Origin of the sequence: Micromonospora sp. NPDC047465 (genome assembly GCF_040643125.1) — a bacterium.
GTDB lineage: Bacteria > Actinomycetota > Actinomycetes > Mycobacteriales > Micromonosporaceae > Micromonospora.
In genome coordinates this window covers 105,223-161,970 of record NZ_JBEYTP010000011.1, presented here as the reverse complement: position 1 = coordinate 161,970, position 56,748 = coordinate 105,223, and the positions used below count along the sequence as shown (strand labels likewise).

Below are 56,748 nucleotides of genomic sequence, written 5' to 3'. Positions count from 1 at the left end.
GGCTTGTGCGCCACCGGCAGCGGGCGCAGCGCCTTCGCAGTGACCGCCCACTCGTCGGCCAACACGGAGAGCTCGCCCCGGCGGCTGGTGATCACCTCACCGGTCACCCCGACGTGGTCGCCGAGGTCGACGAGGCGCTTCCAGTCGTCCAGCCGCTCGGCGCCGACCCGGTCCAGCGAGAGCATCGCCTGCAACTCGGTGCCGTCGCCGTCCCTGAGGGTGGCGAAGCAGAGCTTGCCGGTGTTGCGTACGAAGATCACCCGGCCGGTGACCGAGGCGCGGTCGCCGGTGGCGGTGTCGGTGGGCAACTCGGCGTACTTCTCGCGGATCTCGGCCAGCGTGCTGGTCCGGGGGAATCCGACCGGGTACGGCTCGACGCCCTCGGCGAGCATCCGGTCCCGCTTCTCCCGGCGGACCTTCAGCTGCTCGGGAAGGTCGTCGGCGGGATCGACTGGCACGGGAGTCTGCTCGGTCACGGCACGCTTCCTCAGAAGGAGATTTCGGGCGGGGTCAGGCCCCGAGCGTACTCAAGGCTCCAGGGAGGCGTTACGGGATAACCTGCCCGCCATGACCGACCCCACTCAGGCCCTGTCGTTCGGTGCGGCGGCGAGCGAATACGACCGGTTCCGGCCCCGCTATCCGGAGGAGGCGGTGCGCTGGGCGCTCGACGGGCTGGACGCGCCCGCCCGCGTCGTCGACCTGGGCGCCGGGACCGGCATCCTCACCCGCGGGGTGCTCGCCCTCGGACACGGGGTGGTGCCCGTCGAGCCGGACCCCGGGATGCGGGCCCGCCTGGACGCCGTCACCCCGGGCACCACGGCCGTGGCGGGCAGCGCCGAGTCGGTGCCGCTGCCGGACGGCGCGGCCGACGCGGTGCTGGCGGGGCAGGCGTACCACTGGTTCGACCGGGAGCGGGCACACGCCGAGATCGCCCGGCTGCTCCGGCCCGGTGGCGTCCTCGCGCCGATCTGGAACCTGCGGGACGAGCGGACCGGCTGGGTGGCGGAGCTGACGAAGATCGCCCGGATGGGCGGCAGCGCCGACGACCTGGCCAGCAGGGTCGGCGACTTCGGACCGGCGTTCGCGCCGGCCGAGCAGGCCGTTTTCGCGCACCGCACCACGCTCACCCCGGACGAGCTGGTCGGGATGGTCCGGACCCGCTCGTACTACCTGACGGCCGACCCGGAACGGCGGCGGGACCTCGACCGGGAACTGCGCGACCTGCTGGACACCCACCCCGACCTGGCCGGGCGGGAACGCTTCGACCTGCCGTACCGCACGCTCGTCTGCCGCGCCCGGCGGCGCTGAGGCCGGCGGCGGCGCCCGGCCCCGGCGGCGGCCCGGGACCGGGGCCGGCGGGGTCAGACGTTGCGGTCGTAGACCATCCGCAGGCCGATCAGGGTGATCATCGGCTCGTGGTGGGTGATCGTGCGGCACTCGTTGATCACCAGGCCGGCGAGCCCGCCGGTGGCGATGACGGCCCGCACCTCGCCCAGCTCCTCGGTCATCCGCTCGACGATCCGGTCGACCTGGCCGGCGAAGCCGAAGTAGAGGCCGGACTGGAGGCACTCGACGGTGTTCTTGCCGATCACCGAGCGGGGCCGGGTGGCCTCCACCTTGCGCAGCTGGGCGGCTCGGGCGGCGAGCGCGTCGAAGGAGATCTCGATGCCCGGCGCGAAGGCGCCGCCGAGGAACTCGCCCCGGTCGCTGATCACGTCGAAGTTGGTGGTGGTGCCGAAGTCCACCACGATCGACGGCCCGCCGTAGAGGGTGTACGCGGCCAGGGTGTTCACCACCCGGTCGGCGCCCACCTCCTTCGGGTTGTCGATGGCGAGCTGCACACCGGTGCGCACCCCGGGCTCGACGATCACGCTCGGCAGGTCGGCGTAGTAGCGGGACAGCATGGTGCGCAGCGAGCGCAGCGCGGCCGGCACGGTGGAGCAGGCCGCCACCCCGGTGATCTCGACGGCGTCCCCGGCGAGCAGGCCCCGGAACTTCAGGCCCAGCTCGTCCGCCGTCGACCGCGCATCGGTCTTGATCCGCCAGGAGTGCACCAGCTTGTCGCCGTCGAAGGTCGCCAGCACGGTGTTGGTGTTTCCGATGTCGATGCAGAGCAGCACGCTCGCAGCCTAGACAACGGCCTGCCGCCGGTTCACTCGGTGCGCAGGTCCATGGCGATGTCGAGAATCGGCGAGGAGTGGGTCAGCGCCCCGACCGACAGGAAGTCGACGCCGGTCGCCGCGTACCGCGCCGCGACGTCGAGGGTCAGCCCGCCGGTCGCCTCCAGCTCCGCCCGGTCCCCCACGGCGGCAACCACCTCGGTGAGCATCTCCGGGGTCATGTTGTCCAGCAGCAGGAATTCCGCTCCGGCCTCGACGGCCTCCACCGCCTCGGCGAGCGTGTCCACCTCGACCTGCACCGGCACGTCCGGGAAGGTCTCCCGGACCCGGCGGAAGGCCGCCGTGATGCCGCCCGCCGCCAGCTTGTGGTTGTCCTTGATCATAGCGACGTCGTGCAGGCCCATCCGCTTGTTCGTGCCGCCGCCGGCGCGGACCGCGTACTTCTCCAGGGCGCGCAGGCCCGGGGTGGTCTTGCGGGTGTCGAGCACCATCGCCTTCGTGCCGGCCAGGGCGTCCGCCCAGGCCCGGGTGTGGGTGGCCACGCCGGACATCCGGCAGAGCAGGTTGAGCGCCGTCCGCTCGGCGGTGAGCAGCAGCCGGGTCGGGCCGGTCACCGTGGCCAGCACGTCGCCGCGCGCCACCCGCGCGCCGTCGTGGGCCACCACCGACACCTCGACCGTACGGCCCGCGCCGGTCGCCTCGCCGACCAGCTCGAAGACGGCCGCCGCCACGGCCAGCCCGGCGACCACCCCGTCGGCGCGGGCCACCAGGTCGGCGGTGTCGGTCTGCCCGGCCGGGATGGTGGCGACGCTTGTGACGTCCAGGAAGTCGGGGCCCAGGTCCTCCGCGAGCGCGTTCTCGATCACCCGCCGCACCTGCACCGGATCCAGGCCGGCGTCCCGCAACGCCCGTTCCGTCGACTCCGTCATCGGACTTCCTCCCACTGAGACGTCAACCGGCCCTGCGCCCCGACCGCGCCGACGAGGTGGCCGTGCCACCGCTCGTCGGCCGTCGGGAAATCCTCCCGCCAGTGGCAGCCCCGGGTCTCCCGGCGGGCGTACGCGGCGGCGACCAGCGCCGACGCCACGGTGATCAGGTTCGTCGCCTCCCAGTCGGCCGTCCGCGGCCGGCCCCGGCCCTCGCCGAGCCCGGTCAGCGCGTCGGCGGTCCCCGCGAGGGTCTGCGCCGAGCGGAGCACGCCCGCGCCCCGGGTCATCGCCCGTTGCAGGGTCGGCGTCGCCTCGGCCGGCACCACCCAGCCCTCGCCGCCGACCCAGGCGCCGGTCGACGCCGGCTGGGCCTGCTCCGGCAGCCCGACGGCGACGTCCTCGGCGATCCGCCGGGAGAACACCAGCCCCTCCAGCAGGGAGTTGCTGGCCAGCCGGTTCGCGCCGTGCACGCCCGTGCAGGCGACCTCGCCGCAGGCGTACAGGCCGGGGATGGAGGTACGGCCGCGCAGGTCGGTGCGGACGCCGCCGGAGGCGTAGTGGGCGGCCGGGGCCACCGGGATCAGGTCGACCGCGGGGTCGACCCCGATGGCCAGGCAGGACGCGACGATGGTCGGGAAGCGCCGGGCCAGGAAGTCGCCGCCCAGGTGTCGGGCGTCGAGGAAGACGTGGTCCGCGCCGGTGGCCAGCAGCACCCGGTGGATGCCCTTGGCCACCACGTCCCGGGGCGCCAGCTCGGCCAGCTCGTGCTGCCCGACCATGAACCGTTTGCCGTCGCCGTCGACCAGGTGGGCGCCCTCGCCGCGCAGCGCCTCGGAGACGAGCGGCTGCTGGGCGTGCCCGGCGCCCGGCACGCCCGCGCCGGCCGGGGTGATCAGCGCGGTCGGGTGGAACTGGACGAACTCCACGTCGGTGACCGCCGCGCCGGCGCGCATCGCCAGCGCCACCCCGTCCCCGGTCGAGACGGCCGGGTTGGTGGTGGCCGCGTAGATCTGGCCCATCCCGCCGGTGGCCAGGACGACCGCCCGGGCCAGGATGGCGCCCACCCCGTCCTCGCTGCCCTCGCCGAGCACGTGCAGGGTGATGCCGCAGGCCGCGCCGAGCCCGCCCGGGCCGTCGCCGGGCGCGCGCAGCAGGTCCAGCACCAGGGCGTGCTCGACCAGCCGGATCCACGGGTCGCGGCGGACGGCGGCGTGCAGGGCCCGCTGGACCTCGGCCCCGGTGGCGTCGCCGCCGGCGTGCACGATCCGGTCCGCCCGGTGCCCGCCCTCGCGGGTGAGCATCAGCGAGCCGTCCGGGTTGCGGTCGAACTCCGCCCCGATCCGCATCAGCTCGCGCAGCCGGGTCGGGCCCTCCTCGACCAGTACCCGCACCGCCGCCGGGTCGCAGAGCCCGACGCCGGCGATCTCCGTGTCGGAGGCGTGCGCGGCCGGGGTGTCGTGTGGGTCGAGCACCGCGGCGATGCCGCCCTGCGCCCAGCGGGTCGAACCCTCGTCGATGTTGACCTTCGTGACCACGGTGACGTGCAGGCCCGCCTCCCGCAGGTGCAGCGCGGCGGTGAGCCCCGCCACCCCGGAGCCGACCACGATCACGTCGGTGGTCTCCACCCAGCCGGGCGCGGGGGCGGCCAGCAGTCGGGGCAGCGCCGGCAGGTCCACGGTCGGAAGGTCCATGCCCACAGTCAACCCGAACGGCCCTCGCGGGGGGCGGCGGGGGCGGGACGAGTGGTTTGGACCATCGCGTCCGGTGGCCGGGTGGGTGCCTACCTCGTCCGGACCGGCAGGGCGGCCGGGCCCGCGCCCCTCAGGGAGCCGGTCACCGTACGGTCGTCGAGCCACAGGTAGCAGCGGACGCCGCGGTCGCCGACGCGCCAGCGCCCCGCCCCCGGCGGTCGCACCACCACCCCGCTGCGGAAGCGCAGGTCCGCGTCGTCGGGCACCCCCACGTAGCGGCCCAGCACGGAGCGGCAGCCGGCGTAGAGCGGGGCCCAGTCGGCGGGCCGGGTCGGGTACGGGCGGTCCGGCGCCCGCCACACCCCGACGAACTCGGCGTCGTGCCGGGTGGCGCAGTCGACGGGGAGCAGCGTCCGCACCGCCCCGCCGCCGGCCCGGGTCTGCTGGCAGCCGAGCCGCAGCGGCGACGGCCCGCGCAGCGCGTCCCGCAGGCTGCCGGAGCGGGTGACCACCGTGGCGGCGGCCTCGACGGTGCTCACCTCGGTCAGGTCGCACCGGTACCAGCGGGAGCCGGCCGCCCAGCCGGGCCCGGACGGCAGGGCCACGGCCAGCCGGAGCCGCCCGGCCCGCCAGTCGTCGCCGACGTGCCCGGTGGCGCGCGCGTCGCAGTCGGCGAACGCGCCCCGCAGCTCGGCCGAGCCGCCCGGCGGCGGGGTGGCCCGCTCGGCCGGGAAGGCGCCCACGTGCACGGTCTCGACCCGGTGCGGCGCGGTGCAGTCCAGCGGCGCGTACGCCGCCAGGGTCACCACGTCGGTGAAGTCGGCGGCCTGGCAGACGCCGGCGGCCGGGGTGAACGGGCCGGGCGCGGGCAGGGCCGCCCAGTCGTCGGCCAGGTCACCGTCCAGCCCGGCGGAGCCGGCGCAGCCGACCAGGAGGACTGCCGCGCTCACGGCGGCGAGCAGGGTGGTCATCGAACGGCGCATCGCGGCCTCCCCCAGCCACCGCGTCTCTTCGACGGGCACCCAGACTACCCACCGCCACCTCTCGGCGACAGACCGCGTTCGCGCCCCATCCACACAACCGCACGCCGCGATCTTGCGGTTACGCCACCGGACAGATGGGACTTATAACGACAAGCGCCGGGTCGAGGGTGCAAGATCGCTGGAGGCGGGGTCAGACGGCGGCGTAGGGGTTGGGGACGGGAGCGCCGGCGGTGCCGGGGGCGGCGGTGGTGGGGTCGGTGTTCAGCTCGACGATCCGGTTGTCGGCGTCGACGTGCACGACCCTCGGCCGGTACGCCCGGGACTCGGCGTCGTCCATCTGCCCGTACGAGATGAGGATGACCAGGTCACCCGGGTGCACCAGGTGGGCGGCAGCACCGTTGATGCCGATCACGCCGCTGCCCCGTTCGCCCGGGATCACGTACGTCTCCAACCGGGCCCCGTTGGTGATGTCCACGATCGCCACCTGCTCGCCGGGGATCAGGTCGGCGGCGTCGAGCAGGTCCTCGTCGACGGTCACCGAGCCGACGTAGTGCAGGTCGGCCTGGGTCACCGTGGCCCGGTGGATCTTCGACTTGAGCATGGTGCGCAGCATCTGGGTGCCTTTCGCGGAAACGTGGTGGGGGTCGGGTTCAGGAACGGGGGGCGAGCCGGATCGCCGCGTTGTCGATCAGCCGGGTGCCGCCGACCCAGGCGGCGACGAGCAGCCGTGCCGGACCGGACACCGGCCCCGGCTCCAGGTCCGGGTCGGTGAGCACCAGGTAGTCGAGCCGCGCGCCGGGCGTACCGGCGCCGAAGGCGGCGTGCGCGGCGGCGAGCACGGCCCCCGCGTCACCGCCCGCGTCGGCGGCCTCGGCACCGGCCCGCAGCGCCGCCGACAGGCTCAACGCGGTCTCCCGCTCGGCCGGGGAGAGGTAGCGGTTGCGACTGGACAGGGCGAGCCCGTCGGGCTCCCGCACGGTGGGCACGCCGACCACCTCGACCGGCACGTCGAGGTCCCGGGCCATCCGCCGCACCAGGGTGAGCTGCTGGTAGTCCTTCTCGCCGAAGAAGGCCAGGTCGGGGCGGGTGAGCTGGAGCAGCTTCAGCACCACCGTCAGCACCCCGTGGAAGAACCCGGGGCGGCTCTGCCCCTCCAGGTCCTCGCCGAGCGGACCCGGGTCGACCCGGACGCGGGGCTGGCCGTCCGGGTACATGTCCGCCACCGACGGGGCGAACACCACGTCGGCACCCGCCCGTCGGCAGATCTCCAGGTCGGCGTCGAGGGTGCGCGGGTAACGGTCGAAGTCCTCGTTCGGCCCGAACTGGAGCGGGTTGACGAAGATCGTGACGAGCACGTGGTCGGCCCGCTCCCGGGCCGCCCGCAGCAGCGTCTCGTGCCCGGAGTGCAGGGCGCCCATGGTCATCACGACGCCGACGGTGCCCTTGAGCCCGTCCCGCGCCGCGGCCAGCTCGGCGCGGGTGTGCACCAACTCCGTCACGCGGTCCCCTCCGTCCGTCGTCGGCCCGTTCACGCGGCCACCTCCCGCCGGGTCCCGGCCAGCACGCCGAGCAGCGACTCCGCGTCGACCGGGCGGAGCCGGCCGGCGGCGATGGCCCGGTCGGCCGTACGCCGGGCCAGGGCCAGGTAGGGCGCGACCGACTCGGGTGCGGTGGCGGCGAGCCGGGCCAGGTGCCGCTCGACCGTGCCGGCGTCGCCCCGGGACACCGGCCCGGTCAGCGCGTCGTCGCCGAGGCGCAGCGCGTTCTCCAGGGCGGCCCGCAGCAGCGGGGCGAGCACCTTCTCCGGCTGGGCCACCCCGGCGTCACGCAGCCGGTCGGCCGCCTCGTTGACCAGGGTCACCAGGTGGTTGGCGCCGTGCGCCAGCGCCGCGTGGTAGAGCGGCCGGTCGGCCTCGCCGACCCACTCCGGCACGCCACCGAGGTCGGCGACCAGCCGGGCGGCCAGGGAGCGCAGCTCCGCCGGGGCCGTCACGCCGTACGAGATGCCGGCCAGCCGGGCGAGGTCGTCCGGCGTACCGGTGAAGGTCATGGCGGGGTGCAGGGCGAGCGGCCGGGCGCCCGCCGCGGCGGCGGGGGCGAGCACGGCCAACCCGTGCGCGCCGGAGACGTGCGCCACGACCTGGCCGGGACGCAGCGCGCCGCTGTCGGCCAGGTCGGTGACGACCCCGGCGAGCGCGTCGTCCGGCACGGCGAGCAGCAGCAGATCGGTGGCCGCGCGGGCCACGGCGGCGGCGGAGCGGCGGGGCACCCGGGGCAGCAGCAGCGCCAGCCGGGCCCGGGATGCGCCGGAGCCGCCGGAGGCGGCGGCCACCCGGTGGCCGGCGGCGACGAGCGCGGCGCCCAGCGCCGCGCCGACCCGGCCGGCGCCGACGACGCCGACGGTGAGCGTGCGCGGGAAGGAGAGCGGGGCGCCGGATGTGGCGCCGCCCGGCGGTACGGCGGCCGTAGGCGGGGTGGCCGCCTGCGGGCGCAGCGGTGCGCTCATGGCAACGATCCAGTCCTCGGAGGGGGTACCGGTCGATCGCAAGTATGCGCCGCCGTGACGGAGCCGAAACAGGGTCTGTGAAAACCTTCACCGGGTGGTGCGCGGGGGCGTTCCCGGCGGCGTGGGCGGCCGGCTGCGGCTACAGTGCCGCCTGTGACGGAGCGGGTCGTGGTGGACGAGGTCGGCATCCGGACGGAGGACGACCGGCACAGCTTCGGCTGGCCCTGGTCCGAGATCCAACACGTCTCGGTCGCCGCGCTGCCCCCCGCGGAGCACCGGTTCCTGTACTTCGAGGTCACCCACGTGTCGGGCGAGTTCATGGAGGTCGGCGATACGGTCGACGGGTTCCGGGAGGCGGTGGCCGTCATCTCCGCCCGCGCCGGGCGGGCGGCCCCCGACCTCGACGCGCTCCGACCGTCCGACCCCGTGCTGGAGATCTGGTCGCCCCTGCGGGACGAGGGATGAACTGATGCCGGTCCGCTGGCGGGACGCCATGGACCGGGCGCTCTACGGGCCGGGCGGCTTCTTCGTCGCCGGCTCCGGCCCGGCCGACCACTTCCGCACCAGCGTGCACGCGTCCCCCGCCTTCGCCGCCGCGCTGCTGCGGCTCGTCGAGCAGGTCGACGCCGCCCTCGGGCACCCGGCCCGGCTGGACGTGGTGGACGTGGGAGCGGGTCGGGGTGAGTTGCTGCGCGCAGTCGCCGCCGCCCTGGGGGTTGCCGGGGAGCCCGCCCGCTCCGGGCGGTCAGGCTTGATCCCTCCACGGGCGGGCTCCCCGGCAACCCCGACTCCCCCGGCCGCCGCCCGGCCCTCGCTCTCGTCCGGCCCGTCGCCCGCCGGTCCCGCCCCGTCCGCGCCGGTTGCGCTCGCTCGTCGGGTACGCCTCACCGCCGTCGAGAAGGCGCCCCGACCGGCCGACCTGCCGGACGGGATCGACTGGCTGGACGAGATCCCCGACGGGATCACCGGGCTGCTGGTGGCTACCGAGTGGCTGGACAACGTGCCGCTCGACGTGGCGGTGCACACCGCCGACGGCTGGCGCTACCTGCTGGTCGACCCCACCACCGGTGCGGAGACCGTGGGTGACCCGGTCGATCCCGCCGACGCGGACTGGCTGGCCCGGTGGTGGCCGGCGCCGGGGGCCGGCGCGGACGGCATCGGTCCGACGGGGTCAGGGTTCCGGGCGGCCCGACCCGCGGAGGGATCATGCCTGACCGCCCGGAGCGGGTCGGGCCGCCCGGAACCCCCCACCGGGGTGCGAGCAGAGATCGGCAGGACCCGCGACGAGGCCTGGGCGGAAGCCGTGCGCCACGTCGACCGGGGGCTGGCGTTGGCCGTGGACTACGGGCACCTGAGGGACGACCGACCGGTCGACGGGAGCCTGACCGGGTACCGGGGCGGGCGGCAGGTGCCGCCGGTGCCCGACGGGACCTGCGACGTCACCGCACACGTCGCCGTCGACTCCGTCGCCTCCGCCGGGGAGCGGGTCGCCCGGTGCGCGTACGACCTGGTGTCGCAGCGGGAGGCGCTGCGGGCGCTCGGGGCCGACGGCGGGCGACCGGTGCTGAGCCTGGCCGCCAGCGACCCGGTCGGGTACGTGCGGGCGCTCGCCGCCGCCTCGGCCGTGGCGGAGCTGACCGACCCGGCCGGGCTGGGTGGGCACTGGTGGCTGCGGCAACCGGTCGGCGTCGACCCCGAGCGGTTCATGGCACGATGACGGACATGACCACGGACGCCGGCGACCTCCGCGAGCTGACCGTCGGCACCGGAGCGGGCCTGGTGGCGGGCACCGGCGGGGAGCAGCTCGGCACCGACATGGTGCTCAACATCGGGCCGCAGCACCCCTCCACGCACGGCGTGCTCCGGCTGAGGCTGGTGCTCGACGGCGAGCGCGTGGTGGCCTGCGAGCCGATCGTCGGCTACATGCACCGGGGCGCGGAGAAGCTCTTCGAGGTCCGCGACTACCGGCAGATCATCGTGCTGGCCAACCGGCACGACTGGCTCTCGGCCTTCTCCAACGAGCTGGGCGTGGTGCTCGCCGTGGAGCGGCTGATGGGCATGGAGGTGCCGGAACGGGCCACCTGGCTGCGGATGGCCCTCGCGGAGCTGAACCGGGTGCTCAACCACCTGATGTTCCTCGGCTCCTACCCGCTCGAGATCGGCGCAATCACGCCGATGTTCTACGCCTTCCGCGAGCGGGAGACGATCCAGGCCGTGATGGAGGAGGTCTCCGGCGGCCGGATCCACTACATGTTCAACCGGGTGGGCGGCCTCAAGGAGGAGGTGCCGTCCGGCTGGACCGGCCGGGCGCGGGCCGCCATCGCGGAGGTCCGCGGACGCATGCCGGACCTGGACAACCTGATCCGGCGCAACGAGATCTTCCTGGCCCGCACGGTCGGCGTCGGCGTGCTCACCGCGGCGGACGCCGCCGCGTTCGGCGCGTCCGGACCGGTCGCCCGGGCCTCCGGCCTCGACCTCGACCTGCGCCGCGACGAGCCCTACCTGGCCTACGACCAGCTGGACGTGCCGGTGGTGACGAAGACCGCCGGGGACTGCCACGCCCGCTTCGAGGTGCTGCTCGACCAGGTGTACGCCTCGCTCGACCTCGCCGAGCAGTGCCTGGACCGGGTGGACCGGCTCACCGGGCCGGTCAACACCCGGCTGCCGAAGGTGCTCAAGGCGCCGGAGGGACACACCTACGCGTGGACCGAGAACCCGCTCGGCATCAACGGCTACTACCTGGTCTCCCGGGGCGAGAAGACGCCGTGGCGGCTCAAGCTGCGCACCGCGTCGTACGCGAACGTGCAGGCGCTGGCCACCCTGCTCCCCGGCTGCCTGGTGCCGGATCTGATCGCCATCCTCGGCTCGATGTTCTTCGTGGTCGGCGACATCGACAAGTGATCCGCGCGGCCCGGCCGCCGGTCAGCGCCAGCGGTCGGCGGAACGCGAGCCGCCCGCGCGGGGGGCGTCGTCCTGCGGCGGGTAGCCGTAGCGCTCCTCCTGCCGTCGGCCGTACCGCTCGGGCTCGGGCTCCGGCTGGCGGGCGCGGTGCGCCTCGGGCTGGTGCCCGCGCTGGCGGGGCGGGCGCCACTCCTCGGGCACCGGCACCCCGCCGGCCGGCAGCGCCGGCGCGTCCCCCGGCTCCGCCCAGCCGCCCCGCCATCCGTCGTCCGCCCGTTCCCGATGCGGCTCGTCCCGACGGACCGTCGCCCAGCGGTCCGAGACCCGGTACTCGGTGCCGGTGGCGTCCGCGTGCACCTCGGCACGCCGCTCCCCGACCCGCAGTTCCCGGCCCCGCTCGTCGTCCCGCACGGCCGCCCACCGGTCACCGGCGCGCAGCTCCGACCAGTACGCACCGCTCTCCGGCCCCGCCTCGTCGGGCTGGTGCGACCGGCCCCGCCCCGGCTGCTCGGCCGGCACGGCCCAGGCCGCCGGCCCGCCCGTGCCGTCCCAGCCCCGGTCGTCCCACTGCTGCCCGCGCTCCTGCCGCTGCCCGCGTTCGTCCCGTCGGCCCGGCCGCTCGCGGTCGGTCCCCTGCCCGGACCACTCGCCCCGGTCGCGCGACCGCGACCGATCGTCGTCCCGGGGCGCACCGGCCGTCGCCCACGACCGGTCGTCGTTCCGCCGGGAACGGTCGTCGTCGCGCCGGGACCGGTCCTCCGGGTCGCCGTGGCCGGCCCGGGACCGGTCGTCCGACTCGTCGGACCACGGCCGCTCCTCCGGCGCCGGCGACCACCGTCCCGCGTACCCGCCGCCGTACCGGGTGCCGGGGTCGCCGGGCACGGACGCGCCACCGTCCACGATGGTGTGCCGGGTGGTGACGTGCACGGTCTCGGTGTGCCGCACCACCCCGAGCGGGCGCGCGGCGGGCTGGCTCTCGGGCTCCGCCGGCCGGGCCGCCCCGTACACCCCGGCCGCTCCGCCGGCGGGTCGGTCCCCGCCGTACACCCCGGTGGTGGCGGGCCGGTCCCCGCCGTACCCGCTGGCCGAGCCGCCGGTGGGCCGGTCCGCGCCGTACGCCCCGGCCTGGGCCGCCGGCCGCTCGGCGCGCGGGCCCGGCTGGGGCCGGCGGGCGGGCTCCTCGTCGTCCCGGTCGGCGCGTCCCCAGCGGGGCGCCGGATCGTCCTGGCCCGGCGCCCGCCCCCGGCCGGAGAACCCGTCGTCGGCGGATCCCGGGCCCCGGCCGGCATCGGCCTGGTCGTCGACTCCGGCCAGCGCGGCGCTGCTGGCGTCCAGCCGCCGGCGCAGCGCGGCGACCGCCTCCTGGGCCCGCTGGGCCTGGTCGAGCGCCTGGTTGCCGCGCTGGGCGGCCGCCACGATCTCCCCGCGCAGCTCGTGGCGGAGCTGCTCCATCTCGTCCAGCAGCTCCTCGGTGCGGGCCGGGCCGGCGCCGTCGGCGCGCAACGCGATCGACAGGCCGATCAGGACCACGGCCAGGATGGCGAGCACGGCGGCGAACCGCAGCGGACCGTTGCCGTCGGCGACGAGCAGGATCAGCGCCGCCACCGGCGCCAGCGCGACGCCGATCCAGAAGAGCACGGTGAGCAGCGGTGGATTGCGCTTGTCGGCGGGGGCGACCGGGGCTGGCATGGGTCCGCAGCCTACCGAGAGTTCCCCCGGCTGGAAACGGCTGGAGAGACCCGGCGGGACGGGACGGCGCAGCCGGTAGCCGGCGGCGCGGGGCCGCCGGCTACCGGCCGGGGGATCAGCTGGCGGCCAGCGCGCCGTCCGACGAGAAGACCAGGCCCACGCTGGCGGCGCCGGTCTTGAGGGCGTTCTTGGTCTGTGGGCCGCCCTGGTCCAGCGAGCTGAACGAGCCGGCCTTGAAGTCGTAGACCTGGACCAGCCCGGCCCCGCACTTCGGCCGCTGCGGGCACTCGGGCGGCCCGGCCAGCACGGTGGCCTGGCCCGAGCACTTCGCGGCCAGCTCCGAGAGCGTGCGGACGCCGTACTTGTCGGCGAAGGCCTTCGTCACGGCGAAGGCGTTCTGGTCCTGGGCGGCGGCGGGCGTGCCGAAGACGAGGCCCACCTTGTCGCCGGCGGCCTTCAGCGCGGCGACGGTCTTCGCCAGCTCGGGCGAGGACACCGGCTGGGCGTCCTTGCCGTTGGCCTTGGTGTTGAGGAACTCGGCCATGGTCGCCGCGTACTCCGGGACCACCTGGATCTCGCCCCGCTCCAGGGCCGGCTCGTAGAGCTCGCGGTTGCCGATCTGCTGCACCTTGGCCTCGTAGCCGGCGGCGGTCAGCGCGATCTTGTAGAGCTCGGCCAGGATCTCGTTCTCCGTGAAGTTGGCCGCGCCGATCACGATCCGACCGCCGGGCCCCTTGGCGATGCCCGTGGTGACGCCGTTGGCCGCGGCGAACTCCTCGGCCGCCTTCTGCGCCGTCTTGCGGTCCACGTCGACGGCCTTGTTGAGCTGGATCAGCTTCGGCGTGTCGAGCGCCGCCGAGACCTTGTCCAGCGCCGCGAGCAGCTGCGGGTTGGCCGCCTTGGCGTTGACCGCCGGGATGACGTTGTCGGTGTTCTGGAGCTTCTTGTCGTCGTCGAGGACGACGAGCTGGTCACCGGCGACCGGGGCGCAGCCGGCCCCGGAGGCCGCCTGCTCCGGGGCGTCCGTGCCGGAGGAGCCGGCGTCGCCGCAACCGGTCAGCAGCCCCGCCGCGGCGAGGGCTCCCACCGCACCGACCGCCAGTCGTGTACGTGCGCGCATCAGTGCCCGCCTTCCGTGTCCCGGCGCGACCCGTCCGGGCCGGCCGCGTGTCCGACGGGCGATCCCTGTCCGGCCGCCCGCTGTGTCCGCCGGGCGGCGCCCTTTCCGGCCGCCCGCGATTTTCCACCCAACATCTTCCACACGCGTCCGACAACCCGAGGAAAGCTTTGTCACCGGATCGTCACCCGTCGACGGCCACCGGGCGGCGGGCCTCGGTGAGCGGCCGTGGGCATCGATGACCGGCAGCGCGTGTCGGTGAGCCGCAGCGGGCGTCGGTGAGCGGCAGCGGGCGTCGGTGAGCGGCAGCGGGCGTCGGTGAGCGGCAGCGGGCGTCGCTGAGCGTCGGCGGGCGCTCCCGGGTGTGGCGTCCCGCCCGGGGCGGACCGGAGCTCAGCCGCCGGCCAGCGCGTCCGCCGCGCGGCGGCGGGCCCGGCGACGGGTGGCCCGCAGCGGGCGCGGGGTGACCAGCCGCTCGACCAGGGCCAGCACCAGCTCGACCAGGACGGCGAGCCCGGCCACCAGCACGCCGCCGGCGAGGATCTGGCCGCCGCCGGCGGCGATGTCCAGCCCGAACCCGGCGCGGATGATCTGCCCGAGACCGCCGCCGTTGACGAAGGAGGCCAGCGCGGCGGTCGCCACCACCTGCACCGCCGCCGTGCGGAATCCGGCCGCCAGGTAGGGCACCGCCAGCGGCAGCTCGACCCGGCGCAGCAACTGCCACCCGGAGAAGCCCATGCCGCGCGCCGCGTCCCGGGCCTCCGGATCGACCTGCCGCACCCCCGTGTACGCGTTGGCCAGCAGCGGCGGCACCGCGAAGACGGCCAGCGCGACCACCACCGACGGCTGGCCGAAGCCGAGGAAGGTCAGCGGCAGGATGGTGAGCAGGGCCAGCGTCGGCACGGCGAGCGTGACGTTCGACACCAGCACCACCAGGCCCCCGCCCCGACCCGCGTGCCCGAGCCAGAGCCCGATCGGCCAGGCGATCAGACAGCCCAGCGCCACCGCCGCCGCCGACATCGACAGGTGCTCGCCGAGCCGCTCCAGGATCCCGCCCGGATTGGTCCAGTTCAGCGGGTCGTTGAGCCAGACCAGCGCCGCCTCGACGGGGTTCATCGGGCCCGCCCTCCGTTCGCGGCCGCGGGACCGCGCCGCGCGGCGTTCCGGGCCCTCACGCCGCCCTGCTCCGCTGCCAGGGGGTCAGCAGCCGGCCCACACCGGCCAGGATCAGGTCGAGCACCAGGGCGAGCAGGACGCAGAGCAGCGTCCCCGTCATGATCTGCGCCTTGTAGAAGTTGTTCTGGAAGCCGGCGAAGATCAGTTGCCCGAGACCGCCCCGCCCGATCACCACGCCCACGGTCACCAGGGCCACCGTGGAGACCGTGGCCAGCCGCAGGCCCGTGAGGATGCCCGGCAGGGCCAGCGGCAGCTCGACCCGGAACAGCCGGCCCCAGCGGCCGTACCCCATCCCCTCGGCCGCCTCACGTACCTCGGGGGGCACCTGGTTGAGCCCGGCGAGGGCGTTGCGGACGATCACCAGCAGCGCGTAGAGGACCACCACGCTCAGCGCCGTCACCGCGCCGATGCCCAGGTAGGGCGCGATGAACGCGAACAGCGCCAGCGACGGCACCGTGTACAGCACCCCGGTGACGGCCAGCACCGGCCCGGCCAGCGAGCGGAACCAGTACGCGGCCACGGCCAGCGGCACGGCGACCAGGGCGGCGATCAACACCGCGCGCACCGTCAGCGAGGCGTGCTCCCGCACGGCGGCGAGGATCGTGTCAGAGTTGTCCCGCACGTACTGCCAGGAGAACCACGGGTTACCCGGGTCGGCCCGGTAGCTCAGGCGGAAGGACATGTGTGGACGTTACCCCGGCAACCACGGATCACGGCGGGCCGCGTGCGGCGGCCATCGCGCTGGAGGGCATCCACAAGCGCTACCCGGACGGCACCGAGGCCGTACGCGAGCTGAGCCTCGACATCGCCGCCGGCGAGCTGGTGGTGCTCATCGGACCGTCGGGCTGCGGCAAGTCGACGGTGCTGCGGATGGTCAACCGGCTGATCGAGCCGACGGGTGGCCGCATCCTGCTCGACGGCGAGGACGTCACCCGGGTGGACCCGGTCCGGCTGCGCCGCCGGATCGGCTACGTGATCCAGAACGTCGGGCTCTTCCCGCACCAGACGGTCAGCGCCAACGTCGCCACCGTGCCCCGGCTGCTCGGCTGGCCCCGCGAGCGCAGCCGCCGCCGGGTCGACGAGCTGCTGGAGCTGGTGGGGCTCGACCCGGCGACGTTCGGCCGCCGCTACCCGCACGAGCTCTCCGGCGGTCAGCGGCAGCGGGTCGGGGTGGCGAGGGCCCTCGCCGCCGACCCGGTGGTACTGCTGATGGACGAGCCGTTCTCGGCCGTCGACCCGATCGCCCGGACCCGGTTACAGGAGGAGTTCCTGCGGTTGCAGGCCGAGGTACGCAAGACGATCGTGCTGGTCACCCACGACCTCGACGAGGCGGTCCGGCTGGGCGACCGGATCGCGGTGCTCTCCCAGGGCGGTCGCCTGGAGCAGTACGACACTCCGGCCGCCGTGCTCGGGGCGCCCGCCACGCCCTTCGTCCGCGAGTTCGTCGGCACCGACCGGGGCATCCGCCGGCTGGCGGTCACCCCGCTGACCGGCGCGGCCGTCGAGCCGCTGCCGACGACCGGGGTGGCCGAGCTGCCGACGGTGTCGCGGGGCGACTCGGCGTACGACGCGCTGGGGGCGCTGCTGACCTCGGCCGCGGACCGGGTGGTGGTGACCGACGAGGGGCGGCCGGTGGGCGTGCTCAGCCGGACGCGACTGCTCGAACTGGGCCGGCCCGACCGGTGACCGGGCCGGCCGCCCGACGCCGGCCGGGAAGGGTCGCGGGCAGCGGGTCGGGTCGGACGGCGGGGGGATCGCGGGCCGGCGGGTCAGGCCCGGCCGCCGAGGCTGGCCGTGCCGACGATCCAGCCGGAGAGGAAGCCGTACGTCGCGCCGGTGCCGGCCGACTGGATGGCGGTGAGCAGCGACGGATCGGGGCCGAGGAAGGCGGCGAGCAGCGAGGCGAAGCCGCCGGCCAGGACGTAGGCGGCCCAGCCGGAGAAGAACTGGCTCGCCGACCCCTGCACCCGGGCCACCTGCGTGGCGGGCAGCAGGTAGAGGAAGACCACCGCGAGGATCACCAGCAGGACGGCCCGCAGGTTCGCGACGAGCAGGCCGCCGGAGGCATCGCCGCCGTCGAACCGCCAGGCCGGCCAGGCGAGCAGTTGCAGGAACCAGCCGCCGGCGGAGTTGGGGTCGGTGCCGGCGGCCCAGCCGACGTACGCCGGGCTGCCGCAGACCGCGACCAGCAGGAGCGCGGCGAGCGCGCCGGTGCCCGCCGCCGTCCCGTAGCGGCCGCCGGCCCGCGGCGGGTTGGTGAGCGCCATGATCGGATCAGTTCCCAACGGACCTCGGGGAGCAAACCTGCCGGGGCCCGTCGGCCGCCGTCACTTCCGCGGGTGCGTCATCAGGTAGTCGATGAAGGCGGCCCGCAGCAGCGGTGCGGACTCCTCGTAACCGTGCCCGGTCAGCTCCCGCCACAGCGCGGCGGCCTCGTCGATCGTCGGCCCCACCGAGTTGGGCGCGCCGTCCAGTGCGGCGGCCTCGTCCGCGTTAGGCAGGTGCCGCAGCACCGACCAGAAGAAGCCCACGTCGCGGCGCTCCCGGGCGACCGCGAAGGCCCGCTCACGCAGCTCCTCAGTGGACAGCGCGTCGAGCTCCTCGAACGACGGGCCGGCGGAGGTCGATGGTGTGTCGGTCATGCCGCCGAGCCTAACCGCCGAGATCACCGCCGGCAGGTGGACGCGACACCGGCCGGCACCGCCGGCCCGCCCCGCGGCCGGTCAGGGATGACCGCTCAGCGGTCGTCGCTCTCCCACCGGCGAGGCCCGCTCTCCCACCGCGGCACGCTCCAGGGGTCCGCCGGGCTCTCGGTGGACTGCGCCGGCAGGGCGGGCGGCCAGTCGCCGACCGGAGCGGGCCGGGGCGCCGCCCAACCCGTGCCGATCCGGCCGTCGCCGACCGGGACCGGTTCCGCCGCCGCGCCGACCGCCGGCCGCCCGTACGCCTCGACCAGGCGGGTGACCAGCAGCCCCACGCCGAGCGCCGCCGCGCCGACCGCCCACCGGCTCACCGTCCAGCCCCGGGCCTGCGCGTACGCGACGAAGACCGCGACCAGGCACACCGCCAGCAGGGTGCCGAACACGCCGCCCCGCCGGCCGTAGGCGCTGGTGCCGGCGAGCAGCGCCACGCCGACCGCCAGCACCGTCCAGTCCAGCCCGGCGTCGGGCGCGACCGGCCCGGTGGCGCGGGTGGCGGTGAGCATGCCGGCGAGGGCGGCCAGCACGGTCGAGCAGACGAGCGCGCCGGAGACGACCACCGCCGCCACCACGCCGCGGCGGCGGGCCGGGTCGACGACCGGACGGAAGCGGCCGACCAGCCGGCGAACCGCCCGCACCGCCCCCAACAAGCCGCCGAGCACGGCGACGGCCGCGAGCCCGGCGAAGAGGTGCAGCGCGCCGCGCCCCGGGTCGTAGTCACCCTGCGGGAGGACCGGCGCGGAGCGCTGCTCGATGTACACGACGACCCCCGCCGCACCGGCGAGGCTGGCGGCCCAGCCGGGGACGTGCAGCACCACCACGGCCAGCGCCAGGGCGAGCCCGCCCAGCGCGGCGACCGCCAGGGCCGGCCCGGTGGCCGCCGTGACGCCCCGGTCGCCCTGCTCGGCCATGTGCAGCGCGGCGGCGACCGCCACCGGGCCCACCGCCAGGTTCACCGCGGCGGTACGCAGGCTCAGCCCGGCAGCCAGCGCCAGGAGCCCGAGCACGACCGCGTCCAGCAGCAGCGAGCGCAGCCCGGCGCCGTGCAGCGCGTCCGGGTTCTCCCGCCAGAGCAGGAACGTCCCGACGCCCAGCGTGACGAGGAGCAGCAACTCCCAGGCGACGTGGACCGCGAACCGGTCCCGGCCGGGTTCCCCGTGCGCGGGGTCGTCGAAGACGTTCTCCAGGACGGCGGCCGGGATGCCGGACGACGGCTCGGTGGACGCGTCGCGCCCCGGTTCGTCGTACCCCATAGCCGCCGCCTCCCACGTGGCCGCTCGTCCAGGTCCGACGCGCGGGCGGGCCGGGGCGGCCGTTGCTCTCCGGTCGCAGGCACGCTACCCGTGCGGGAGGCCGGGCGTAACCCCCCGGATCAGCGCGGGCCGGGGCGGTTCTCCCGGTCGCCGGGCTCGCGGTCCTCGTCGTCCTCCTGCTCGGGGACGCGGCAGGCGCGCTCCAGCCAGAGCGCCGCCGCCACCAGGGCCAACCCCGCGAGCAGACCGGCGCCGGCGACCGGCCGGTCGTCCATCGCGGCGTCCGTGCGCTCCACGAAGAGCCAGCCGGTCAGCCCGGCGTAGAAGCCGGCGAAGATCGCGCCGGCCAGCGAGGACGCCTTGGCCAGCACCACGAACCGGGCGACCAGCAGCGGGTTGACCGGGTCGCGGCCCGGCCGGCGCTCGATCCGCCCCCGGGTGTTGACCGCGGCGTACCCCTCCAGCACGGCGAGCGCGGCCAGGGTGACCACCGGCAGCCACGGCAGGTCGGGCAGGTAGTCGTAGTAGAGGGTGCTGATCAGCAGCCAGGCCACGGCGGCGGCGCCGAGGCCCGCCACCACCAGGGTGGAGATCCGGGTGGGGCCCATCCGGAACCGGTCCGGACCCGTCCCGCCCGGGCGTGGGGTTCGCGCCTGCGTCATGCCGGCCGGCTCCACTGGGTCATGCCGTCGACTCTATCGCCAGATCCGGCCGGGGGCGCAGATCCAGGGCGTCGGCGGCGGCCGGGCCGGTGTTGAGCAGGTCCGTCAGCCAGCCGTGCCCGGGCAGCCGCCCGTACGGCTGGATGTCGATCCACGGCCGCAGCACGAACGCCCGCAGGTGCGCCCGGGGGTGCGGCAGGGTCAGCTCCGGGTCGTCGCTGACCACCGGCTCGTCGTCGGCCCAGACGGCGATGACGTCGACGTCCAGGGTGCGCGGCCCGAAGCGCCGCTGCGGGTCGCGGGTCCGGCCCGCGGCGCGCTCCGCCGCCCGGGCCCGCTCCAGCCAGTCGCGCGGCGTCGCGGCCGGGTCCTCGGCGAGCAGCACCGCGTTGAGGTACGCGGGCTGGTCCTGGTCCCCCCACGGTGGAGTCTCGTAGACGCCGGAGAGCAGGAGCACGTCGTCGCCGAACGCCGACACGGCGGAGCGCAGGTGCGCCAGGCGGTCGCCGAGGTTGCTGCCGAGGGAGAGGACGGCCCGGGTCACCGGTCGCGCCGCCGGGTCATGGTGACGGCCACGTCGGTGAAGGCGTGCGGGACGGGCGCCTCCGGCTTGTGCACGGTGACCGTGGCGACCTCGACCCTGGGATCGGCCAGGCAGACGGTCAGCAGCCGGTCGGCGAGCGTCTCGATCAGGTTGACCGGCTCGCCGGTGACGACGGCGACCAGCCGCTCGGCCAGTTCGCCGTAGTGGACGGTGTCGCCCACCTCGTCGGAGCGCGCCGCCGGGGCCAGGTCCATCTCCAGGACGGCGTCGACGACGAAGTCCTGCCCCTGGGCGCGTTCGAAGTCGTACACCCCGTGCCGGCCGTGCGCCCGCAGGCCGGTCAGTTGGATGCGGTCGGTCATCGGTCTCCTCCGTGGTCGGCGGTGCCGCCCGCCCGGCCGGCGCCCGCGTGGGCGGCGCCGATGGTCGGGGGCGTCAGGCGGGGCGCGCCGGTGGCCTGCCAGACGGCGAGCGCGTCCGCGGTGGCGCGGACGTCGTGCACGCGGACGCCCCAGGCGCCGGCCGCCACCGCGAGCAGGCTGGTGGCGACGGTGGCCGCGTCCCGGCCGTCCGTCGGGCGGGGGGTGTCGTCGGGGCCGGCCAGCAGCCGACCCAGGTACGCCTTGCGGCTGGACGCGAAGAGCAGCGGGAAGCCCAGCTCCAGCAGCTCGGGCAGGCGGGCGCTCAGCTCCCAGTTGTGCGCGGCCGTCTTGGCGAAGCCGAGCCCCGGGTCGATCACGATGCGGTCGGCGGCGACGCCGGCGCCCAGCGCCTCGTCGACACGCCGGCCCAGCTCGGCGCGGACGTCGGCGACCACGTCGGTGTAGCGGGCCAGCTCGCCCATCTCGCGGGCGTGGCCGCGCCAGTGCATCAGCACCCAGGGGCAGCCGGCGTCCCGGACCACGCGGGCCATGTCGGGGTCGGCGAGGCCGCCGGAGACGTCGTTGACCACCGCCGCGCCGGCGGCGAGGGCGGCCTCGGCGACCCGCGCGCGGGTGGTGTCGATGCTGATCGGCACGCCGGCGGCGGCCAGTTCCCGGACGACCGGCAGCACCCGGGCCGTCTCGGTGTCGGCGTCGACCCGGTCGGAGCCGGGCCGGGTGGACTCCCCGCCCACGTCCACCAGGTGGGCGCCGTCGGCCCGCAGCCGCACGCCGTGTCCGACGGCGGCGTCGAGGTCGGCGTACCGTCCGCCGTCGGAGAAGGAGTCGGGCGTGACGTTGAGGACGCCCATCACCACCGGGGCCGAGGCCCGTACCAGATCGGTCACGACTAGACGGTACCGGTCGGCCGGAGCGCCCCGGGCGGGCCGGGTCGAGGGCGATGACATGCGCATTCGAACGAGTGTACGATCGGTCGTCCGGGTCGGATCGGGCAGACTCTTCGCGGCTTGTCGCATTGAGGGCCTGCCCGTACGCTTTGGAATTGCCCGGCATCGAGATGGCGAAGCCTGGAGGGAGGGCCGAAGCGGGAGAATCCGCCCAAAGCTCGCCACCCTCCGTGGCGGGCAACGAACGCAGGGTCATCGACGCTGCGCCCAGTGAGCACCATTCCCGCCAGGCATGCCTACTGCACCACCGCGGCGCCGCCGGCCGCGACTTGGGGAGGTTCCAGTGATCGCCATCGAGCTGATGGAGACGGTGACGTCCGCCGCCGCCCACACGCTCTCCACCCTGGCGTCGACTCCACTCGCCGAGCCCGCGCCCAAGGGCATCGACACCGAGGGTGTCGTCACGTTCTTCGCCAGCAAGATCGCTCCGATCCTGCTGGCCGTGCTGGGCGTCATCTTCATCGGGCGGGCCAGCCGGGGCGAGATCTCCAAGGTGCTGACCAGCTCGGCCATCGCGATCGTCGGGCTCGCCTTCATCGCCGGAGCCGCCACACTCTTCTTCATCGGCGACTACCTGATCGACCTGATCTTCGAATAGGCGCGGGCACGAGATGCGGCTGCGCACCGACGACGACATCTACCGGGCTCGCCTGGTCTACCTCGGGCCGCCCGGCTACACCCTTCCGGTCCACCTGCCCTACGCCCAGTACGGGCTGTTCATGCTGCTCGTCCCCCTCTACATGTTCATCCACTGGTTGTTCACGCTGCAGGTCGAGCTCTTCCCGGCCTGGGAGATCGCGCTGGCCATCGTGACCACCTCGTTCATCTTCCGGTACGTCGACCCGGACCGGCCGGCGCGCATGGTGATCCGCACCGCGCTGACCGACTGGCGGCGGACCCGGGAGCCGGCCGCCGAGCAGCGGGACCCCCGCCTGGTCGGCAGCCGGATCAGGATCCGGGAGGAGCTGGCATGACCGGGCGTACGCCGATCAGGCAGTCGCACGACGCGGGTGAGGCGGTCGCATGAGTCGCTCTTCCACGCCGGGTTCCCCGGCCGGGCGCCCGATCGCCTCGCATGGTAACCGTGCGCGGTCGTTCGACTACCCGGACGAGCCCGAGCGGGACGAGGTCGCCCTCGACCCGGCCCTCGTGACCACCCCCGGGCACGGCGGCGTCGGCGTCTTCCAGGCGCCCCGCCCGGTGCAGCGCCGGACGCCGCCGGTCGACCCGGGGCCACCGGCCGACAGCGCCGACATCGACTCGCCCTTCCTCGACCTGTTCGGGGGGACGCGCCCCGGCACGCGGCCGGCCACGCCGCCGCGGATCGGCGGGCGGGAGCACGCTGCCATCCCGCAGCAGCCGGCCGCCGTCGAGCCGGCCCCGGCCGCCGCCCCGGCCCCGCCGCGCGCCGCCCGTTCCAACGGCACGGCCGACCGGGCGCCCGCGGTGGAACCGCCGCCGGCGGACGCCGACGACGAACCCCCGGCCGTCACGTACGAGCAGCCGGCCGTCGCGTACGAGCCACCCGCCGTCGCGTACGAGCCCCCGGCGGTCGCCCACGAGCCGCCGGCCCGGGCGGTCCGGGTGCCGCACCAGCCCGGGGACCGGCTGCCGACGCTCCGCCCACCGGCGGACGATGCGGCGTCCGGCGTGACCCCGCCGCCCCCACCGGCGCCACTCGACCCGGCACCCCCGGAGCGCCCGTCGCGGCGGGCCGGGGAGCGGCTGCCGGAGCGCACGGGGCGGGACGTGACGCCGCCGCGCCAGCGCTCCGCCGGCCGGCGCGACCAGCCCACCAAGCCGGTCCGCGTCAAGCCGCCGAAGATCAAGTTCGGCGACCGGGACCCGGCGGTCGAGCTGGCCATCACCGAGATCGCCGGCCACCTCACCTTCACCCCGAACACCGTCACCGCCTGGTACTGGCTGCCCGAGGTGCGCTGGGCGTTCCGGCCGGACGCGGAGCGGGAGGCGCTGCTCTCGGCGATCTCCGAGCAGTACGCCGGCCTGGCCGGCTTCCGGCTGCACCTGCGGCGCACCACCCGGCCCTTCCCGGCCGACGAGTGGGCCCGCACCATCGACGCGCACACCCGATCCCCGCTGCCCGACGTCCCGGGCACCGCCGGCTGGGCCGACCACCTGGTGGCCGCGCAGCGGCACCTGCTCTCGGTCAACCACGCCGAGGGGCAGACCTACCTCGGCGTCACCTTCGCCCGCCGTTCCCTCGGCGACTCGTTCACCGAACGCCTGCTGCGCACCTTCGGTCGCGGCGTGGCCGAGGGCGAGCGCCGCAAGCTCGGGCGCACCGTCGAGCAGTTCGACGAGGTGCTGGGCGCGTTCGGCATGCGCGGGCGACGGGTCACCGCGCAGGAGCTGGAATGGCTCCTCTACCGCTCCGTGGCGCTCTGCATGGCGCCCCCCGGCCGGCTCTCCCCGATCACCGACGGCCGGTGGGAACGCGGCGACCTGCTCGCCCTCACGGAGCAGGTGGAGCGCTACCGCACCCCGTACGGTTCCACCGTCAAGCTGGTCAACCGCATGACCGGCGAGGAACGGCACGTCGCCGTGCTGGCGGTGGGCCGGATGGAACCGCTGGAGATCCCCGAGCGGCACGAGCCGTGGCTGCACTTCCACGAGCGGCTGCCCTGGCCGATGGAGCTCTCCACCCGGGTCGACATCCTCGGCTCCGGCGACTCCTTCCGTAACCTCGAGCACCGGCTCCGGATGATCCGCTCCCAGCAGCTCGACTACGCCGAACACGGCATCGACGCCCCGCCCGAGCTGGAGCGGCTGGCCAAGCGGGCCCTGGTGATCGGCGACGAGATGACGACCGGCCTGCCGGTCGACTCCGCCCGGGCGCACGGCTGGCACCGGATCGCCGTCGGCGGGCGGACCCGCGAGGAGTGCCTGGAGCGGGCCCGGCGGCTGATCCAGCTCTACTCCCGGGAGCTGCGCATCTCGCTGCAACACCCGAAGAACCAGGACTGGCTGGCCCGCGAGTTCATCCCCGGCGAGCCGATCGCCAACACCGGCTACGTCCGGCGGATGCCGGTCAACCTGCTCGCCGCCGCCCTCCCGCAGGCCGCCTCCACGGTCGGCGACCGGCGCGGCGACCTGATCGGGCGGACGGCGGGCACCTGCCGCCGGCCGGTCTTCCTCGACCTGCACTTCCCGATGGAGGTGCGCGAACGCTCCGGCCTCGCCGTCTTCGTCGCCGAACCGGGCGGCGGCAAGTCGACCCTGCTCGGCGCCCTGGGCTACCTCGCGGCCCGGCGCGGCGTCCAGGTGACGCTGCTCGACCCGTCCGGTCCGCTGGCCCGGCTGTGCGCCATGCCCGAGCTGCGGCCGTACTCGCGGGTGCTGAACCTGACCGGCTCCGAGCACGGCACCCTGGCGCCGTACTCGCTGATCCCGACCCCGCTGCGCACCGAGTTCGGCAGCGGGGCGGCGGGCGACCGGGAGTTCGAGATCGCCGTCTCCAACGCCCGCGCCGAGCGGCGGATGCTCGTACAGGACATCTGCATGATGCTGGTGCCGCCGCAGGTGGCCCGCGAGGCGTCCACCGCCACCCTGTTCCGGCACGCCGTACGCCAGGTGCCGGCGGAGGAGACCTCCACCCTGGACGACGTGGTCGCCTGCCTCAGCCAACTCGACGACGACGCCGGCAGGGAACTGGCCAACCTGCTGCTGGACACCGCCGAGATGCCGCTGGCCATGCTCTTCTTCGGCCGGCCGCCGGAGGGGCTGCTCGGCGCGGACGCGGCGCTCACCGTGATAACCATGGCCGGGCTGCGGCTGCCCGACCTGAAGATCGAGCGGGAGTACTGGTCGGCCGAGGAGGCGCTCGCCCTGCCGATGCTGCACACCGCGCACCGGCTGGCCGTACGCCGCTGCTACGGCGGGTCGATGTCGTCCCGCAAGCTCGTCGGCCTGGACGAGGCGCACTTCATGGAGGGGTGGCGCTCCGGCCGCTCCTTCCTGGTCCGGCTCGCCCGCGACTCCCGCAAGTGGAACCTCGCCGCGCTGGTGGCCTCGCAGAACCCGCGCGACATCCTCGGCCTCGACGTGCAGAACCTGGTCTCGACCGTCTTCGTCGGCCGGATCGCCGAGGACGCGGAGATCGCCTCGGAAGCGCTGCGCCTGCTGCGGGTGCCGGTCGACGACGGCTACGAGGCGACCCTCGCCTCGCTCTCCACCGCGGACGCGACCTCCGCCACCCGGCTCGGCTTCCGCGAGTTCGTCATGCGGGACGTCGACGGTCGGGTGCAGAAGGTCCGGGTCGACGTCTCGTACGTCGACGGGCTGCTGGACCACCTCGACACCACTCCCGCCGCGATCGCCGCGGCCGCCGGGGTACTGCCGGCCGTCCTGCCGAACCTGGAGGCGTGACATGGCGGGGGCCCGGGCACGGCTGGCGGCGTTCCTTCTCGCACTTGGCGTACTCGCCGGGGCCACGATCGGCTGGCCGGCCCTCGGCGCGGCCGCGGCCGCCCCGGCGCCGCTGACCGCACAGGCTTCGGCGGACCTCTGCACCACGCCGGAGTGGCAGGCCGACTTCCGCGCCTGCGTCGCCAAGCTCAAGGAGGTCGCCGAGGACGACGTCAAGTGCCGGAACGCGCCGACCCCCGGCGCCCCGGACTCCGGGCTCGCCGGCTGGTTCGCCTCGCGTCCGGAGTCGGCCACGAAGCCGGGCCCGAAGGGCTTCTACAGCGACTACGGCTACGCCGGTTACAGCTACTCGACGTACGACGTCGACAGCGGCTGCGCGACTGCGGTGCTGCACCCGGACTACAAGTTCACCAACACGGTGGCCAACGGCGAGTTCATGATGGCCACGGCGATCGTCGGCGCCTCGAACGCGCTCCGGGAGCGCGCCTGGGATCCGCGCTCGATGTGGGGCTGGGCGGACCCGCTGGTGGACCAGGCGACCAAGGCCGTCTACCAGAAGGTGTTCAGCGTCTTCGGTATCGTCACGCTCTGCGTGGTCGGTCTCTACCTGCTCTGGCGCTCCCGCCAGTCCGACATGAGCAACGCGATGACCACGGCGGGCTGGGCACTGCTGGTGATGGTGGCGGTGACCGCCCTGGCCGCCTGGCCCGTCAAGTCAGCGAACATCGCCGACGGCACCCTCGTCACCACGCTGGGCGTGGTGCACGACGCTGTCGGCCCCGCTTCCAAGGACACCCCACCCAGCCAGTGCGACGACCCGAACCCCGAGGCGTGCAAGGACAACCGTCCGCCCGCCGTCCGGGCCAGTGACACGGCGACCGAGGCGATGCTCTACCGCAACTGGCTGCGGGGGGCGCTCGGCTCGGCCGACAGCGAGACCGCCAAGAAGTACGGCCCGGCTCTGTACGACGCGAAGTCGCTCTCGTGGGAGGAGGCGGCGAAGCTCCGGTCGAATCCGGCCACCCGCGAGGCCACCATCAAGGCGAAGCAGCAGCAGTGGGCCAGGGTGGCGCAGCAGATCGAGATCGAGGACCCGGAGGCGTACGAGTACCTCCAAGGGGTCCGGGACATGGACCGGATCGGGGCCGGGTTCATCGCGGTGCTCGCCGCCGTGCTCTTCGCGATGTTCGACCTGACCGCCTCGTTGCTGGTGCTGCTGGGTTTCCTGATCTTCCGCTGGGCGGTGATCGCCGCGCCGATCCTCGGCACGGTGGGCCTGCTGCGACCGGCCAGCGCCGGGCTGCGCCGGCTGGGAAACGCGGTGGTCGCCGCCGTCTTCAACATCGCCATCTTCGGCACCGGCGCCGCCATCTACCTCTTCGCAGTCGACCTGATCATGAGCACGCCGACGCTGCCGGGCTGGCTCCAGGTGGTGCTGGTCTGGCTCTGTGGTGTGGTCGGCTGGCTGCTCCTGCGTCCCTACCGCCGGATCACCCAGCTTGGCGGCAAGGACAGCAGCGAGGCGGTCAGTTCGGCCGGCTCCTGGCACCGACGTTTCTTCCGGGACATGCGCACGGCCGCCCGGCTCGACGTGGCGGAGCCCGGTGGCACGGCCGAGCCGGCGATGGGCCGGCGTCGCGCCGTCGTGGCGGAGAAGAGCACCCTGCGGCCGGAGGCCCGCCGGGAGGACCCGTCGCACTCCCGCACGAGTGGCGATCAGGAGCGGCAGCGGCCGGACGGCCGCGAGTCGGCCGCCGAGGCACCGGAAACCCCGGAGCGGGAGACTCCGCGCCCGGTCGCGCCCCGGCCTCGTCGGCGCCAGCCGGCCGCCTGGACCGAGCCGGACGTGCCCGACGAGAACCCGTCATTCGTCATCTACCGTCCGGGCTCGGCCGAGCGTGAGCCGGCACAACCCGCGCCACGGATCCGCTCCGAGGCGCGGTGAGTGCGGTGCGTCGGGCCATCGAATTCCTTGTCACCCGGGTGCTGCGGTCCCGGTTCGGCATCGCGCTCGCTCTCGCCGTGGTCGTGTTCGGGGTCATCGGGGCGGCCCGGCTGGTCTCCGGTCCCGGCGACCCGACGGACGGGCTCAGCAACCGTCCGAGCCGACCCATCACCACGGTCGCCCCGACCGCCGGTGACGACGGAGCGTTCTCGACGGGCGCTCCCCCGTCCCCGGTCACCCGCGCAGGTGAGCCCAGGCCGGAGGAGGTCGCCGAGCGCTTCGTCGCGGCGTGGCTGGGCAAGCCGGGCGTCACGGCGGACCAGTGGCAGGAGGGGCTGCGTCCCCTGTCGACTCCGGCGCTGACCGAGAAACTGGCGGGCGCCGACCCGTCGGGGGTGCCGGCCGGGCAGGTCAACGGTGACGTCACGCTCCGGCCCCGGACCGAGAACTTCGTCGAGGTGCTGGTCCCGCTCGACGCGGGACGGCTCCGCCTCGAACTGGTGGCGCCCGACGGGCGGTGGCTGGTGGACGCGGTGGACTGGGAGCAGGAATGAGCGACGAGACCCGACCCCGCCTTCGACAGCCCCGGCTCGGGGCCCTGGCCGCCGCGCTGACCGCGACGTTCGCCCTGCTCTGCTGCACCGGCGGTGCCGGCGCCTTCTTCCTCACCGAACTCGGCGGTGACGCCGGCGACCGGATGATGTCGGCCAGCCTGGACTGCACGGAGGACTTCCGGGTCGACATCCAGGGCAGCATGCCCCGAATGTCCCAATACGGCGAGGTCGAACTCCGCAACGCCGCTCGGATCATCAAGGTCGGTCAGGAGATGAAGGTGCCGCCGCGCGGCTGGGTCATCGCCGTGGCGACCGCCATGCAGGAGTCCCGGCTGCGCAACCTGGCGAACCCGACCGTCGGCGAATCCGAGAACCTGCCCAACGAGGGCATGGGGGCCGACCACGACTCTGTCGGCCTCTTCCAGCAGCGGGCCAGTTGGGGCAGCGTCGCCCAGCGGATGACGCCCGAGTACGCCGCCCGGAAGTTCTACGAGAAGCTGGTCAAGGTACCCGGCTGGGAGCGGATGCCGCTGACGCGGGCAGCCCAGGCGGTGCAGATCAGTGCCTTCCCGGACGCCTACGCCAAGCACGAGGAAATCGCCTCGCAGATCGTCAACGCCCTGGCCGGTGGGGCGGCTCGGACCGTGCTCGTCGGTGGGAAGCAGGCATGTGACCGCGCCGCCGGCGGGGAGATCGCCGCCTCGGGTTGGACGGCGCCCATCCCGGGCGGCGTCGGGTCGGGCTTCCGCACGGCGAGCCGGCCCGGGCACAACGGGGTCGACATCGCCGCCCCGAAGGGCACCCTGATCCGGGTCGCCGCCACCGGCCGCGTCCTGGTCTCCCGTTGCGACCCGGACAATCGCGGACGACTCAGCTGCGACGCCGACGGTTGGCCGGACAAGGGCGGCTGCGGCTGGTTCGTCGACGTCCTGCACGCCGGCGGGTTCATCACCCGCTACTGCCACATGGTGAGCAAGCCCCGGGTCTCTGTCGGCCAGACCGTCCGAGCCGGCGAGGTCATCGGCGAGGTGGGCAGCAGCGGCAACTCCTCCGGCCCGCACCTGCACTTCGAGGTGCACAAGGACGAGGATCGCAGCAGCCGTGGCGCGATCGACCCGGTGCCGTTCATGCGGTCGCGGGGTGCGCCGCTCAAGGGCGCGGCGTGAGGCGCCAGCCGTCATGAACGAGCCGCTCCCCGACCCGTTCGCCGACCAGCCCGACTGGGCCCCCCGGCCGCCCCGACCGATCGAGATCGTGCCGGCCACCGGGCGGGTCGAGCTGCGCGGGCGGCGGGTCCTGGTCGGCCTGCCCGGGCTCGGCTGGCGCGGTGACCTGCGGGCCGACGAGCGAGTGGTGCAGGGCAGCCGAACCTACGTCCCCGTGATCCCCGAGCACGAGTGGTACCGGGCGGAGTCCGACCAGGTGGAGGTGTTCGCGCCGCTGGTTCCGGTGGAGCGGGTCTGGGTGGAGACGGTGGGGAGCCGCCGGCCGGACACGTCGGTGGACCGCGAGGCGGGCGTCCGTCTCGTCTCCCTGGACGCCCCGGCGCACCGTGTGCCGACCCCGGTCTTCGAGGCGGACGCCGTCACCGGCCGCCGGGTCGTGCACGTCGTGGAATCTGTGGAGCACCGGGACCTGCGGGCGGTCACCGAGACCTACTCGGGCGCCGACGGGGACATCTGCGTGCGGGTGACGCCTGAAGTGGAGTGGTACCGCTGGGCATGGCGGGGCCAGTCGCCGACCACACTGGAGGTCCCGGTTCACCTGCTCTGGATCGAGTGACGGCTCAGGCCGTTTTCCTGCCGGCGCAAACCCGCCATCCTTCTTCGCCATCCTTCACGTCGAACACCCAGTCCTCTCGGCGACTACTACGGGGCTGCCCGTTGGCGGAGCTGGAGATGGAGAGAGTTGTGGCGACCGATTCGCCCTCTCCGGTCTCGGTCCGCGTGAGAGGTCCCCAGCTGACTCGCACCACGACACCGAAGTTGGCCTCACGCTGCTCGATCTCCTTACGCAGGCCGGACAACGTGCTCAGCCCGGTGTTTGCCTGGCAGGTGAAAAGCCCGGCGCGGGTGTCGTTGCGATCCACGAGGAATGCCCGGAGGTAGTTGTCCACCACCACGTCGGGCGCGCTGCGGTCGGGGGCGGCAGCGCGGTTGTAGAGGACGTATCCGGCGGCCACGCCGCCGAGGCAGAGCGCCGCGAGGATGCTCGCGACGACCGTGAGCACAGTGCGAGCCCGTCGCCTCGGCCGCTCCGGCGCGGGGGCCGGCGACGGCGGCGCCAGGTGGTCGGAGGGGGGCCGTTGCGCCGGTACGCGGGAGACCTGGGAACCGGCGGGGGGCTGCACTGATTCCACCCTCTGAGGCTAGCGGCTGGGCGCCGGAGACCCAATGCCCCAGATGCAGCGGATCGTGACGGACCACTCCCCACTGGTGAGATCCACGACAACACCGGCGCAGCGCCGCCGCGCATCCCGGACGAGCCGCTCCGGCTGGGTTACCGTCTCTGCGCGGGGAGGGGTTGCCAACCTCGGACAGAGGGGGTGGACGCGGTGACCGGTCCGAAGGCACGGACGAACCGCGCCGCCGCACTGCACCGGCAGGCCGCCGCCACCGCGACCGCCGCCGCCGGAATCCTCGACGACACCCGTCCCGTTCCCGCCGACCAGCACCGCCAGTACGAGCTGGCCGACCGCCTCCGGTCCGCGGCGGCGGTGCTGGCCCCCGGCTGGGCGGGTGCTCCCCTGGAGACGGTCGCCCCGACCGCACCCGCCGGCGAGGGGCCGCCCGCCTTCGTCCGGGTCGGCACGGCGGCGCCGCTGGACGACGCACGCTTCCCCGCGCTGGTGCCGCTGCTCGGCACGGCGCATCTCGCCGTGGACGCCGACGCCCGGGATCCCCGGGTGGCGGGGCTGCTCCGGGCCGTACTGCTGCGGCTGTTGGCGGCGACCCCGGCCGGGGCGCTGCTGGTCCGCGCGGTGGACGCGACGGGTGCGACCCTGGAGCCGTTCGCGGCGCTCGCCGACGCGGGCCTGCTGCCGCCCCCGGCGGTGGACGTCGCGGGTCTGCGGGCCGTGCTCACCGAGGCCGAGCAGTGGGTGGCCCCGGGGGCGAGCGGGCGTCGCCGGCACGACCGGACGCTGCTGCTGGTGATCGCGGCGCTGCCCGACCTGACGGGCCCCACCGAATTGGCCCGGGTGGAAGCGCTGGCCGAGCAGGGCCGGTCCGCAGGGCTGCACCTCGTGGTGGCCGGCTGGCCCCCGGCGGGCCCGTACGCCGACCGTGCCCCGCTGCCGCAGGCGACCACGCTGGCGATCCGCAACGCGTACGCGCTGCTGGGTGATCCGCCGGGCGGGTCGTTCGCGGGGCCCGGCGCGGAGCCTCCGGGCGGGTTGAACTCGCCGGTCTTCGTCGAGGCGGATCCGCCCGGCGACCTCGTCGACGCGGTGTGCCGGCGGTTGGCCGCGCAGGTGGAGGCGGGTTCCCGGCTGGCCCTGACGGACCTGCTGCCGCCGCCCGACGGGGAGTTGTGGACGGCGACCGCGATCGACGGGCTCGCGACGACCGTCGGCGACGCGGGCGGGCGGGCGGTGTCGCTCGGGTTCACCGAGCTGACCCCGCACTGGCTGGTCAGCGGCCGCTCCGGCGCGGGCCGATCCACCTTCCTCACCACGGCGCTGCTCGGTCTGGCCGCCCGGTACGGCCCCGAGGAGCTGGCCCTCTACCTGGTGGACCTCGCCGACGCCGAGTCCTTCGTGGAGTTCCTCCAGACCGAGCGGGACCGGTCGTGGATCCCGCAGGTCCGGGCCGCGGCGATGGCGGCCGACCGGGAGTACGTGCTGAGCCTGCTCGACGAGCTGACAGCGGAGGTGCGCCGCCGCGAGGAGGCCGGCAGCCGGGCGGGCGGGCAGCGCTTCGCCGAGCTGCGGCAGCACCGCGCGATGCCCCGGATCCTCTGCGTGCTGGACAATCTTCCGCTGCTCTTCGCCGAGCGGGACCGGCTGGCCGTGGACGCCGCCGCCCGGCTGGACGCGCTGGCCCGCACGGGGCGCGCGTACGGGGTGCACCTGGTGCTGGCCGGCGAGGGCGACCTGGGGTTGGGCTCGCGTACGGACCGCGACTCGGTGCTGGGGCAGTTCCCGGTGCGGGTGGCGCTGCCCGGCGGGGGCGCGGTGCTGGAGCCGACCAACGACTCGGCGGCGGGGCTGCCGGTGGGCAGCGCGGTGGTGAACACCGCGGGCGGGCTGGGCGGGCCCCGGGGCGCCATCCGGGGGCACGAGCGGATGGTCCGCTTCCCGGACCCGCAGGACCATTCCGACACGGTCGGGCAGCTGCGGCAGCGGCTCTGGTCGGCGCGACCGGAGGGGTCCACCCCGCCGGTGGTCTTCGCCGGTTACGCCCGCCCGCTGCTGCGCAACGATCCGCGGCACCGGGCCGCGCTGGCCGGGCGGGCGCCCGGCCCGGCCGCCCTGCTGGGCCGGGCCGTGGACGTGCCCCGGACCACGGTCGCGGTGCCGCTGGGGCCGGCCCCGGGGCGCAACCTGGCCGTCCTCGGCCCCGGCCTGGAGGCGGCCCGGCTGCTGGCCACGGCGGCGCGCAGCACCGCCGCCCACCACGCGCCGGGGACCGCCCGCTTCGTGCTCGCCGCGCCGGAGGACGACTGCCGGCCGCTGGCCGACGCGCTGGCGGCCGAGCTGGCCGGTCGGCACCCGGTCGAGACGGTGGACGCCGGCGACCTGCTCGCCGCCGTGGACGCCGCCGAGCCGGCGTACCTGGTGGTCTTCGGCCTGGATGTGCCGTCGCCGGAGCAGTTACCCCCGGAGCGGCTGCGCGCGCTGCTGCGGGAGGGCCCGCCCGCCGGGCGGCACCTGCTCGGCCGTTGGCGCACGGCGCCGTCCTTCGCGGCGCTGCTGGAGCCCGACGGCGAGGTCGAGAAGCTCGCGGCCGTGGCGGTGGTGGACCTGCCCGGCGCCCAGCTCGCGTCGGTCTTCGGCCGGCCGGTGGAGTGGCGACCCCGCCCGGGCCGGGCGGCGCTCTGGGACGGGCCGGGTGAGCAGGGCACGGTGCTGGTTCCCTTCGCGGAGCAGGGAGAGCCGACATGACCCGCGGCGGGGCGCGGAGCAGGCCGGCGCACGCCGGACCGGGACGCCAGCGGTCCGCCGGGCCGCCGCCGGGTGGGCCCGACGCGGCGGCGCCGTCGGGGGCCGTCGCGGGCGGCGACCCGGTGTCCGCCGCGTGGACCGACTATCTCGCCGCCGCCCGGCAGCTCGACGGGGTACGCCGGGACGCGGCCACCGCTGCCGGTGAGCAGGCCCGGTCGGTGCAGGCTGCCCGCGAGGAGCTGACCGCCGTCCGCACCCGGCTCGCGGCACAGGAGACCCGGCTGCGCGAGCGGGGCGTACCACCGATCTCGCTGGTCCCGACGCCGCCTGAGCTGACCGAGGCGGCCCGGTCGATGGCGGGCGGGCCGGCCGCGGTGCTGTCCGCGCTCCGCGCCGCCGGGGGCCGCGCGGACGCCGCGGACGCCGCGCTGGCCGCGCGCGGCCTGCCCCGCCTGGCCGCCTGGCCGGCGCGCCCGCGCAACCTGCTGCTGTACGCGCCGCTGGCCCTGCTGGTGCCGCTGATCCAGGTGGCGCTGTTCGTGGCGACCGGTCCCGGGGCGGCGAGCGTGGCGGCGTTGCTCTGCGGACTGCCGATGCCGGCGGTGGCGTTCGCGGCGGGCTGGCTCGGCGTCGGGCGGCTCTTCCCGCCTGCGGAGGGCGGCCGGGTGGACCGCACGGCCCGGCTCGGCGCGCTGGTGTGCCTGGTCCCGGCGGTGCTGGTCAGCGCGGGCCTGCTGCTCGCGATGCTGGCCGGCTGAGCGGGCCGTCGCGTGGCGTCCGGACACGCGACGGCCGGCCGACCCGGAGTGCGGGTCGACCGGCCGGTCGGGTCGGTCGCGGTCAGCGGGGGATGATCAGCGCCATCGCCTCGGCCCGCGACTTGGCGTCGTGCTGGAGCGTGCCCCGCACGGCCGAGGTGATGGTCTGGGCACCCGACTTCTGGATGCCGCGCATCGCCATGCACATGTGCTCACATTCGAGCACCACCACCACGCCGCGCGGCGCGAGCTGCTCCATCAGCAGGTCGGCGATCTGCGAGGTGAGCCGCTCCTGGACCTGTGGCCGGCGGGCGAAGACCTCGACCAGCCGGGCCAGCTTGGACAGGCCGGTGATCCGGCCGTCCGGCCCCGGGATGTAGCCGATGTGGGCGCTGCCCCGGAACGGCAGAAGGTGGTGCTCGCACAGGCTCATCACGTCGATGTCCCGGACCAGCACCAACTCCTGGTGGTTGGCCTCGAACGTGGTGCTGAGCACCTGGGCCGGGTCGACCCGCAGGCCGGCGAAGAGCTCGGCGTACGCGCGGGCCACCCGGGCCGGGGTCTGCTGGAGCCCGTCGCGGTCCGGGTCCTCCCCGACGGCGATGAGAATCTCGCGGACCGCCTTCTCGATCCGCCCGAGGTCCACGGTGTCCTCGACGGGTCGGCCGGTGAGCTTGCCGCTGATCAGGCGCGCGGCCACGTAGTCGAGGTCGCCGTCGGGCTCGGTCGCGGAGACGGCCAGTCCCCGGGCGTCCCGGGGACTGGCCGTCGGGTCGGTGCTCAGTGCGTACCGTCCGAGTTGTTCGAGCTGGTCGAGGTGGTGCCGCCGACCGTCGCCTGGGCGCCGTCGGCCTGGGCCTGCACCTTGAGCGCCTCCTTCTCGGCCGGCGTGAGCACCGGCGGCTCGGTGGAGGGCTGGCGCTTGCCGAAGCCGTTGTACGGCGCCATCGGCGGCCGCTTGGCCACCCGGGCGCAGATCCGGGCCATGTCGGCGGTGGAGAGGGTCTCCTTCTCCATCAGCTCCAGCACGATGTTGTCCAGGACGTCCCGGTATTCCACCAGGATCTCCCATGCCTCGTCGTGGGCCAGCTCGATCAGCGCCCGCATCTCGCCGTCGATCTCGGCGGCGACGGCGTCGGAGTAGTCCCGCTCGTGGCCCATGTTGCGGCCGAGGAACGGCTCGTCGCCGCTGGTGCCGTACTTGATCGCGCCGAGCTTGGAGCTCATGCCGTACTGCGTGATCATCGCGCGGGCCAGCTGGGTGGCCTTCTCGATGTCGTTGCCGGCGCCGGTGGTCGGCTCGTGGAAGACCAACTCCTCGGCGGCCCGGCCACCCAGCGCGTACGCCAGGGTGTCGACCATCTCGGCGCGGGTCTGGGTGTACTTGTCCTCGGTGGGCAGCACCAGGGTGTGGCCCAGCGACCGGCCGCGGGACAGGATCGTCACCTTGTGCACCGGCGCGGCGTGCGGCAGCGCCCAGGCGACCAGCGCGTGCCCACCCTCGTGGTACGCGGTGATCTTCTTCTCCTGGTCGCTCATCACCCGGGTCCGGCGCTGCGGACCGGCGATCACCCGGTCGATCGACTCCTCCAGGGAGTCGTTGGTGATCGCCCGCTGGTCCTTGCGGGCCGTGAGCAGCGCGGCCTCGTTGATGACGTTGGCCAGGTCGGCGCCGCTGAAGCCCGGGGTGCGCCGGGCCACCGAGTCGAGGTCGACGTCGGGGGTGAACGGCTTGCCCTTGGCGTGCACCCGCAGGATCGCCTTGCGGCCCTCCATGTCGGGGGCGTCCACCGGGATCTGCCGGTCGAAGCGGCCCGGGCGCAGCAGCGCCGGGTCGAGGATGTCCGGCCGGTTGGTGGCGGCGATCAGGATGACCCCGCCCTTGGTGTCGAAGCCGTCCATCTCGACGAGTAGCTGGTTGAGGGTCTGCTCGCGCTCGTCGTGGCCGCCGCCCATGCCGGCGCCGCGGTGCCGGCCGACGGCGTCGATCTCGTCGACGAAGACGATCGCCGGGGCGTTCGCCTTGGCCTGCTCGAAGAGGTCGCGGACCCGGCTCGCGCCGACACCGACGAACATCTCGACGAAGTCGGAGCCGGAGATCGAGTAGAACGGCACCCCGGCCTCGCCGGCGACGGCGCGGGCCAGCAGCGTCTTACCGGTGCCGGGCGGGCCGAAGAGCAGCACGCCCTTCGGGATCTTGGCGCCCAGGGCCTGGTACTTCGCCGGGTTCTGCAGGAAGTCCTTGATCTCGTGCAGCTCCTCGACGGCCTCCTCGGCGCCGGCCACGTCCGCGAACGTGGTCTTCGGCGTGTCCTTGGTGATCATCTTCGCCTTGGACTTGCCGAAGTTGAGCACCCGGGAGCCGCCGCCCTGCATCTGCGACATGAAGAAGAGCAGCAGGAGCACCAGCAGGGCGATCGGGAGCAGGTTGACCAGCAGGCTCACCCAGATGCTGTCGGACGACACCTTGGCGTCGGCCGGGCCGGTGACCCGGTTGTTGGCCTTGGCCTCGAGGACCTCGTTCCAGACCTCGTCGCCGACCTCGTAGGGGAACTGCGCCTCGATCCGGTCGGTGGTGGTGTCACCGAACTTGGCCTTGTCCTTCAGGTCGAGCTGGAGCGTCTGCTCCTTGTCCTGGAAGACGACCTTCTCGATGCCGCCCTTGTTGAGCTGGTCGAGCGCGATGGACGTGTCCACCCGGTGGTAGCTGGGACCAGCGGTGAACAGTTGACTGAGCACAACGGCGCCGAGGATGACCAGGATGATCCAGACCACCGGTCGGCGGAAGAAACGCGTACGTTCCATGCTGTTGTCGAGCGCCGAGGCGCCCGCATCCTCCTGATCGACGTCCTGTCCGTCTGATGGTGTCGCCGCCTGCGGCGGCGGCCGGAGCCGCCGTGCGGGCCGACTCGACCCCGAGGCGCGAAGTTTGCCGCGCCGCGGTCATTCGACGGTACACCGTGTGCGCGAGGAGTGAGCTTGCGAGCCCCGCAGTCGCGCACGAACGGAACATCGTGCGCGCGCGGAGCGAGCTCGCGAGCCCAGCAGCTGCGCGTCGGGCGAACCGGGTCCAGCCGACGTGACGGGAGCTCCGCGCCCGGCCGCCCGACCGCCCGTTCCAGCGGTTCGAGGGGCCGGGCGTGGATGATGCCTCCACGCCACCGACCTATACCGTAGTCCGCCTGGCTGAGAGCCCGCTGAACGTCCGCTCGATGGACGCCGATGCGAGAGAGGCTCAGGCCCGGGCGTAGACCTCGGGCTTGAGCACGCCGACGTACGGCAGCTCGCGGTAGCGCTCGTCGAAGTCGAGGCCGTAGCCGACGACGAACTCGGTGGGGATGTCGAAGCCGACGTACTTCACCGGCACCGGCACCTTGACCGCGTCCGGCTTGCGGAACAGCGCGACGACCTCGACGCTGGCCGCCGAGCGGGATTCCAGGTAGCGCAGCAGCCAGGAGAGGGTCAGGCCGGAGTCGACGATGTCCTCGACGACGACCACGTGCCGGCCGGCGATGTCCCGGTCCAGGTCCTTGAGGATGCGGACCACGCCGGAGGAGGTGGTGCCCTGGCCGTAGGAGGAGATGGCCATGAAGTCCAGCTCGGCGGGCGGCCCGTTGCGGCCCAGCGCCCGGGCGAAGTCGGCCATGAACATCACCGCGCCCTTGAGCACGCAGACCAGCAGAAGCCCGTCATCGACGTCGGCGTAGTCCGCCGAGACCTGCTTGGCGAGTTCCGCGGTCTTCTCGCGGATCTGCGCCTCGGAGATGATCACGTGGTCGATGTCGGCGTCGTACCAGGAGCCGTCAGCCATGGCTCCTAGCCTGCCGTACGCCGGATGGCCTCCGTCGGCGGGGCCGCCCCTTTTGGAGCGGTCCCGCACGGGATGAATTACGCGAAGGTCACCAATCACCTCAGCAGGCACGCGACCGCCAGCGGCGGCCGTCGTCGGTCGGCTTCCAGTCGGCCGAGTCCCGGCTGTCGGCGGTGAGGCCGGCGGCCGAGGCCACGGCGAGGAGGAGGAAGAAGAAGAGGAAGAACAGGAACTCCATGGCGGCGCTCGCTTTCGCACGATTGCTGTCGGTTTCGCCGCCGGTGCGCACCGGACTGCACCCAGTCTGCGCCGAGCACGACAGGCCGGACAGTGGCAGGAATGCCACTCCCCCTCGATTTCCTGCCACTCGTTCGGTTACCCTCGTCACATGCTCAGCTCGGTCGCCGTCCTCGCCCTGGACCGGGTCGCCCCGTTCGAGCTCGGCGTCCTCGCCGAGGTCTTCGGCACCGACCGCACCGCCGACGGGTTCCCCGGCTACCGGTTCCACGTGTGCAGCCCCGACGGCGGGCCGGTCCGCACCACGTCGGGCTTCCAGCTGACCCCGCACGCGGACCTCGGGCCGGCGGAGGACGCGGACCTGGTCGCCGTGCCGGCCCACGAGCACGGCTCCACGGTGCCGGCCCCGGTGCTCGACACGCTGCGCCGGGCCGCCGACCGCGGGGCGTACGTGTTCAGCGTCTGCTCCGGAGCGTTCGTGCTGGGCGAGGCCGGCCTGCTCGACGGCCGGGAGTGCACCACCCACTGGCGGTACGTCGACGAACTGCAACGCCGCCACCCGACGGCGAAGGTCCGGTGCAACTCGCTCTACGTGCAGGACGACCGCCTCATCACCAGCGCCGGCACGGCGGCCGGCATCGACGCCTGCCTGCACCTGGTCCGCCAGGAGCACGGCTCGGCGACGGCCACCCGGCTGGCCCGCCGGATGGTGGTCCCCCCGCACCGCGACGGCGGGCAGTCCCAGTACGTCGAGGCCCCCATTCCGAGGACCCCCGAGGCGCCCACCCTGGAGCCGGTGCTGGAGTGGCTGATGGGACACCTGGACCGGCCGGTGACCGTGGACGAGCTGGCCGCCCGGGCCGGGATGGCCCCGCGCACGTTCGCCCGGCGGTTCCGGGCCGAGACGGGCACCACGCCGCACGACTGGCTGACCAACCAGCGGGTGCTGCTGGCCCGCCGGCTGCTGGAGGAGACCCGGCTGAGCGTGGAGGCGGTCGCCGACCGGGCCGGCTTCGGCGACGCGGCGGCGCTGCGGCACCACTTCACCCGCCGCGTCGGCGCCACGCCGCAGAACTACCGGGTCACCTTCCGCGACCGGGTCGGGGTCTGAGCCGCCCTTCCCCCGGGTCCAGCCGCCGCCCGGGCCCGCGCACCGGCCGCCGTCGGCTGACCGGACGCGGTCACCAGCCGCCCATCGCGCCGTCCACCCGGGACTCCGAGCCGGCGACGTAGCCGCCGTCCGGCAGCCGCCAGATCGCCTGCCCGTACCCGAAGACCGCCGGCTCGTCGGCGACGGCGATCTCGTGGCCCCGGACCCGCAGCTCGGCGACCGCCGCTCGGCCCTCGGCGGTGCCGACCAGCTCCGGCTCGACCAGCACCGACCGCCCGGCGTGCCAGTACCAGCGCGGCGCGTCGAGCGCCGCCTGCGGGTCGAGCCCGCCGTCGAGGGTCGCCGACACGAGCTGCACGTGCCCCTGCGGCTGCATGTGGCCGCCCATCACCCCGAACGGCCCCACCGGCCGCCCGTCCCGGGTCAGGAAGCCCGGGGTGATCGTGTGGAACGGCCGCTTCCCCGGCCCCACCGCGTTCGGGTGCGCGGAATCCAGGCGGAACCCGAGCCCCCGGTTCTGCAGGGCGAAGCCGTGCCCGGGCAGCACCACGTGCGAGCCGAAGGCCAGGTAGGTCGACTGGATCAGGCTGACCATCATGCCGCCGGCGTCGGCGGCGCAGAGGTAGACGGTGCCGCCGCGCTCCGGGTCGCCCGCGGTCGGCTCCCCGGCCCGCTCGGTGATCAGCGCCCGGCGGGACGCCGCGTAACCGGGGGAGAGCAGCGCCCGCGTCGGCACGGGCACCCGCTCCGGGTCGGCGATGTGGGCGTGCGCGTCGGCGAAGCCGAGCTTCACCGCCTCGATCTGCCGGTGCAGCCGCTCGGCGAGGGGCAGCGCGGCGAGGTCCGCCCCGTCCAGGATGTGCAACGCCAGCAGCGCGGCCAGGCCCTGCCCGTTCGGCGGCAGCTCCCAGACCTCGTGCCCCCGGTAGCGGGCGGCCACCGGGGCCACCCAGGTCGACCGGTGCCGGGCCAGGTCGTCACCGGTGAGGAGACCTCCGGTGCGGGCCGCGTGGGCGTCGAGCGCCTCGGCGATGCCGCCGGAGTAGAAGTCCTCCGCCCCGGTGGCGGCGATCCGCCGCAGGGTCTCCGCCGCGTCGGGGTTGCGCCAGCGCTCGCCGGGCCGGGGCGCCCGGCCGCCGGGCGCGAACACCCGGCCGAACTCGGCGTACTCCGGCCCGGTCAGGCCGACGTGCGCGGCGAGCGCGCGGGACCAGGTCGCCGCCACGCCCGTGGAGACCGGGTGGCCGTGCTCGGCGTAGCCGATGGCGTCGGCGAAGAGCTCGGCGAAGGGCAGCGAGCCGAACTGGTCGTGCAGGTCCCGCCAGCCCGCCGGCGCGCCGGGCACGGTCACCGGCAGCCAGCCCCGGGCGGGCATCGCCGGCCCCGCCGACTGGGCGCCGCCGAGCGCCTCGACCGGGGTCGCGCCACGCCCGCCGGTCGCGGCGAGCACCAGCTCGCGGGTCAGCGCCGCCGGGGACCGGCCGGAGGCGTTGAGGCCGTGCAGCCGCTCACCGTCCCAGACGATCGCGAAGAGGTCGCCGCCGATGTCGTTGGACGGGGGCTGCACCACGGTGAGGGTGATCGCGGTGGCCAGCGCGGCGTCGACGGCGTTGCCGCCGCGCCGCAGCACCGCCAGGCCGGCCACCGCGGCCAGCGGCTGGCTCGTCGCCACCGCGCCGTGCGGCGCGAAGAGCGGCTGTCGGGGGTACGCCATGCGCCATGTCTACCGCCTCCCGGCGGCTCCCCGCGCCCCCGCGAACGGCGTCGCCGCCCGCCACGTCCCCTCCCGCCCTGCGGTGACAGACCCCGTCAGCGGGGGACGGCGGGGGTGAGCCGGCCGTCGCGGCGGACCACCCGCAGCCCGCCCGGCAGGTACGCCGCCCCCTGCCCCCGCCAGCCGGTGACCAGCGTGTCCAGCGCGGTCACGTGCCGGTACGACAGGGCGGTGGGCGGGGCGCCCAGCTCCCGGGCCCAGGCGTGCAGCACCCGGCCGCGTACCGCCGGCGAGAGGGCGGCCAGGGCACCCACCGAGAGCCCTCCCTCGGGGTGGCGGACGTCGGCCAGCGCGGCGACGGCCAGCTCGTCGAGGACGGCGTTGTCCGCCGCCACCAGCCGGGCCGTCCGGGCCAGGTTGTCCAGCACCCCCGGCCCGAGCGCGCGGACCAGGGCGGGCAGCACGTCGGCCCGCACCCGGGCGCGGGCGTACGAGGGGTCGGCGTTGTGCGGGTCCTCCCACGGGCTCAGCCCGAGCACCGCGCACGCCTTGCGGGTCTGTTCCCGGCCGACCTCCAGCAGCGGGCGCAGCAGGGGCACCCCGTCGAGGTCCCGCCGGGCTGGCATCCCGGCCAGGCCGCGCGGGCCGGCGCCGCGGGCGAGCGCGAGCAGCACCGTCTCCGCCTGGTCGTCGCGGGTGTGCCCGGTGAGCAGCGCCGCCGCCCCGTACCGGCCGGCCACCTCGGCGAGCGCCCGGTAGCGGGCCTCGCGGGCGGCCGCCTCGGGCCCGCCCGGTCGCCCGGCGACGTCGACCCGCACCGACTCGACCGGTGCCAGGCCGATCTCGTGGGCCCACGCCGCCACCGCCGCGGCCCGCTGCGCCGAGCCCTCCTGGAGGCCGTGGTCGACCGTCACCAGGCCGGCGGCGCGACCCAGCCGGGGCGCCACGAACGCGGTCGCGGCGGCCAGCGCGAGCGAGTCCGCCCCGCCCGAGCAGGCGACCAGCACCGGGCCCCCGGGCGGCAGGTCGGCCAGCGCGCGGCGGACCGCCACCCGGATCGCCGCCACCGGCGGGGCGAGCGCGGCCACGGCGTACGGTCAGCCCGTGGCCTGGACCGGGCCGACCGGCCCGTGTACCCGGGCCACCCAGGCGTCCGGGTCGCCGAGTTCCTCCAGCCGGGGCAGGGTGAGCGGCGAACCGAAGATCTTGTTGAAGCCGTCCATGCCGACCCGGTCGACCACCCCGTGCACGAACTTGCGGCCCTCGGCGTACTGGCGCATCTTGACCTCCACGCCGAGCAGCCGGCGGATGGCCTTCTCCAGCGGGTTGCCGGCCTCCCGGCGCCGGTTGAAGCCCGCCCGGATCCGCTCGACGCTCGGGATCACCTCCGGGCCGACGCCGTCCATGACGAACTCGGCATGCCCCTCCAGCAGGGTCATCAGCGCGGTGAGCCGGTCCAGCACGGCCCGCTGCGCCGGGGTCTGCACGATGTCCAGCACGCTGGTGCGGCTCTCCGGGTCCTTCACCGCGTCGGAGAGGGTGGCCACGCCCCGGCGCAGCCGCTCCAGCAGGTGCTCGCCGCCGCTCGACGACGCGTCCACGAAGGCTTGCACCTCGCTGAGGAAGTACGCCCGCATCCAGGGCACGGCGGTGAACTGGGTCCGGTGGGTCACCTCGTGCAGGCAGACCCAGAGCCGGAAGTCGCGGGGATCGGCCTCCAGCTTCCGCTCCACCTCGACGATGTTCGGCGCGACCAGCAGCAACTGTCCGGGGTCGGCGGAGAAGACCTCGTACTGGCCGAGGACCCGGCCGGAGAGGTACGCCAGCACGGTGCCGGCCTGCACGCCGGTCAGCCGGGAGCCGATCGCCTCGGTCAGCGGGCCGGGCTGCTTGTCCTTCGTGAGCCGGCCGACCAGCGGCGTGATCACCTCGCGCAGCCCGGCGATGTTGGCGGCCGCCCAGTCCCGGCGGTCCACCACCCGCACCGGCGGGTGCGACACCTGCGAGCGCAGCCCCGTGTAGTCCGCGACGTGCCCCGCCGCCTCGTCGGTCAACCGCCGCAGGTCACCGACCACGTCGGTGGCCTCGGCGTACGACACCCGGGGGCCCGACTTGCCCAGTGCCCCCGCGGTCGCGGCGGCCAGATCCCAGTCCACGAACTGCGCCATGCACCCACCGTACCCGCGCCGGGACACCCCGGCCCGGGCTCGCGTCGGCGTGATCGACGCCGGCCGCGCCCTGCCCTGTCCCGTCAGCGGCAGCCGCAGCCGGCCAGGGCGGCGCCGATCCGGTCCAGCGCCACCCGGGCGGCCTCCTGGCCGTCCGGCGGCACCTCGTCGGTGAGCACCGCGAACGTGAGCAGCCGCCCGTCGGCGGTGCTGACCACGCCGGCGATCGCGTGCACCCTGGTCAGGGTGCCGGTCTTGGCCCGGACCACCCCGGCGCCGGCCTTCGTCGCCGCCGTGCCGTACCGGTCGGCGAGGGTGCCCGACCAGTCGGCCACGGGCAGGCCGCCGAAGATCGCGGCCAGTTCGGGGCGGCTGCCGTCGCCGGCGAGCGTGATCAGGTCGGTGAGCAGCGAGGGGCTGATCCGGTTGCTGCGCGACAGCCCGCTGCCGTCGGCGAGGGACAGCTCGTCGGCCGGCAGGCCCAGCTCCCCCGCCACGGCGTCCATCGCCGCGCCGGCGCCCTCGAAGGAGGCGGGCTCGTTGCGGGCCAGCGCGACCTGGCGGGCCAGTGCCTCGGCGATGATGTTGTCGCTGTCGCTGATCATGATGTCGACCAGCCGGACCATCGGCAGCGACTCCACCTTGCCCAGCTCGGTGCCGGGCCCGGGCGTGCCGGTCGCGGCGCCGCCGTCCGCCGCGGGTGCGGTGCCGCGCTTCACCGTGTCGGCCGGCACGCCGAGCAGCCGGGCGAAGGCCCGGCCGGCCGCGAGGTCGGGCTGCGCCACCCGCTCGGCCCAGTGGTTGCCGGCCGCGTCGTCCTTCTTGGCGCGCGGGACGTCGCCGCGGGCGCCGTCGGTCATCAGCGCGGTGATCGCGCCGCCGTAGCCGCCGGTGGGGATGTCCTCGTCCCACCCCGGCTCGTAAACGGGGCCGGAGTAGAGCGACGAGTCGACCGTCACCTTCGTCGGCTCCGTGCCACCGAGCGCCGTGCGTACCTGGCCGGCGAGGTCGTCGAGGCGCGCCGCCCCGGGATAGAAACCCTTCTTGTCGACCGCCAGCGTGGGGTCGCCGCCGCCGACGAGCACCACCTCGCCGGGGTTCGGGCCGGCGACCGCCCGGGTCGGGATGCGGTACGCGGGGCCGCGGGCGGCGAGCACCGTCACCCCGGTCACCAGCTTGGTCACCGAGGCGGGCACGGTGCCGTCGTCCTCGCCCCGGCCGAAGAGCGGCTGGCCGGTGGCCACGTCGGCCACCGAGACGTTGACCCGGTCGCCGAGCGCGGACACGCCCACCAGCGGGGCGAGCGCGGCGCGTACCGCCTCGGGGGTGGGCATCGGGGCGTTCGCGTCCGCGCCGGACAGCACCGCCACGGGCGCCGGCTCCGCCGCCTGCGCGGCCCTCCGCTCGGCCGGCTCGTCGCCCAGCCAGTCGGCGACGGGGCCCGGTCGGACCACGGCGATCCCGACGGCGGCGAGCACGAGCACGAGCACCACGGCCAGGGCGACGGGCAGGACCCGGCGGCGCGCCGGGCCGGGCTCCGGGGGCGCGGCCGGGGGCGGGGCGCCCGGGCCGGGCGGTCCGCCGGCGGGGCGGGTCGCGGCGACGGCCCAGAGGTCGGTCGGCCCGGGCGGGGGCGGCTGGTCGTACGCAGCCGGGCCGGCGTCGCCGGGGGACCCGGGCGTGCGGGGAAGGTGGGCGTCGGGCACCGGAAACCGCCCGGTGGCCCCGCCGGAAGCAGATCGGCCGGTCCCCCGTCCAGCACCGCCCTCCGGGCGGTAGTGTGAATCTTCCCTCCCCACGACCCCCTCCTCCCCCCGCGAAATCTGCTTGGGTGACACTACTTCGGTCCGAACACTATGCGGCGGCCGGAGCCGGCGGGTGGGCATTCACCCGACGGGAGCGGCGTGCCGCTGGTTTCCGTTAGCCAGCGTGGGCAACGAGGGAGCGTGCAGATGGATTTCGACGTGACGGTTGAGATCCCGAAGGGTCACCGCAACAAGTACGAGGTCGACCACGCGACCGGCCGGATCCGGCTGGACCGCACGCTCTTCACCTCCACGCAGTACCCGGCGGACTACGGCTTCATCGAGGGCACCCTGGGCGAGGACGGCGACCCGCTGGACGCGCTCGTGCTGGTGCCCGAGCCCACCTTCCCGGGCTGCCTGATCCGGTGCCGCACCATCGGCATGTTCCGGATGACGGACGAGAAGGGCGGCGACGACAAGGTCCTCTGCGTCCCCTACGAGGACCCGCGCCAGGAGCACCTGCGCGACATCCACCACCTCGGCGAGTTCGACCGGCTGGAGATCCAGCACTTCTTCGAGGTCTACAAGGACCTCGAGCCGGGCAAGTCGGTCGAGGGCGCCACCTGGGTCGGCCGGCAGGAGGCCGAGGCGGAGATTGCGGCGTCGTACCGGCGCGCCAAGGAGGCCGAGGAGCGCGGCGAGTCCACGCACTGACCCGCACCGACGTCGAACGGGCCCGGGGGCCGCTCAGCCGAGCAGCCCCCGGGCCCGTTCGTACAGGTCGAGCACCGCGCAGGCGACCGGCACCACGGAGACCACCAGAGCGGTGTCGGCCAGGTCGGCGACCCGACCGACGTACGGGGAGACCGGGCGGCGGGCGTACGTGGTGCCGGCGGCCACCGCCAGCAGGGCCAGCGCCAGCCCGCCGACGACCAGCGCGAGCCGACCGGCCGGACCGGAGCGCTCGGCGAGGACGGCGCCCAGCACGGCGTACCCGGCGAGGCCGGCGACCACGGTCGGCACCCGGTGGCGCAGCGCCACGAACAGCCGGGAGCGGAGCAGCAGCACGGTCGCGGCGACCGCCACCAGCAGCCGGCCGGCGAGCCCGCCGGAGAGGCCGAGGACCAGCGCGGCGGCCACCGCCAGCACGGCGTGCCCGAGCAGCATCCCGGTGAGCATCTCCTCGGTGCGGGCGACCGCCGCGTAGACCCGGTCCCGGTCGGGCAGGTCCCGGGCCCGGTCGGCGTCGCCCGGCTCGCCGGTCGGCAGGGTGATCGGGGGCAGCGGCACCTTGCCGAGCCGGATGGCCAGCAGCGGGACCGCCCCCACGGCGAAGACCAGCACGCAGAGCAGGACCGCCGCCGTCCCGGCCGGGCTGAGCAGCAGGCCGCCGAGCGCCGCCAGCGCGCCGGCGGACCCGGCGGTGGCGCCGGCCACGAAGACCCGGAGCCGGGTGGCGATGCCGACCAGCCCGAGCACCGACACCAGCAGCAGCGCCACCGAGCCGGCCAGCAGCTCGGGCGCCCCGAGCCAGCGCAGGCCGGCGACCGGGCCGACCTGGTCGCCGGAGCTGACCGCCAGGGCGCCCGCGAGGGCCGCGTACGGCAGGGCGTAGCCGCCGAGGGTCGCGCCGGTCGAGGCGTCGCCGTGGGCGCGGGACGCCACCACCCCGGCGAGGGTGAGCAGCAGCGCCACCACGGCGGCGGCCGGCCAGCCGGCCCGGTGCCCGGGCCCGCCGGCCGCCAGGGCGAGCAGCCCGACGGCCAGCGGCACGGCCGCCCCGGCCAGGGCGGCGGCCCGGGTGGCGGCGGGCGACCACGCGCCGCCGCGCCGCCGGGCCCCGTCGGCGATCGCCTCGACCACGTCGTCGTACTCCAGCTCGGGCCACTGCGCGCGGGCCGGCACGAGGTGCAGCACCTCCCCGTCGCGGACGCCCTGCGGCAGCAGCGCCTGCGCGGTGGCCAGCACCGCGCCGTCGGTGCGCCGCAGCACCCAGCCGCCGTGCCGCTCGCCGTCGTCGGCGAGGCCCTCGCCGGCGTGCCGCAGCACCTCGGGCAGCAGCTCGGCCAGGGGCACCTGCTCGGGCAGCGCGACGTCGACCCGCCGCTGGGGGGCGCTGATGGTGACCCGGGCCAGCCCGATCGTCATCGACTGATCTCCATATCGCGCGGGGTTGGTGGCTGCGCGGACGACAGGACTTTACCTACCATGAGCCAGGCTCGGGTTACCGAGCGCTGTCAGGAGGGTCGAGTGTCCACTGTCGTCATCAAGCGGCCGCCCCGGCGCCCGGCGCCGGAGATCCCGGTCGGCGAGCTGCCGGTGGACGCGCCCCCGGAGATCCCCGCCGTCGCCGGCGGGCGCTGGCAGCAGCTGCTCATGGTGCTGCCGATGCTCGGCGGCACGGTGGCGATGGCGATGATGTTCGGCCGCGGCGGCGGCGCCTACTCGTACGTGGTCGGCGGGATGTTCGGGCTCTCCTCGCTGGCCATGCTGGTGACCTCGTGGGGCAGCGCCTCGGGCACCCCGAAGAAGTCCGAGATGATGGCCGCCCGGCGGGACTACCTGCGGCACCTGACGGCGCTGCGCCGCCGGGTCCGGCACACCGCCGGGCAGCAGCGCGCCGGGCTCTACTACCGGCACCCGGATCCCGGCCGGCTCTGGTCGACGGTCGACAGCCACCGGGTCTGGGAGCGGCGCCCCACCGATCCCGACTTCGCGGTGGTCCGGGTCGCCGTCGGCCCGCAGACCCTGGCGACCCCGCTGGTCCCCCCGGTCACCCGCCCGCTGGAGGAACTGGAGCCGATGACGGCGGGCGCGCTGCGCCGGTTCCTGGACGCGTACTCCGTGGTGCCCGACCTGCCGGTGGCGCTCTCGCTGCGCAGCTTCGCCCGGGTCTTCGTCCGGGACGCCACCGGCGGTCCGGGCGACGGGTCGGCCGGCCAGGCGCTGGCCCGGGCGATGCTCGCCCAGCTCGCGGTCTTCCACGCCCCGGACGAGCTGCTCGTCGCGGTCTGCGCCGGGCCGGAGCGGCGGGCCGCCTGGGAGTGGGTCAAATGGCTGCCGCACGCCCACCACCCCACCCGCACCGACGCCCTCGGCCCGGTGCGGCTGGTCACCAGCGCGGCGGCCGAGCTGGAACGGCTGCTCGACGAGGTGCTGGCCAGCCGGTCCCGGTTCAGTCCGGCCGGGCCCGCCACCGACGGCCCGCACGTGGTGGTGGTGCTCGACGGGGGCGACCTGACCGGCGCCACCGACCTGACCGGGGACGGCGGCATCGACGCGGTGACGGTGATCGACCTGGACACCCCGCCGCCGCGCCTGCTGGACCGGTTCGCGCTGCTGCTGGAGCTGCGCCACGGCCGGCTGCACTCCCACTCCGCCGAGGGGCACGCCGAGGTGGGCACGGCGGACCGGCTCGACCCGGTCGACGCCGAGGCGATCGCCCGGCGGCTGGCCCCGCTGCGGCTGGCCACCGCCGTACGCGGCCCGGACGCCCCGCCGGGCGCCGAGCCGGGCCTGCCCGAGCTGCTCGGTCTCGGCGACCCGGCGGGCTTCACCGCCGAGCAGGGCTGGGCGCCCCGCTCCGCCCGGGAGCGGCTGCGGGTGCCGATCGGGGTGGGCGCCGACGGCGGCGCCATCGAGCTGGACCTCAAGGAGTCGGCGCAGGACGGGATGGGGCCGCACGGCCTGCTGATCGGGGCGACCGGCTCCGGCAAGTCGGAGCTGCTGCGCACGCTGGTGCTCGGGCTGGCCGCCACGCACAGCTCGGAGCAGCTCAACTTCGTGCTGATCGACTTCAAGGGCGGCGCCACGTTCGCCTCCTTTGACCGGCTCCCGCACACCGCCGCGGTGATCACCAACCTGGCCGACGCGCTCCCGCTGGTCGACCGGATGGTCGACGCGATCAACGGCGAGCTGGTCCGCCGCCAGGAGCTGCTGCGCCGGGCCGGCAACTTCGCCAGCCTGCGCGACTACGAACGCGCCCGCGCCGCCGGCACCCCGCTCGCCCCGTTGCCGTCGCTGCTGCTGATCTGCGACGAGTTCTCCGAGCTGCTCTCGGCTAAGCCCGACTTCATCGACCTCTTCGTGCAGATCGGCCGGCTGGGCCGGTCGCTCGGCGTACACCTGCTGCTGGCCTCGCAGCGGCTGGAGGAGGGGCGGCTGCGCGGGCTGGACACCCACCTGTCGTACCGGATCGGGCTGCGGACCTTCTCCGCGCTGGAGTCCCGGACGGTGCTCGGCGTGCCGGACGCGCACGAGCTGCCCCGCTCCCCTGGGCACGGTTACCTGCGCTTCGGCACCGAGCCGCTGGTGCGGTTCAAGGCCGCGTACGTCTCCGGGGCGCTCCGCCGACGCGGCGCGGCACCGGGCGCGGGCGGCGCGGGAGCCCCGCGCCTGCTCGCCTTCTCCACGCACCTCGTGCCGAAGCCGGAGCCGGTCGGGCCGCCCGCGCTGCCCGCCTCGGCCGACGAGGGCGACACCGGGAGCCTGCTGGAGCTGATGGTCGACCGGCTGGCCGGCCAGGGCCCGCCCGCGCACCAGGTCTGGCTGCCCCCGCTCGGGCGGGCGCCGGCGCTGGACGAGCTGCTCGGGCCGGTCGCCGCCGACCCGGCGCGCGGGCTCGCCTTCGGCAACCCGGAGCTGCACGGCGCGTTGCAGGTGCCGGTGGCGGTGGTCGACAAGCCCTTCGAGCAGCGCCGCGACCTGCTCTGGTTGGCGCTGGAGGGCGCCGCCGGGCACGTCGCGGTCGTCGGCGGGCCGCAGAGCGGCAAGTCGACGGCGCTGCGCACGCTGATCTGCGCGCTGGCGCTCACCCACACCCCGGCCGAGGTGCAGGTCTACTGCCTCGACTTCGGCGGCGGCGGGCTGGCCGCGCTGCGCGACCTGCCGCACGTCGGAGGCGTCACCGGCCGCGCCGACCCGACGGCCGTCCGGCGTACGGTCGGCGAGATCGCCACCCTGCTGGTCGACCGGGAACGCCGCTTCGCCGAGCTGGGCGTGGAGTCGATGGCCGCCTGGCGACAGCGGCGGGCCGCGGCGGCCGGCACCGGCCAGCCGGGCGCCGACCCGTTCGGCGACGTGTTCCTGGTGGTGGACGGCTGGACCACCCTGCGCGGCGAGTACGACGACCTGGAGCCGCTCGTCACCGACCTGGCCACCCGCGGCCTGTCGTACGGGGTGCACGTGGTGGCGACGGCGGTGCGCTGGCTGGACTTCCGGCCGGCGATCCGGGACCTCTTCGGTTCCCGGCTGGAGCTGCGCCTCGGCGACCCGTCCGACTCGCTGGTGGCCCGCCGGGCGGCGACGAACGTGCCGGAGAAGACCCCCGGCCGGGGCGTCACCGCGGAGAGCCTGCACTTCCTCACCGCGCTGCCGCAGCTGGCCGCCTCCGGCGGGGACACCACCGATCTCGTCAAGCAGGTCGCCGGGAGCTGGACGGGGCCGGCCGCGCCCCCGGTGCGGCTGCTGCCGCCGGTGCTCCCGTACGCCGAGCTGGACCTGGCCTCGACCACCGGCCTGCGCATCCCCGTCGGGATTGCCGAGGCGGACCTGCGCCCGGTGGTGCTGGACTTCGCCACCGAGCCGCACTTCGTGGTCTTCGGCGACGCCGAGTGCGGCAAGTCGTCGTTCCTGCGCGCGCTGGCCACCTCGATCATCACCCGGTTCACCCCCGAGCAGGCCCGGGTGATCCTGGTCGACTACCGGCGCAGCCTGTCGGACCTCACCGAGGCGCCACACCTGATCGGGTACGGCTCCGCCGCGGCGCACACCACCGAGCTGATCGATTCGGCCGCCGGCTACATGCACGGCCGGGCTCCCGGGCCGGAGGTCACCCCCGCGCAACTGCGGGAGCGGTCGTGGTGGTCCGGGCCGGAGCTGTTCGTGCTCGTGGACGACTACGACCTCGTCGCCGGCGGGCCGGCCAACCCGCTGCGCGCGCTGGAGGAGCACCTGCCGCACGCCCGGGACGTGGGGCTGCACCTGGTGCTCGTCCGGCGCTCCGGCGGCGCCGGCCGGGCCCAGTACGAGCCGATCGTGCAGCGCCTCCGCGAGCTGTCCACGGCCGGGCTGGTGATGGCGGGCAGCCCGGACGAGGGGGCCCTGGTCGGCCCGGTCCGGCCCGGTCCGCTGCCCCCGGGACGCGGCCGGCTCGTCACCCGGCGCGAGGGCGTACGGCTGGTCCAGCTGGCGTATCTGCCGTCGCCGTGACGGGTGTCCCCGGATCGCCCCGCAAGGCCGCGGGGAACCGGTAATCTCCGATCGTCATGTTTGCGTCTGGGATGAACGGCTTGAGGATGTGACCACGGTGCGGCACAGCTGTCCGCCGGCGGGCCGGCGGATCGCCGGACGCGCGTTGCTCGGGGTGGCGGCCGCCGTCGCCTCGGTTGCCGGTCCGGTCGCCCCGGCCGACGCCGCCCCCCGACCGGTCGCCGCCGCCCAGCCGGCCGCCGCCGTCCCGGTGCCGCTCGCGCCCACGGACAGCCAGAGCCGCCCCGACCAGATCCGCGACGAGCAGTGGCAGCTCGACGCGTTGCAGGCGAAGGCGGCCTGGCGCAGCTCGACCGGGCGCGGGGTCACCGTCGCGGTGATCGACTCCGGGGTGGACGCCTCCCACCCCGACCTGGCCGGCCAGGTGCTGCCCGGCCTCGACCTGGTCGACCCCGGAGGCTCCGCCGACGAGCCCGACCCGGTCGGCCACGGCACGACCGTGGCCGGGCTGATCGCCGGGCGGAACGACGACAAGCGCGGCGCGGTGGGCCTCGCGCCGGACGCCCGGATCCTTCCGGTCCGCGTCCTCGACGCCGAGAACCGCTACGACGACGCGATGATCGTCGCCAAGGGTGTGCGCTGGGCCGTGGACAACGGCGCCCAGGTGATCAACCTGTCCCTCGGCGGCAGCGGCGACAGCGCCGCCCTGGCCGCCGCGATCGACTACGCCTTCGCCCGGGACGTGGTGGTGATCGCCTGCACCGGCAACGTGGCCGCCTCGTCCAGCTCAGAGGTCTGGTACCCGGCCCGGGAGCCCGGCGTGATCGCGGTCGCCGGGCTGGACCGCGACAGCGACGACCTCTGGTCCGGGTCGATCACCGGGCAGGCCACGGCGCTCGCCGCCCCGGCCACCGGCCTGGTCGGGGCCCGCCCCGGCGGCTACTGGCGCGTGCAGGGCACGAGCTTCGCGGCGCCGCTGGTCGCCGCCACCGCCGCGCTGGTGCGGGCCCGCTACCCGCAGCTGTCCGCCGGCGACGTGGTGAACCGGCTGCTGACCACCGCCCGCGACATCGGCCCGACCGGTCGGGACGACCGCTTCGGGTACGGCCTGGTCGACCCGGTCGCCGCGCTGGACGCCGAGGTGACCCCGGTGGGCCGCAACCCGCTCGACGACCAGTCCTCGCCAGGCGTCGTCGGGTTCGGTCCCGCGCCCGGCTCGGCGCAGGCCGACGTCTCCGGGGCCGGCAGCGACCAGCTCGGCTTCACGGTGCCGCGCGGGCAGACCCGCTGGGCGGCGCAGCCGGCGGGCACGCACGAGGAGGCCACGCCGGAGCGGCTCTGGACCGGGGCCGCCCTCTTCGTCGCCCTGCTCACCGGGGCGGCGCTGATGGTGCGCCGGTTCCGCCAGTGGACCCCGCTGGCCGCCCCGCGTCGCCCGGCCAGGGTGGAGCGCCGCCCGCCCGCGAGCTGAGCCGGCGGGCGAGTTGGCAGTCCGAGCCGGCGGGTTGGGGCGGCGGCCCCGAGCCGACGGTTTGGGGCGGCGACCGGGCCGACCGACCAGCACCCGCACGGCGAGGGCGATCCGACTGCCCGGTCCGCGTCTGACCGGCCCGTGTCCCGGGTAGAACAGATGCCATGAGCACGTTGGGCCCGCGTACCCTCGCCGCGCCGCCGCGACCCTCGTGGCGCAGCCGCCGCCTGCACCCGGACCACTCCCGCGGCCTGCGGCTCACCCTCGCCGTCGGGGCCGCGTTCCTGGTGGTGGTGCCGTTCACGCTGCTGGCGCTCCTGGTCCTGGGAGACTGGCCCCCGCTGCGCCGGCTGGACACGGCGGTGACCGACGCGCTGGCCGGCTACGCCGCCGACCACCCGGCGTGGGTACGCCTGATGTCCCTCTGGACCGACGTGTTCGCCCCGATGCCGCTGCGTGTCGGCGCACTGGTCCTGGTCCTCTGGCTGGTGGGGCGGGGGGCCCGGCAACTGGCGGTCTGGGTCGCCGTCACGATGACGGTGGGCGGCCTGCTCAGCCCACTGCTCAAGCTGCTCTTCGGCCGGTCGCGGCCCGACCTGCCCGACCCGGTGGCCCAGGCGCCCGGCCTGGCCTTCCCGTCGGGGCACGCGCTCAACGCCGCCCTGGCCGCCGGGGTGCTGCTGGTGGTGTTCCTCCCGCACGCCGGGCCGGTCGCCCGCCGGGTGGTGGTCGCGGCCGCGCTGCTGCTCGCCCTGGTGACCGGCTTCAGCCGGGTCGCCCTCGGCGTGCACTGGACCAGCGACGTGCTGGCCGGCTGGCTCCTCGGCGTGGCCGTGGTCGCCGCGACCGCCGCCGCCCTCACCGTCTGGCGGGCCACCCCGCCCGGCCGCCCGGCCCGACGCGGTCCGCGCCCGCCGGGCGCGGACCGCGCGGGACGGCCGGCAGAGCCCGGCCCAGCGGGCGCCGACCGCCGGGAACGGCCGTCAGGGCATGGGCCGGCGCGCGCCGGGCGCCCGGGACCGCCGTCGGAACCCGGGCCGGCGGGCGGTGCGGCACCGCGCTGACGGTTCTCCGCGCCGACGCCGACCGGAGACCACGCGACTGCCTCCCGTCGCCCCCGCGACCCGGCGGGCAGCGGTCAGGTGCACTCGCCGGTGCCGACGGCGCGGGTGCGCTCGGCGCCGGCCAGGGCGACCGGGCGGGCCTCGGCCGCGGTCACCGCGAACCCGGTGTTCGGGTCGTCGGCCGCCGCCGCGAAGATCACCCCGAGGACCAGCCCGTTCGACGAGACCAGCGGGCCGCCGGAGTTGCCGCTCTGCACGAGCGCCCGGATCGTGTAGATCTCCCGGGTCACGTCGCCGGCGGAGTAGATGTCCGGCCCGGTGATCCGGTCGACGTCCCGGACCCGCGCCGACTGGGCGTTGTACGGCCCGTCGAGCGGGAAGCCCAGCACGATGGCGTCCGCGCCGCTACCCGCGTTGCCGGCGGCGAAGCGCATCGAGGGGCCGGGCAGCCCGGGCACGTGCAGCACGGCCAGGTCCCGGTCGGGGTCGTAGACGACCACCTTGCTGTCGTACCGGTCGCCGTTCAGCTCGACGACCGTGGAGCGGGTGCCGGCGACGACGTGCGCGTTGGTCATGACCCGGTCGTCCGCGTAGACGAAGCCGGAGCCCTCGATGCGGCGCGAGCAGCTCGGGGCGGAGCCGAGCACCTTGACGACCGACCGCTGGCTGTTGACCACCACCTGCGACCCGGCGAGCGCCGGGTCGGGCGGGGACACCTGCCGGGCGCGGGTGGGCGCCAGGTCGCCGAAGACGTCGGGGAAGCCGTTGGTGTCGACGGTGTCCCGCAACGCCGTGGAGAGCTGCTGCGCCTGGTCCGGCAGGACCCGGTCCACCACGGTGAGCAGCGCGCTGTTGCGGACCGAGGAGGCCAGCCAGGGCAGCGACGACGAGCCCAGCGGCACCGCGACGAGCCAGGCGACCAGCAGCACGGCGAAGAGCGAGACGAACGCCCCGCCGACGTCGTCGGCCCGCCTGCCCACGTCGCTGGTGATCACCTTGCGCAGGTGGGAACCGACCCAGCCGGCGAGCGCCTGGCCGACCACCGCCAGCCCGAAGACCGCCACCAGGGAGATCAGTACGCGGGTGCCGCTGTCGACGAACTGCTGCGCCAGCAGCGGCCCGACCTGGAGACCCACCAGCGCGCCCAGGAAGAAGCCGCTGAACGACAGCACCCCGATGACGAAGCCCTGGCGGTATCCGCTGATCGCGAACACGAGCATGAGCAGCAGCAGTACGAGATCCACGGCGGACACGCGTCAAGCGTACGGGCACCCGGCCCGCGGAATGACCATCGCGTGCGGAAGGTGACCGTCCGTTCAGCGCACCGGAGTCTCGTCCACCGCGTCCGTGCCGGCCGAGGGCGCCGGGGTGGCCCCGGTCGGCGGCAGGTCGACGACCCGGTCGCGCGGCCACGGGCGGGCCCAGCCGCCCATCTCCAGCAGGGCGGCCAGGACCCCGGCGGTGAAGCCCCAGACGAGCATCCCGCGCGCCGAGAACGCCGGGCCGATCCAGCCGCTCGGGTGGCGTACGCGCATCCGGTTCTCCGGGTCGACCAGCTCGCTGACCGGCAGCCGGGCCACGTGCGCCACCTCGGCCGGCTCCCGGGGGTGCACCGGGTGCGGGGCGTGCCACCAGGCGAGCACGGGGGTGACCACGAAGTCGCTGACCGGGATCCAGAGCTTCGGCAGCTCCGCCAGGACGGTGACGCTGGCCGGGTCGAGGCCGACCTCCTCGTTGGCCTCGCGCAGCGCGGTCGCCAGGGCGTCCGCGTCCTCCGGGTCGGCCGCGCCGCCGGGGAAGGCCGGCTGGCCGGCGTGGTTGCGCAGGGTGGCCGCCCGCTGGAGGATCAGCACGTCCGGGCCGGCGCCGGGCTCCTCGCCGAGCAGCACCAGCACGGCGCTCTCCCGCCCGCCGGTCTCCGGGGTGGCCAGCCTGGTGAAGTCCTCGCTGCGCGCACTGCCGAGCCGGGCGAGCAGCGGGTCGAGCCAGCCCGGCGGCTGTCGGCTCACGCCGGCACCTCCGCGCCCCACCGCGCCCACCGGCGGCGCACGCCCGCACCTGCCCGCCTGCGGCTCACGCCGGCACCGTCAGGCCGAGGTGCTGCCGGACCAGTTCCGCCAGGCGGGCGTCGTCGAGCGTGCCGGAGGAGTCGACGTGCCGGACGTTGCCCTGCCCGTCGACGAAGACGGTCAGGGGGATGGCCTTGCGCCTCAGCTCCTGCTTCAGCCGCTCGCCCCGGTCGACCAGCACCGGGAAACGGATCCCGAAGTCCTCGCCGATGGCCTGGGCACCCTCGCGGCTGTCCCCGCTGTTCACCCCGATCACCCGGAGCTGGCCGGCGGCCCGGTCGCTGAGCCGCTGGAAGGCGGGCAGCTCGTCGCGGCAGGGCGGGCACCAGGACGCCCAGACGTTGACCACGGCCGGGCCGCGCAGCTCCCGGAGGGCGACCGGCGCGCCGCCGGTGAAGCAGTCCAGCGTCAGGCCGGGCAGCACCTGCCCCGCACCCCCGGACGCCGACGCCGGAGCGCCGGACGCGGGCGGGGTGCCGAGCGCCGAGCAGTCCTGGAACGGCGACGGCCGGTTCGCGGCGGCCTCCTGCCGGCCGGTCGGGCCGCTCTCCTTCTCGGTGCCGTTGCCGGCGGTGCACCCGCCCACGGCCAGCAGCACGGGCACGAGCAGGGCGGCGAGTCGGCGGTTCATCCGTTCACCCTGGTCCGCGACTGCGGGGCTCGCAACACCGGCTCACTCCTCGCGCTCATCGGTTCACCGTGGTTCGCGACTGCGGGGCTCGCAACACCGGCTCACTCCTCGCGCTCATCGGTTCACCGTGGTTCGCGACTGCGGGGCTCGCAACACCGGCTCACTCCTCG

The 56,748-nt window shown here is 75.4% G+C and carries 50 protein-coding genes and 1 pseudogene (1 of these 51 only partly in view); 19 read left to right on the top strand and 32 right to left on the bottom strand.

From position 1 onward, the window contains the following. Window positions 1-476, bottom strand: partial view of a lysine--tRNA ligase gene (gene lysS / locus ABZ793_RS13585; RefSeq protein WP_357456577.1) — the 5' end (the start) only. The gene continues 1,033 nt to the left of window position 1, outside the view; only the first 476 of its 1,509 coding nucleotides appear in the window; its start codon is at window positions 474-476; its stop codon lies off the left edge, out of view. Window positions 477-567: 91 nt separating this feature from the next. Here lysS and ABZ793_RS13580 point away from each other — a divergent pair, with 91 nt between their 5' ends. Continuing rightward, a complete protein-coding gene (locus tag ABZ793_RS13580) occupies window positions 568-1,308 on the top strand; it encodes a class I SAM-dependent methyltransferase (protein WP_357456575.1) in 741 nt (246 codons plus the stop codon). A 53-nt stretch (window positions 1,309-1,361) separates the two neighbouring features. Here the strand turns inward: ABZ793_RS13580 and ABZ793_RS13575 are convergent, their stop codons facing one another. From ABZ793_RS13575 to ABZ793_RS13545, 7 genes are all read right to left on the bottom strand, one after another. Further along, window positions 1,362-2,120: a type III pantothenate kinase gene (locus ABZ793_RS13575; RefSeq protein ID WP_350709398.1), complete on the bottom strand. Its 759-nt coding sequence runs from the start codon at window positions 2,118-2,120 to the stop codon at window positions 1,362-1,364. Between the two features lie 32 nt (window positions 2,121-2,152). After that, a complete protein-coding gene (gene nadC / locus ABZ793_RS13570; protein WP_357456573.1) occupies window positions 2,153-3,049 on the bottom strand; it encodes a carboxylating nicotinate-nucleotide diphosphorylase in 897 nt (298 codons plus the stop codon). Then, complete coding sequence (locus tag ABZ793_RS13565) at window positions 3,046-4,740, bottom strand: L-aspartate oxidase (RefSeq protein ID WP_357456571.1); 1,695 nt, start codon at window positions 4,738-4,740, stop codon at window positions 3,046-3,048. The genes nadC and ABZ793_RS13565 overlap by 4 nt, the downstream gene beginning before the upstream one ends. An 89-nt stretch (window positions 4,741-4,829) precedes the next feature. Next, entirely contained in the window at window positions 4,830-5,723 is an 894-nt protein-coding gene (locus ABZ793_RS13560) for a septum formation family protein (protein ID WP_357456569.1), read from the bottom strand. Window positions 5,724-5,913: 190 nt separating this feature from the next. Then, complete coding sequence (gene panD / locus ABZ793_RS13555) at window positions 5,914-6,336, bottom strand: aspartate 1-decarboxylase (RefSeq protein WP_357456567.1); 423 nt, start codon at window positions 6,334-6,336, stop codon at window positions 5,914-5,916. Window positions 6,337-6,373: 37 nt separating this feature from the next. After that, on the bottom strand, window positions 6,374-7,222 hold the full coding sequence (panC, locus tag ABZ793_RS13550) for a pantoate--beta-alanine ligase (protein WP_350709408.1): 849 nt from the start codon (window positions 7,220-7,222) through the stop codon (window positions 6,374-6,376). A gap of 29 nt (window positions 7,223-7,251) precedes the next feature. Continuing rightward, a complete protein-coding gene (locus ABZ793_RS13545; RefSeq protein WP_357456564.1) occupies window positions 7,252-8,229 on the bottom strand; it encodes a Rossmann-like and DUF2520 domain-containing protein in 978 nt (325 codons plus the stop codon). Between the two features lie 153 nt (window positions 8,230-8,382). On the opposite strand from ABZ793_RS13545, the gene ABZ793_RS13540 reads away from it, so the two are divergent. From ABZ793_RS13540 to ABZ793_RS13530, 3 genes are read left to right on the top strand one after another with little or no spacing between them, the layout of a single operon-like run. Then, window positions 8,383-8,694, top strand: coding sequence for a hypothetical protein (locus ABZ793_RS13540; protein ID WP_357456562.1), 312 nt, complete (start codon window positions 8,383-8,385; stop codon window positions 8,692-8,694). A gap of 4 nt (window positions 8,695-8,698) precedes the next feature. Further along, window positions 8,699-9,946, top strand: a complete 1,248-nt coding sequence (locus ABZ793_RS13535; protein WP_357456560.1) for an SAM-dependent methyltransferase — start codon at window positions 8,699-8,701, stop codon at window positions 9,944-9,946. Continuing rightward, the gene (locus tag ABZ793_RS13530) at window positions 9,943-11,130 is read left to right on the top strand and encodes an NADH-quinone oxidoreductase subunit D (protein ID WP_357456558.1); all 1,188 of its coding nucleotides are present in this window, start codon (window positions 9,943-9,945) and stop codon (window positions 11,128-11,130) included. The genes ABZ793_RS13535 and ABZ793_RS13530 overlap by 4 nt, the downstream gene beginning before the upstream one ends. 21 nt (window positions 11,131-11,151) lie before the next feature. Here ABZ793_RS13530 and ABZ793_RS13525 read toward each other — a convergent pair whose 3' ends face one another. From ABZ793_RS13525 to ABZ793_RS13510, 4 genes are all read right to left on the bottom strand, one after another. After that, complete coding sequence (locus ABZ793_RS13525) at window positions 11,152-12,819, bottom strand: hypothetical protein (protein WP_357456556.1); 1,668 nt, start codon at window positions 12,817-12,819, stop codon at window positions 11,152-11,154. A 115-nt stretch (window positions 12,820-12,934) separates the two neighbouring features. Continuing rightward, window positions 12,935-13,939 carry a glycine betaine ABC transporter substrate-binding protein gene (locus ABZ793_RS13520; RefSeq protein WP_357456554.1) on the bottom strand — a complete coding sequence of 335 codons (1,005 nt, stop codon included), beginning with the start codon at window positions 13,937-13,939 and terminating at the stop codon, window positions 12,935-12,937. A 390-nt stretch (window positions 13,940-14,329) separates the two neighbouring features. Continuing rightward, window positions 14,330-15,052 (bottom strand): ABC transporter permease subunit, encoded by a 723-nt coding sequence (locus tag ABZ793_RS13515; protein WP_357456552.1) that lies wholly within the window; start codon window positions 15,050-15,052, stop codon window positions 14,330-14,332. Window positions 15,053-15,107: 55 nt separating this feature from the next. Then, entirely contained in the window at window positions 15,108-15,794 is a 687-nt protein-coding gene (locus ABZ793_RS13510; protein WP_357456550.1) for an ABC transporter permease, read from the bottom strand. Between the two features lie 2 nt (window positions 15,795-15,796). Between ABZ793_RS13510 and ABZ793_RS13505 the strand changes: the two genes are divergently transcribed. Beyond that, window positions 15,797-16,798: an ATP-binding cassette domain-containing protein gene (locus ABZ793_RS13505; protein ID WP_357456548.1), complete on the top strand. Its 1,002-nt coding sequence runs from the start codon at window positions 15,797-15,799 to the stop codon at window positions 16,796-16,798. An 83-nt stretch (window positions 16,799-16,881) separates the two neighbouring features. Here the strand turns inward: ABZ793_RS13505 and ABZ793_RS13500 are convergent, their stop codons facing one another. The 7 genes from ABZ793_RS13500 to folP form a co-directional block, all read right to left on the bottom strand. Then, window positions 16,882-17,379 carry a hypothetical protein gene (locus ABZ793_RS13500; RefSeq protein WP_357456546.1) on the bottom strand — a complete coding sequence of 166 codons (498 nt, stop codon included), beginning with the start codon at window positions 17,377-17,379 and terminating at the stop codon, window positions 16,882-16,884. Window positions 17,380-17,439: 60 nt separating this feature from the next. Beyond that, window positions 17,440-17,754 (bottom strand): hypothetical protein, encoded by a 315-nt coding sequence (locus ABZ793_RS13495; RefSeq protein WP_357456544.1) that lies wholly within the window; start codon window positions 17,752-17,754, stop codon window positions 17,440-17,442. A gap of 95 nt (window positions 17,755-17,849) precedes the next feature. Next, on the bottom strand, window positions 17,850-19,064 hold the full coding sequence (locus ABZ793_RS13490) for an ABC transporter permease (protein WP_357456542.1): 1,215 nt from the start codon (window positions 19,062-19,064) through the stop codon (window positions 17,850-17,852). A 119-nt stretch (window positions 19,065-19,183) separates the two neighbouring features. After that, window positions 19,184-19,726 (bottom strand): DUF3180 domain-containing protein, encoded by a 543-nt coding sequence (locus ABZ793_RS13485; protein WP_357456540.1) that lies wholly within the window; start codon window positions 19,724-19,726, stop codon window positions 19,184-19,186. Between the two features lie 19 nt (window positions 19,727-19,745). Next, window positions 19,746-20,270: a 2-amino-4-hydroxy-6-hydroxymethyldihydropteridine diphosphokinase gene (gene folK, locus ABZ793_RS13480; protein WP_350709433.1), complete on the bottom strand. Its 525-nt coding sequence runs from the start codon at window positions 20,268-20,270 to the stop codon at window positions 19,746-19,748. After that, window positions 20,267-20,632: a dihydroneopterin aldolase gene (gene folB / locus ABZ793_RS13475; protein WP_350709435.1), complete on the bottom strand. Its 366-nt coding sequence runs from the start codon at window positions 20,630-20,632 to the stop codon at window positions 20,267-20,269. The genes folK and folB overlap by 4 nt, the downstream gene beginning before the upstream one ends. Continuing rightward, on the bottom strand, window positions 20,629-21,540 hold the full coding sequence (gene folP, locus ABZ793_RS13470) for a dihydropteroate synthase (protein ID WP_357456537.1): 912 nt from the start codon (window positions 21,538-21,540) through the stop codon (window positions 20,629-20,631). Before folP ends, folB begins: the two co-directional genes overlap by 4 nt. Window positions 21,541-21,883: 343 nt before the next feature. Between folP and ABZ793_RS13465 the strand changes: the two genes are divergently transcribed. The 7 genes from ABZ793_RS13465 to ABZ793_RS13435 are packed head-to-tail and all read left to right on the top strand — an operon-like array spanning window position 21,884 to window position 30,267. After that, window positions 21,884-22,198, top strand: a complete 315-nt coding sequence (locus ABZ793_RS13465) for a hypothetical protein (protein ID WP_091101477.1) — start codon at window positions 21,884-21,886, stop codon at window positions 22,196-22,198. A gap of 13 nt (window positions 22,199-22,211) precedes the next feature. After that, window positions 22,212-22,574: a hypothetical protein gene (locus tag ABZ793_RS13460; protein ID WP_088976442.1), complete on the top strand. Its 363-nt coding sequence runs from the start codon at window positions 22,212-22,214 to the stop codon at window positions 22,572-22,574. A gap of 49 nt (window positions 22,575-22,623) precedes the next feature. Continuing rightward, the gene (locus ABZ793_RS13455; RefSeq protein WP_357456534.1) at window positions 22,624-25,986 is read left to right on the top strand and encodes an ATP-binding protein; all 3,363 of its coding nucleotides are present in this window, start codon (window positions 22,624-22,626) and stop codon (window positions 25,984-25,986) included. Window position 25,987: 1 nt separating this feature from the next. Next, a complete protein-coding gene (locus ABZ793_RS13450) occupies window positions 25,988-27,931 on the top strand; it encodes an MFS transporter (protein WP_357456532.1) in 1,944 nt (647 codons plus the stop codon). Beyond that, on the top strand, window positions 27,928-28,485 hold the full coding sequence (locus tag ABZ793_RS13445; protein WP_357456530.1) for a hypothetical protein: 558 nt from the start codon (window positions 27,928-27,930) through the stop codon (window positions 28,483-28,485). Before ABZ793_RS13450 ends, ABZ793_RS13445 begins: the two co-directional genes overlap by 4 nt. Beyond that, complete coding sequence (locus tag ABZ793_RS13440) at window positions 28,482-29,651, top strand: M23 family metallopeptidase (RefSeq protein ID WP_357456528.1); 1,170 nt, start codon at window positions 28,482-28,484, stop codon at window positions 29,649-29,651. Before ABZ793_RS13445 ends, ABZ793_RS13440 begins: the two co-directional genes overlap by 4 nt. A gap of 13 nt (window positions 29,652-29,664) precedes the next feature. Next, window positions 29,665-30,267, top strand: coding sequence for a hypothetical protein (locus ABZ793_RS13435; RefSeq protein ID WP_357456526.1), 603 nt, complete (start codon window positions 29,665-29,667; stop codon window positions 30,265-30,267). 4 nt (window positions 30,268-30,271) lie between these two features. Here ABZ793_RS13435 and ABZ793_RS13430 read toward each other — a convergent pair whose 3' ends face one another. Continuing rightward, on the bottom strand, window positions 30,272-30,835 hold the full coding sequence (locus ABZ793_RS13430; RefSeq protein WP_357456592.1) for a hypothetical protein: 564 nt from the start codon (window positions 30,833-30,835) through the stop codon (window positions 30,272-30,274). A 195-nt stretch (window positions 30,836-31,030) separates the two neighbouring features. Between ABZ793_RS13430 and ABZ793_RS13425 the strand changes: the two genes are divergently transcribed. Beyond that, entirely contained in the window at window positions 31,031-33,589 is a 2,559-nt protein-coding gene (locus ABZ793_RS13425) for an FtsK/SpoIIIE domain-containing protein (RefSeq protein ID WP_357456524.1), read from the top strand. Then, window positions 33,586-34,347: a hypothetical protein gene (locus ABZ793_RS13420; protein ID WP_357456522.1), complete on the top strand. Its 762-nt coding sequence runs from the start codon at window positions 33,586-33,588 to the stop codon at window positions 34,345-34,347. Before ABZ793_RS13425 ends, ABZ793_RS13420 begins: the two co-directional genes overlap by 4 nt. 82 nt (window positions 34,348-34,429) lie before the next feature. On the opposite strand, the gene folE is transcribed toward ABZ793_RS13420, so the two are convergent. The 4 genes from folE to ABZ793_RS13400 all read right to left on the bottom strand — a co-directional run bounded on the left by folE (window position 34,430) and on the right by ABZ793_RS13400 (window position 38,396). Further along, the gene (gene folE, locus ABZ793_RS13415; RefSeq protein ID WP_350709631.1) at window positions 34,430-35,089 is read right to left on the bottom strand and encodes a GTP cyclohydrolase I FolE; all 660 of its coding nucleotides are present in this window, start codon (window positions 35,087-35,089) and stop codon (window positions 34,430-34,432) included. 38 nt (window positions 35,090-35,127) lie between these two features. Further along, complete coding sequence (ftsH, locus tag ABZ793_RS13410; RefSeq protein ID WP_350709450.1) at window positions 35,128-37,152, bottom strand: ATP-dependent zinc metalloprotease FtsH; 2,025 nt, start codon at window positions 37,150-37,152, stop codon at window positions 35,128-35,130. 430 nt (window positions 37,153-37,582) lie between these two features. Continuing rightward, window positions 37,583-38,158 carry a hypoxanthine phosphoribosyltransferase gene (gene hpt, locus ABZ793_RS13405; RefSeq protein ID WP_357456518.1) on the bottom strand — a complete coding sequence of 192 codons (576 nt, stop codon included), beginning with the start codon at window positions 38,156-38,158 and terminating at the stop codon, window positions 37,583-37,585. A 100-nt stretch (window positions 38,159-38,258) separates the two neighbouring features. Beyond that, window positions 38,259-38,396: a hypothetical protein gene (locus tag ABZ793_RS13400; protein WP_357456516.1), complete on the bottom strand. Its 138-nt coding sequence runs from the start codon at window positions 38,394-38,396 to the stop codon at window positions 38,259-38,261. Window positions 38,397-38,546: 150 nt separating this feature from the next. On the opposite strand from ABZ793_RS13400, the gene ABZ793_RS13395 reads away from it, so the two are divergent. Beyond that, window positions 38,547-39,506: a helix-turn-helix domain-containing protein gene (locus ABZ793_RS13395; RefSeq protein WP_357456512.1), complete on the top strand. Its 960-nt coding sequence runs from the start codon at window positions 38,547-38,549 to the stop codon at window positions 39,504-39,506. A 70-nt stretch (window positions 39,507-39,576) separates the two neighbouring features. Here the strand turns inward: ABZ793_RS13395 and ABZ793_RS13390 are convergent, their stop codons facing one another. The 4 genes from ABZ793_RS13390 to dacB form a co-directional block, all read right to left on the bottom strand. Next, window positions 39,577-41,220 (bottom strand): gamma-glutamyltransferase family protein, encoded by a 1,644-nt coding sequence (locus tag ABZ793_RS13390; RefSeq protein WP_357456509.1) that lies wholly within the window; start codon window positions 41,218-41,220, stop codon window positions 39,577-39,579. A gap of 95 nt (window positions 41,221-41,315) precedes the next feature. Beyond that, window positions 41,316-42,308, bottom strand: coding sequence for a tRNA lysidine(34) synthetase TilS (tilS, locus tag ABZ793_RS13385; protein WP_357456506.1), 993 nt, complete (start codon window positions 42,306-42,308; stop codon window positions 41,316-41,318). A 9-nt stretch (window positions 42,309-42,317) separates the two neighbouring features. Beyond that, complete coding sequence (locus ABZ793_RS13380; RefSeq protein ID WP_357456503.1) at window positions 42,318-43,388, bottom strand: zinc-dependent metalloprotease; 1,071 nt, start codon at window positions 43,386-43,388, stop codon at window positions 42,318-42,320. An 83-nt stretch (window positions 43,389-43,471) separates the two neighbouring features. After that, window positions 43,472-44,899, bottom strand: coding sequence for a D-alanyl-D-alanine carboxypeptidase/D-alanyl-D-alanine-endopeptidase (dacB, locus tag ABZ793_RS13375; RefSeq protein WP_357456590.1), 1,428 nt, complete (start codon window positions 44,897-44,899; stop codon window positions 43,472-43,474). 441 nt (window positions 44,900-45,340) lie between these two features. On the opposite strand from dacB, the gene ABZ793_RS13370 reads away from it, so the two are divergent. Continuing rightward, entirely contained in the window at window positions 45,341-45,847 is a 507-nt protein-coding gene (locus ABZ793_RS13370) for an inorganic diphosphatase (RefSeq protein ID WP_091107853.1), read from the top strand. Between the two features lie 33 nt (window positions 45,848-45,880). Here ABZ793_RS13370 and eccD read toward each other — a convergent pair whose 3' ends face one another. Then, entirely contained in the window at window positions 45,881-47,281 is a 1,401-nt protein-coding gene (eccD, locus tag ABZ793_RS13365) for a type VII secretion integral membrane protein EccD (protein ID WP_357456498.1), read from the bottom strand. Window positions 47,282-47,383: 102 nt separating this feature from the next. Between eccD and eccCa the strand changes: the two genes are divergently transcribed. From eccCa to ABZ793_RS13350, 3 genes and pseudogenes are all read left to right on the top strand, one after another. Further along, entirely contained in the window at window positions 47,384-51,343 is a 3,960-nt protein-coding gene (eccCa, locus tag ABZ793_RS13360; RefSeq protein WP_357456495.1) for a type VII secretion protein EccCa, read from the top strand. Between the two features lie 97 nt (window positions 51,344-51,440). After that, window positions 51,441-52,814 (top strand): type VII secretion-associated serine protease mycosin, encoded by a 1,374-nt coding sequence (mycP, locus tag ABZ793_RS13355; RefSeq protein WP_357456492.1) that lies wholly within the window; start codon window positions 51,441-51,443, stop codon window positions 52,812-52,814. Between the two features lie 164 nt (window positions 52,815-52,978). Continuing rightward, window positions 52,979-53,698, top strand: a pseudogene (locus ABZ793_RS13350) (phosphatase PAP2 family protein); the annotation flags it as partial. Between the two features lie 254 nt (window positions 53,699-53,952). Here the strand turns inward: ABZ793_RS13350 and ABZ793_RS13345 are convergent. The 3 genes from ABZ793_RS13345 to ABZ793_RS13335 form a co-directional block, all read right to left on the bottom strand. Beyond that, entirely contained in the window at window positions 53,953-55,131 is a 1,179-nt protein-coding gene (locus ABZ793_RS13345; RefSeq protein WP_357456489.1) for a MarP family serine protease, read from the bottom strand. A 63-nt stretch (window positions 55,132-55,194) separates the two neighbouring features. Next, complete coding sequence (locus ABZ793_RS13340; RefSeq protein ID WP_350709469.1) at window positions 55,195-55,887, bottom strand: CoA pyrophosphatase; 693 nt, start codon at window positions 55,885-55,887, stop codon at window positions 55,195-55,197. A gap of 64 nt (window positions 55,888-55,951) precedes the next feature. Next, window positions 55,952-56,578 carry a TlpA disulfide reductase family protein gene (locus ABZ793_RS13335; RefSeq protein WP_357456486.1) on the bottom strand — a complete coding sequence of 209 codons (627 nt, stop codon included), beginning with the start codon at window positions 56,576-56,578 and terminating at the stop codon, window positions 55,952-55,954. Between the last annotated feature and the right edge of the window lie 170 nt (window positions 56,579-56,748).

Excerpts from the sequence above, each read along its gene's own strand:
- ABZ793_RS13580 (WP_357456575.1), top strand. The coding sequence starts at position 568 with ATGACCGACCCCACTCAGGCCCTGTCGTTCGGTGCGGCGGCGAGCGAA.
- nadC (WP_357456573.1), bottom strand. The coding sequence starts at position 3,049 with ATGACGGAGTCGACGGAACGGGCGTTGCGGGACGCCGGCCTGGATCCG.
- ABZ793_RS13565 (WP_357456571.1), bottom strand. The coding sequence starts at position 4,740 with ATGGACCTTCCGACCGTGGACCTGCCGGCGCTGCCCCGACTGCTGGCC.
- ABZ793_RS13560 (WP_357456569.1), bottom strand. The coding sequence starts at position 5,723 with ATGCGCCGTTCGATGACCACCCTGCTCGCCGCCGTGAGCGCGGCAGTC.
- panD (WP_357456567.1), bottom strand. The coding sequence starts at position 6,336 with ATGCTGCGCACCATGCTCAAGTCGAAGATCCACCGGGCCACGGTGACC.
- ABZ793_RS13545 (WP_357456564.1), bottom strand. The coding sequence starts at position 8,229 with ATGAGCGCACCGCTGCGCCCGCAGGCGGCCACCCCGCCTACGGCCGCC.
- ABZ793_RS13535 (WP_357456560.1), top strand. The coding sequence starts at position 8,699 with ATGCCGGTCCGCTGGCGGGACGCCATGGACCGGGCGCTCTACGGGCCG.
- ABZ793_RS13530 (WP_357456558.1), top strand. The coding sequence starts at position 9,943 with ATGACGGACATGACCACGGACGCCGGCGACCTCCGCGAGCTGACCGTC.
- ABZ793_RS13525 (WP_357456556.1), bottom strand. The coding sequence starts at position 12,819 with ATGCCAGCCCCGGTCGCCCCCGCCGACAAGCGCAATCCACCGCTGCTC.
- ABZ793_RS13520 (WP_357456554.1), bottom strand. The coding sequence starts at position 13,939 with ATGCGCGCACGTACACGACTGGCGGTCGGTGCGGTGGGAGCCCTCGCC.
- ABZ793_RS13515 (WP_357456552.1), bottom strand. The coding sequence starts at position 15,052 with ATGAACCCCGTCGAGGCGGCGCTGGTCTGGCTCAACGACCCGCTGAAC.
- ABZ793_RS13510 (WP_357456550.1), bottom strand. The coding sequence starts at position 15,794 with ATGTCCTTCCGCCTGAGCTACCGGGCCGACCCGGGTAACCCGTGGTTC.
- ABZ793_RS13500 (WP_357456546.1), bottom strand. The coding sequence starts at position 17,379 with ATGGCGCTCACCAACCCGCCGCGGGCCGGCGGCCGCTACGGGACGGCG.
- ABZ793_RS13495 (WP_357456544.1), bottom strand. The coding sequence starts at position 17,754 with ATGACCGACACACCATCGACCTCCGCCGGCCCGTCGTTCGAGGAGCTC.
- ABZ793_RS13490 (WP_357456542.1), bottom strand. The coding sequence starts at position 19,064 with ATGGGGTACGACGAACCGGGGCGCGACGCGTCCACCGAGCCGTCGTCC.
- ABZ793_RS13485 (WP_357456540.1), bottom strand. The coding sequence starts at position 19,726 with ATGACGCAGGCGCGAACCCCACGCCCGGGCGGGACGGGTCCGGACCGG.
- folB (WP_350709435.1), bottom strand. The coding sequence starts at position 20,632 with ATGACCGACCGCATCCAACTGACCGGCCTGCGGGCGCACGGCCGGCAC.
- ABZ793_RS13460 (WP_088976442.1), top strand. The coding sequence starts at position 22,212 with ATGCGGCTGCGCACCGACGACGACATCTACCGGGCTCGCCTGGTCTAC.
- ABZ793_RS13455 (WP_357456534.1), top strand. The coding sequence starts at position 22,624 with ATGAGTCGCTCTTCCACGCCGGGTTCCCCGGCCGGGCGCCCGATCGCC.
- ABZ793_RS13450 (WP_357456532.1), top strand. The coding sequence starts at position 25,988 with ATGGCGGGGGCCCGGGCACGGCTGGCGGCGTTCCTTCTCGCACTTGGC.
- ABZ793_RS13440 (WP_357456528.1), top strand. The coding sequence starts at position 28,482 with ATGAGCGACGAGACCCGACCCCGCCTTCGACAGCCCCGGCTCGGGGCC.
- ABZ793_RS13435 (WP_357456526.1), top strand. The coding sequence starts at position 29,665 with ATGAACGAGCCGCTCCCCGACCCGTTCGCCGACCAGCCCGACTGGGCC.
- ABZ793_RS13420 (WP_357456522.1), top strand. The coding sequence starts at position 33,586 with ATGACCCGCGGCGGGGCGCGGAGCAGGCCGGCGCACGCCGGACCGGGA.
- ftsH (WP_350709450.1), bottom strand. The coding sequence starts at position 37,152 with ATGGAACGTACGCGTTTCTTCCGCCGACCGGTGGTCTGGATCATCCTG.
- hpt (WP_357456518.1), bottom strand. The coding sequence starts at position 38,158 with ATGGCTGACGGCTCCTGGTACGACGCCGACATCGACCACGTGATCATC.
- ABZ793_RS13400 (WP_357456516.1), bottom strand. The coding sequence starts at position 38,396 with ATGGAGTTCCTGTTCTTCCTCTTCTTCTTCCTCCTCCTCGCCGTGGCC.
- ABZ793_RS13395 (WP_357456512.1), top strand. The coding sequence starts at position 38,547 with ATGCTCAGCTCGGTCGCCGTCCTCGCCCTGGACCGGGTCGCCCCGTTC.
- ABZ793_RS13390 (WP_357456509.1), bottom strand. The coding sequence starts at position 41,220 with ATGGCGTACCCCCGACAGCCGCTCTTCGCGCCGCACGGCGCGGTGGCG.
- ABZ793_RS13380 (WP_357456503.1), bottom strand. The coding sequence starts at position 43,388 with ATGGCGCAGTTCGTGGACTGGGATCTGGCCGCCGCGACCGCGGGGGCA.
- ABZ793_RS13370 (WP_091107853.1), top strand. The coding sequence starts at position 45,341 with ATGGATTTCGACGTGACGGTTGAGATCCCGAAGGGTCACCGCAACAAG.
- eccD (WP_357456498.1), bottom strand. The coding sequence starts at position 47,281 with ATGACGATCGGGCTGGCCCGGGTCACCATCAGCGCCCCCCAGCGGCGG.
- ABZ793_RS13335 (WP_357456486.1), bottom strand. The coding sequence starts at position 56,578 with ATGAACCGCCGACTCGCCGCCCTGCTCGTGCCCGTGCTGCTGGCCGTG.